At 51.3% G+C, this 57,369-nt stretch carries 61 protein-coding genes and 1 pseudogene (1 of these 62 running past the window's edge); 20 read left to right on the top strand and 42 right to left on the bottom strand.

What is annotated here, in order from left to right:
• The 22 genes from AACU94_RS10730 to yceD form a co-directional block, all read right to left on the bottom strand.
• On the bottom strand, positions 1-38 hold the start of the coding sequence (locus AACU94_RS10730; protein WP_064528599.1) for a glycine zipper 2TM domain-containing protein. The gene continues 502 nt to the left of window position 1, outside the view; 38 of the gene's 540 nt are visible here — the first part of the coding sequence; it begins with the start codon at positions 36-38; its stop codon lies off the left edge, out of view.
• A gap of 226 nt (positions 39-264) precedes the next feature.
• Positions 265-1,569 carry an NADH-quinone dehydrogenase gene (gene ndh / locus AACU94_RS10735; RefSeq protein WP_064528597.1) on the bottom strand — a complete coding sequence of 435 codons (1,305 nt, stop codon included), beginning with the start codon at positions 1,567-1,569 and terminating at the stop codon, positions 265-267.
• Positions 1,570-1,963: 394 nt separating this feature from the next.
• Positions 1,964-2,506, bottom strand: a complete 543-nt coding sequence (gene ycfP, locus AACU94_RS10740; RefSeq protein ID WP_000587933.1) for an alpha/beta hydrolase YcfP — start codon at positions 2,504-2,506, stop codon at positions 1,964-1,966.
• Between the two features lie 22 nt (positions 2,507-2,528).
• Positions 2,529-3,554, bottom strand: coding sequence for a beta-N-acetylhexosaminidase (nagZ, locus tag AACU94_RS10745; RefSeq protein WP_135489416.1), 1,026 nt, complete (start codon positions 3,552-3,554; stop codon positions 2,529-2,531).
• A gap of 10 nt (positions 3,555-3,564) precedes the next feature.
• A complete protein-coding gene (thiK, locus tag AACU94_RS10750) occupies positions 3,565-4,389 on the bottom strand; it encodes a thiamine kinase (protein ID WP_135489417.1) in 825 nt (274 codons plus the stop codon).
• Complete coding sequence (lpoB, locus tag AACU94_RS10755) at positions 4,370-5,011, bottom strand: penicillin-binding protein activator LpoB (protein ID WP_130205559.1); 642 nt, start codon at positions 5,009-5,011, stop codon at positions 4,370-4,372. Before lpoB ends, thiK begins: the two co-directional genes overlap by 20 nt.
• 13 nt (positions 5,012-5,024) lie before the next feature.
• Positions 5,025-5,402 carry a YcfL family protein gene (locus AACU94_RS10760; protein WP_130205557.1) on the bottom strand — a complete coding sequence of 126 codons (378 nt, stop codon included), beginning with the start codon at positions 5,400-5,402 and terminating at the stop codon, positions 5,025-5,027.
• A 2-nt stretch (positions 5,403-5,404) separates the two neighbouring features.
• The gene (gene hinT, locus AACU94_RS10765; protein WP_054445830.1) at positions 5,405-5,764 is read right to left on the bottom strand and encodes a purine nucleoside phosphoramidase; all 360 of its coding nucleotides are present in this window, start codon (positions 5,762-5,764) and stop codon (positions 5,405-5,407) included.
• A gap of 499 nt (positions 5,765-6,263) precedes the next feature.
• Positions 6,264-7,697 carry a PTS glucose transporter subunit IIBC gene (gene ptsG, locus AACU94_RS10770; protein WP_000475698.1) on the bottom strand — a complete coding sequence of 478 codons (1,434 nt, stop codon included), beginning with the start codon at positions 7,695-7,697 and terminating at the stop codon, positions 6,264-6,266.
• A gap of 294 nt (positions 7,698-7,991) precedes the next feature.
• The gene (locus tag AACU94_RS10775) at positions 7,992-8,789 is read right to left on the bottom strand and encodes a metal-dependent hydrolase (RefSeq protein WP_130205555.1); all 798 of its coding nucleotides are present in this window, start codon (positions 8,787-8,789) and stop codon (positions 7,992-7,994) included.
• A gap of 10 nt (positions 8,790-8,799) precedes the next feature.
• Positions 8,800-9,804 (bottom strand): DNA polymerase III subunit delta', encoded by a 1,005-nt coding sequence (holB, locus tag AACU94_RS10780; protein WP_130215906.1) that lies wholly within the window; start codon positions 9,802-9,804, stop codon positions 8,800-8,802.
• Positions 9,801-10,442, bottom strand: a complete 642-nt coding sequence (tmk, locus tag AACU94_RS10785; protein ID WP_130205551.1) for a dTMP kinase — start codon at positions 10,440-10,442, stop codon at positions 9,801-9,803. The genes holB and tmk overlap by 4 nt, the downstream gene beginning before the upstream one ends.
• Complete coding sequence (gene yceG, locus AACU94_RS10790; RefSeq protein WP_064528577.1) at positions 10,432-11,454, bottom strand: cell division protein YceG; 1,023 nt, start codon at positions 11,452-11,454, stop codon at positions 10,432-10,434. Before yceG ends, tmk begins: the two co-directional genes overlap by 11 nt.
• Positions 11,455-11,456: 2 nt before the next feature.
• On the bottom strand, positions 11,457-12,266 hold the full coding sequence (gene pabC, locus AACU94_RS10795) for an aminodeoxychorismate lyase (protein ID WP_130215902.1): 810 nt from the start codon (positions 12,264-12,266) through the stop codon (positions 11,457-11,459).
• A gap of 119 nt (positions 12,267-12,385) precedes the next feature.
• Complete coding sequence (gene fabF / locus AACU94_RS10800) at positions 12,386-13,627, bottom strand: beta-ketoacyl-ACP synthase II (RefSeq protein WP_130205545.1); 1,242 nt, start codon at positions 13,625-13,627, stop codon at positions 12,386-12,388.
• 89 nt (positions 13,628-13,716) lie between these two features.
• The gene (acpP, locus tag AACU94_RS10805; protein WP_000103754.1) at positions 13,717-13,953 is read right to left on the bottom strand and encodes an acyl carrier protein; all 237 of its coding nucleotides are present in this window, start codon (positions 13,951-13,953) and stop codon (positions 13,717-13,719) included.
• A 210-nt stretch (positions 13,954-14,163) separates the two neighbouring features.
• Positions 14,164-14,898, bottom strand: a complete 735-nt coding sequence (gene fabG / locus AACU94_RS10810) for a 3-oxoacyl-ACP reductase FabG (protein ID WP_001008542.1) — start codon at positions 14,896-14,898, stop codon at positions 14,164-14,166.
• Positions 14,899-14,910: 12 nt separating this feature from the next.
• Positions 14,911-15,840, bottom strand: coding sequence for an ACP S-malonyltransferase (fabD, locus tag AACU94_RS10815; RefSeq protein ID WP_130215900.1), 930 nt, complete (start codon positions 15,838-15,840; stop codon positions 14,911-14,913).
• A 15-nt stretch (positions 15,841-15,855) separates the two neighbouring features.
• Complete coding sequence (gene fabH / locus AACU94_RS10820; protein ID WP_130205541.1) at positions 15,856-16,809, bottom strand: beta-ketoacyl-ACP synthase III; 954 nt, start codon at positions 16,807-16,809, stop codon at positions 15,856-15,858.
• A 67-nt stretch (positions 16,810-16,876) separates the two neighbouring features.
• Positions 16,877-17,947, bottom strand: a complete 1,071-nt coding sequence (gene plsX / locus AACU94_RS10825) for a phosphate acyltransferase PlsX (protein WP_074399521.1) — start codon at positions 17,945-17,947, stop codon at positions 16,877-16,879.
• Between the two features lie 80 nt (positions 17,948-18,027).
• Positions 18,028-18,201: a 50S ribosomal protein L32 gene (rpmF, locus tag AACU94_RS10830; RefSeq protein ID WP_000290727.1), complete on the bottom strand. Its 174-nt coding sequence runs from the start codon at positions 18,199-18,201 to the stop codon at positions 18,028-18,030.
• Positions 18,202-18,252: 51 nt separating this feature from the next.
• Complete coding sequence (yceD, locus tag AACU94_RS10835; RefSeq protein WP_001174481.1) at positions 18,253-18,774, bottom strand: 23S rRNA accumulation protein YceD; 522 nt, start codon at positions 18,772-18,774, stop codon at positions 18,253-18,255.
• A 198-nt stretch (positions 18,775-18,972) separates the two neighbouring features.
• On the opposite strand from yceD, the gene yceF reads away from it, so the two are divergent.
• Entirely contained in the window at positions 18,973-19,557 is a 585-nt protein-coding gene (gene yceF, locus AACU94_RS10840; protein ID WP_135404191.1) for a 7-methyl-GTP pyrophosphatase, read from the top strand.
• 111 nt (positions 19,558-19,668) lie between these two features.
• Here yceF and rluC read toward each other — a convergent pair whose 3' ends face one another.
• Positions 19,669-20,628: a 23S rRNA pseudouridine(955/2504/2580) synthase RluC gene (rluC, locus tag AACU94_RS10845; RefSeq protein WP_135489418.1), complete on the bottom strand. Its 960-nt coding sequence runs from the start codon at positions 20,626-20,628 to the stop codon at positions 19,669-19,671.
• A 572-nt stretch (positions 20,629-21,200) separates the two neighbouring features.
• On the opposite strand from rluC, the pseudogene rne reads away from it, so the two are divergent.
• The 3 genes and pseudogenes from rne (at position 21,201) to AACU94_RS10860 (ending at position 25,301) form a co-directional block, all read left to right on the top strand.
• Positions 21,201-24,385: pseudogene (gene rne / locus AACU94_RS10850) on the top strand (ribonuclease E).
• A gap of 134 nt (positions 24,386-24,519) precedes the next feature.
• Complete coding sequence (locus tag AACU94_RS10855; RefSeq protein ID WP_130258296.1) at positions 24,520-24,813, top strand: type II toxin-antitoxin system TacA family antitoxin; 294 nt, start codon at positions 24,520-24,522, stop codon at positions 24,811-24,813.
• Positions 24,810-25,301 carry a GNAT family N-acetyltransferase gene (locus AACU94_RS10860; RefSeq protein ID WP_135489419.1) on the top strand — a complete coding sequence of 164 codons (492 nt, stop codon included), beginning with the start codon at positions 24,810-24,812 and terminating at the stop codon, positions 25,299-25,301. Before AACU94_RS10855 ends, AACU94_RS10860 begins: the two co-directional genes overlap by 4 nt.
• Positions 25,302-25,399: 98 nt before the next feature.
• Here the strand turns inward: AACU94_RS10860 and flgL are convergent, their stop codons facing one another.
• The 11 genes from flgL to flgB all read right to left on the bottom strand — a co-directional run bounded on the left by flgL (position 25,400) and on the right by flgB (position 35,340).
• Complete coding sequence (gene flgL / locus AACU94_RS10865) at positions 25,400-26,353, bottom strand: flagellar hook-associated protein FlgL (RefSeq protein ID WP_130215892.1); 954 nt, start codon at positions 26,351-26,353, stop codon at positions 25,400-25,402.
• An 11-nt stretch (positions 26,354-26,364) separates the two neighbouring features.
• Positions 26,365-28,008, bottom strand: a complete 1,644-nt coding sequence (gene flgK, locus AACU94_RS10870) for a flagellar hook-associated protein FlgK (RefSeq protein WP_135489420.1) — start codon at positions 28,006-28,008, stop codon at positions 26,365-26,367.
• Between the two features lie 65 nt (positions 28,009-28,073).
• A complete protein-coding gene (gene flgJ, locus AACU94_RS10875) occupies positions 28,074-29,015 on the bottom strand; it encodes a flagellar assembly peptidoglycan hydrolase FlgJ (RefSeq protein ID WP_135489421.1) in 942 nt (313 codons plus the stop codon).
• On the bottom strand, positions 29,015-30,112 hold the full coding sequence (gene flgI / locus AACU94_RS10880) for a flagellar basal body P-ring protein FlgI (RefSeq protein WP_135489422.1): 1,098 nt from the start codon (positions 30,110-30,112) through the stop codon (positions 29,015-29,017). The genes flgJ and flgI overlap by 1 nt, the downstream gene beginning before the upstream one ends.
• 11 nt (positions 30,113-30,123) lie before the next feature.
• Positions 30,124-30,819 (bottom strand): flagellar basal body L-ring protein FlgH, encoded by a 696-nt coding sequence (gene flgH / locus AACU94_RS10885; protein WP_130222889.1) that lies wholly within the window; start codon positions 30,817-30,819, stop codon positions 30,124-30,126.
• 43 nt (positions 30,820-30,862) lie between these two features.
• Complete coding sequence (gene flgG / locus AACU94_RS10890) at positions 30,863-31,645, bottom strand: flagellar basal-body rod protein FlgG (protein ID WP_000625837.1); 783 nt, start codon at positions 31,643-31,645, stop codon at positions 30,863-30,865.
• 158 nt (positions 31,646-31,803) lie between these two features.
• A complete protein-coding gene (flgF, locus tag AACU94_RS10895; protein ID WP_135489423.1) occupies positions 31,804-32,559 on the bottom strand; it encodes a flagellar basal-body rod protein FlgF in 756 nt (251 codons plus the stop codon).
• Between the two features lie 19 nt (positions 32,560-32,578).
• Positions 32,579-33,784, bottom strand: coding sequence for a flagellar hook protein FlgE (flgE, locus tag AACU94_RS10900; RefSeq protein ID WP_130215880.1), 1,206 nt, complete (start codon positions 33,782-33,784; stop codon positions 32,579-32,581).
• Positions 33,785-33,808: 24 nt separating this feature from the next.
• Complete coding sequence (gene flgD, locus AACU94_RS10905) at positions 33,809-34,504, bottom strand: flagellar hook assembly protein FlgD (protein WP_064528545.1); 696 nt, start codon at positions 34,502-34,504, stop codon at positions 33,809-33,811.
• Positions 34,505-34,515: 11 nt separating this feature from the next.
• On the bottom strand, positions 34,516-34,920 hold the full coding sequence (gene flgC / locus AACU94_RS10910; protein ID WP_001196460.1) for a flagellar basal body rod protein FlgC: 405 nt from the start codon (positions 34,918-34,920) through the stop codon (positions 34,516-34,518).
• A gap of 3 nt (positions 34,921-34,923) precedes the next feature.
• A complete protein-coding gene (gene flgB / locus AACU94_RS10915; RefSeq protein WP_130216143.1) occupies positions 34,924-35,340 on the bottom strand; it encodes a flagellar basal body rod protein FlgB in 417 nt (138 codons plus the stop codon).
• A 153-nt stretch (positions 35,341-35,493) separates the two neighbouring features.
• On the opposite strand from flgB, the gene flgA reads away from it, so the two are divergent.
• The 3 genes from flgA to flgN all read left to right on the top strand — a co-directional run bounded on the left by flgA (position 35,494) and on the right by flgN (position 36,942).
• The gene (gene flgA, locus AACU94_RS10920) at positions 35,494-36,153 is read left to right on the top strand and encodes a flagellar basal body P-ring formation chaperone FlgA (protein ID WP_135489424.1); all 660 of its coding nucleotides are present in this window, start codon (positions 35,494-35,496) and stop codon (positions 36,151-36,153) included.
• A gap of 74 nt (positions 36,154-36,227) precedes the next feature.
• Entirely contained in the window at positions 36,228-36,521 is a 294-nt protein-coding gene (gene flgM / locus AACU94_RS10925; protein WP_130205511.1) for a flagellar biosynthesis anti-sigma factor FlgM, read from the top strand.
• A 4-nt stretch (positions 36,522-36,525) separates the two neighbouring features.
• The gene (gene flgN / locus AACU94_RS10930) at positions 36,526-36,942 is read left to right on the top strand and encodes a flagella biosynthesis chaperone FlgN (RefSeq protein WP_130205509.1); all 417 of its coding nucleotides are present in this window, start codon (positions 36,526-36,528) and stop codon (positions 36,940-36,942) included.
• A 39-nt stretch (positions 36,943-36,981) separates the two neighbouring features.
• Here flgN and murJ read toward each other — a convergent pair whose 3' ends face one another.
• From murJ to rimJ, 4 genes are all read right to left on the bottom strand, one after another.
• A complete protein-coding gene (gene murJ / locus AACU94_RS10935; RefSeq protein WP_130205507.1) occupies positions 36,982-38,517 on the bottom strand; it encodes a murein biosynthesis integral membrane protein MurJ in 1,536 nt (511 codons plus the stop codon).
• Between the two features lie 109 nt (positions 38,518-38,626).
• Positions 38,627-39,550 carry a Gfo/Idh/MocA family protein gene (locus tag AACU94_RS10940; RefSeq protein WP_135489425.1) on the bottom strand — a complete coding sequence of 308 codons (924 nt, stop codon included), beginning with the start codon at positions 39,548-39,550 and terminating at the stop codon, positions 38,627-38,629.
• A gap of 1 nt (position 39,551) precedes the next feature.
• Complete coding sequence (locus tag AACU94_RS10945) at positions 39,552-40,199, bottom strand: YceH family protein (protein WP_064528533.1); 648 nt, start codon at positions 40,197-40,199, stop codon at positions 39,552-39,554.
• A 10-nt stretch (positions 40,200-40,209) separates the two neighbouring features.
• Positions 40,210-40,794 (bottom strand): ribosomal protein S5-alanine N-acetyltransferase, encoded by a 585-nt coding sequence (rimJ, locus tag AACU94_RS10950; protein ID WP_135384679.1) that lies wholly within the window; start codon positions 40,792-40,794, stop codon positions 40,210-40,212.
• Between the two features lie 235 nt (positions 40,795-41,029).
• On the opposite strand from rimJ, the gene mdtH reads away from it, so the two are divergent.
• From mdtH to AACU94_RS11000, 10 genes are all read left to right on the top strand, one after another.
• Positions 41,030-42,238 (top strand): multidrug efflux MFS transporter MdtH, encoded by a 1,209-nt coding sequence (mdtH, locus tag AACU94_RS10955; protein WP_130215870.1) that lies wholly within the window; start codon positions 41,030-41,032, stop codon positions 42,236-42,238.
• A gap of 63 nt (positions 42,239-42,301) precedes the next feature.
• Positions 42,302-42,949, top strand: coding sequence for a glutaredoxin 2 (gene grxB, locus AACU94_RS10960; RefSeq protein WP_064670262.1), 648 nt, complete (start codon positions 42,302-42,304; stop codon positions 42,947-42,949).
• Positions 42,950-43,082: 133 nt separating this feature from the next.
• Complete coding sequence (locus AACU94_RS10965; RefSeq protein WP_064528527.1) at positions 43,083-43,643, top strand: lipoprotein; 561 nt, start codon at positions 43,083-43,085, stop codon at positions 43,641-43,643.
• 105 nt (positions 43,644-43,748) lie between these two features.
• Complete coding sequence (gene pyrC, locus AACU94_RS10970) at positions 43,749-44,795, top strand: dihydroorotase (RefSeq protein WP_135489426.1); 1,047 nt, start codon at positions 43,749-43,751, stop codon at positions 44,793-44,795.
• Between the two features lie 73 nt (positions 44,796-44,868).
• Positions 44,869-45,114, top strand: coding sequence for a DNA damage-inducible protein I (dinI, locus tag AACU94_RS10975; RefSeq protein ID WP_001217771.1), 246 nt, complete (start codon positions 44,869-44,871; stop codon positions 45,112-45,114).
• Between the two features lie 284 nt (positions 45,115-45,398).
• Positions 45,399-45,653 carry a biofilm formation regulator BssS gene (gene bssS, locus AACU94_RS10980; protein ID WP_000414435.1) on the top strand — a complete coding sequence of 85 codons (255 nt, stop codon included), beginning with the start codon at positions 45,399-45,401 and terminating at the stop codon, positions 45,651-45,653.
• 114 nt (positions 45,654-45,767) lie between these two features.
• Positions 45,768-46,886, top strand: a complete 1,119-nt coding sequence (gene solA, locus AACU94_RS10985; RefSeq protein ID WP_130222907.1) for an N-methyl-L-tryptophan oxidase — start codon at positions 45,768-45,770, stop codon at positions 46,884-46,886.
• A gap of 47 nt (positions 46,887-46,933) precedes the next feature.
• On the top strand, positions 46,934-47,047 hold the full coding sequence (locus AACU94_RS10990; RefSeq protein WP_001253741.1) for a YceO family protein: 114 nt from the start codon (positions 46,934-46,936) through the stop codon (positions 47,045-47,047).
• A 261-nt stretch (positions 47,048-47,308) separates the two neighbouring features.
• Positions 47,309-47,875, top strand: coding sequence for a cytochrome b (locus AACU94_RS10995; protein WP_130215864.1), 567 nt, complete (start codon positions 47,309-47,311; stop codon positions 47,873-47,875).
• Positions 47,876-47,878: 3 nt separating this feature from the next.
• Positions 47,879-48,454 (top strand): YceI family protein, encoded by a 576-nt coding sequence (locus AACU94_RS11000; RefSeq protein WP_064528519.1) that lies wholly within the window; start codon positions 47,879-47,881, stop codon positions 48,452-48,454.
• 41 nt (positions 48,455-48,495) lie between these two features.
• Here AACU94_RS11000 and trhO read toward each other — a convergent pair whose 3' ends face one another.
• On the bottom strand, positions 48,496-49,548 hold the full coding sequence (gene trhO, locus AACU94_RS11005; RefSeq protein WP_135489427.1) for an oxygen-dependent tRNA uridine(34) hydroxylase TrhO: 1,053 nt from the start codon (positions 49,546-49,548) through the stop codon (positions 48,496-48,498).
• A gap of 223 nt (positions 49,549-49,771) precedes the next feature.
• Here trhO and lpxL point away from each other — a divergent pair, with 223 nt between their 5' ends.
• The 3 genes from lpxL (at position 49,772) to AACU94_RS11020 (ending at position 52,546) form a co-directional block, all read left to right on the top strand.
• Positions 49,772-50,692, top strand: a complete 921-nt coding sequence (gene lpxL / locus AACU94_RS11010; RefSeq protein WP_130205487.1) for a kdo(2)-lipid IV(A) lauroyltransferase — start codon at positions 49,772-49,774, stop codon at positions 50,690-50,692.
• Between the two features lie 170 nt (positions 50,693-50,862).
• Positions 50,863-52,089 carry a multidrug efflux MFS transporter MdtG gene (gene mdtG, locus AACU94_RS11015; RefSeq protein WP_130215860.1) on the top strand — a complete coding sequence of 409 codons (1,227 nt, stop codon included), beginning with the start codon at positions 50,863-50,865 and terminating at the stop codon, positions 52,087-52,089.
• Between the two features lie 82 nt (positions 52,090-52,171).
• A complete protein-coding gene (locus tag AACU94_RS11020; protein ID WP_135489428.1) occupies positions 52,172-52,546 on the top strand; it encodes a MysB family protein in 375 nt (124 codons plus the stop codon).
• Here the strand turns inward: AACU94_RS11020 and AACU94_RS11025 are convergent, their stop codons facing one another.
• From AACU94_RS11025 to mdoG, 3 genes are all read right to left on the bottom strand, one after another.
• The gene (locus AACU94_RS11025; RefSeq protein WP_130205481.1) at positions 52,547-52,774 is read right to left on the bottom strand and encodes a YceK/YidQ family lipoprotein; all 228 of its coding nucleotides are present in this window, start codon (positions 52,772-52,774) and stop codon (positions 52,547-52,549) included.
• A gap of 172 nt (positions 52,775-52,946) precedes the next feature.
• Positions 52,947-55,490, bottom strand: coding sequence for a glucans biosynthesis glucosyltransferase MdoH (gene mdoH, locus AACU94_RS11030; RefSeq protein WP_135489429.1), 2,544 nt, complete (start codon positions 55,488-55,490; stop codon positions 52,947-52,949).
• A complete protein-coding gene (gene mdoG, locus AACU94_RS11035) occupies positions 55,483-57,018 on the bottom strand; it encodes a glucans biosynthesis protein MdoG (RefSeq protein ID WP_130222255.1) in 1,536 nt (511 codons plus the stop codon). The genes mdoH and mdoG overlap by 8 nt, the downstream gene beginning before the upstream one ends.
• Positions 57,019-57,369 lie beyond the last annotated feature (351 nt).

Genomic DNA, 57,369 nt, shown 5'->3' on the forward strand with positions numbered 1-57,369 from the left:
ACACCAATCCCGATACCCGCCAACATTGATTTATTCACGGGAACACCTCCTTCTTTGCAGTTATGACAATCATGCAAGCGAAGGGGAAAAGCAGCTATCAGACAGAAGATGAAAAGCGTGGGAATAGCAGGAAAAGCTGAAGGATTCAGAGGAGTCTGAAGGAATGCCTGATGCGACGCTTAACGCGTCTTATCAGGCCTACCGCTCGTACCATTTGTCCAGGGCGGATAAGGCGTTTACGCCACATCCGCCAGTGTACGCCGATTAATGCAACTTCAAACGCGGACGGATAACGCGGTTGATACTGCCCACCAGCATCATTAATCCGGTTTTAAAGTAGCCATGCAGCGCAATCTGATGCATTCGGTATAGCGAGATGTACACAAAGCGCGCAATTCGTCCTTCAATCATCATTGAACCGCGCGTCAGGTTACCCATCAGGCTACCGACGGTGGAGAAGTTGGACAGCGATACCAGCGAACCGTGATCCTTATACTGATAATTTTTCAACGGTTTACCGTTCATCTGCGCCAGAATGTTGTTCATTGCGCAGGTCGCCATCTGATGTGCGGCCTGAGCGCGCGGCGGTACAAAGCCCCCTTCCGGACGCGGGCATGACGCACAGTCGCCAATAGCGTAAATGTCTGGATCGCGCGTGGTTTGCAGCGTCGGTTCCACCACCAGTTGGTTGATACGGTTGGTTTCAAGACCACCAATATCTTTCAAGAAATCTGGTGCTTTTATCCCGGCAGCCCACACCATCAGATCGGCCTGAATATATTCACCATCTTTAGTGTGCAAACCGCCTTCATCGGCACTGGTAACCATAGTTTGCGTCAGCACGCGAACGCCCAGTTTCGTTAACTCATTGTGAGCCGCAGCAGAGATACGCGGCGGTAACGCTGGCAAAATTCGCTCTCCCGCTTCCACCAGAGTAACGTTCAGGGCTTCGTTGGTCAGCCCTTTGTAACCGTAACTGTGCAGTTGTTTCACGGCATTGTGCAATTCGGCAGAGAGCTCTACGCCGGTCGCGCCGCCGCCAACAATCGCAATATTCACTTTGCCATTGGCACCCAGGTTAGCAGAAAACTTCAGGAACAGATTCAGCATCTCCTGATGGAAACGACGTGCCTGATGCGGGTTATCAAGGAAAATGCAGTTCTCTTTTACGCCCGGCGTGTTGAAATCGTTAGAGGTGCTACCCAGCGCCATCACCAGCGTGTCGTAAGCAATTTTCCGCTCTGGAACTAACAATTCACCTTTTTCGTCGCGCAGTTCAGCAATGGTGATTGTTTTCGCTTCACGATCGATATCAACCACAGAACCCAGCTGAAACTGGAAACCATGATTACGCGCATGGGCCAGATAGCTCAGCGCATCAACGCCTTCATCGAGCGATCCGGTCGCCACTTCGTGCAGCAACGGTTTCCACAGGTGACTGTGGTTACGATCGACCAACGTAATTTTGGCTTTTTTCTTGCGCCCCAGCTTATCTCCAAGCTGTGTTGCCATTTCCAGCCCACCAGCACCGCCGCCGACAATCACAATTTTTTTCAATGGCGTAGTCAACGTGACCCCCTTAAATTTATTAACCAATTGTTAATTAATGGTTATTAACATAGCTCTTAATTAACAACAGGTTACAGCAATGAAAATGTTCTTCGCTATTGAGAATAACATGAATGGTGCATTGGTCATACCAAAATTGATATTAATCAAGTTTTGTTGCTGAAAAGATAGGCGACTTTACCTGTTGAGATCAAAAAACAGAGTTTATTGTTTATTATTCGAGCTAATTCGGAAGGGTTATATAGCGTGAGGCGTGTATGGAGGGCGTTTGCCAGGCCTGATAAGATGCGCAGCATCGCATCAGGCATTGGTGCTCGGCTGTCGGATGCGGCGTGAACGCCTTAATCCGGGTCGCATCAGGTACCGACAAGGTTACCTGATGCGACGATGCCAATTAACCGAGGGTTTTGAATGCCTTAATGCGCTGCAAATGCGGAGAGATATTTTTGAATTTGTGCGTCTGCTCTTCGTCCCAGACAATCTCGTAATAATGATGCAGCTCTTCAGATGTCCGCTGACTGTTAAGCGCTTCATCATTACGCGACAAAATCACCAGGCAACGATCGCGATTCTTCTCACGGAAGTTGGTCACACACTTGGTGGCAATATCGGCATACTCTTCCGGGCGATCAATCTTCCCTTCCATGTTCTCATAAGGGAACAAATTGGGGTTGAAGATCACCTGGCGAATATCACAGAGAAAACCAATCCGCTCTGCCCAATAACCGCCCAGACCAACACCACAAATGAGCGGGCGCTCGTCGACGTTCAGTTGCAGCATTTTGTCCACTTCTTTGAGCAAATGCTGCATATCATGTTTCGGATGCCGCGTACTGTAGCTTATTAGCCGTACATCCGGGTCAATAAACTGCAATTGTAAGACTTTCTCGTGGTTACCCGGACTGTTAGAGTCAAAACCGTGCAAATAGATAATCATCGCTTCCTCACATAAGCCAGGGTTAGTGACCTGCCTTCTCTTCCTGCCAGCGTTCATGTAACTGATTCAGACGGGCGCTGATCTCTTTCCAGCGAGCCGAGTCCATCAGTTCCTGTCGCGAAAATGAACCTTTATGATACAAACGTGTAACACGTTCTGCCTTGATCGGTGACAGATTATCTAACACGCTGACGGCTCCTTTACGATTATTGCAGACCAGGATCATATCGCAACCTGCATCGAGTGATGCCTGTCCACGCTCGGCATAACTGCCCATAATCGCGGCACCTTCCATCGATAAATCGTCAGAGAAAATCACGCCGTCAAACCCCAGCTCCTGACGTAAAACAGTTTTCAGCCAGTGGGGAGAACCGCTCGCCGGACGCGGATCAACATCGCTGTAGATCACATGCGCGGGCATAATGGCATCGAGTTTATTTTCGCGAATTAACGTACTGAAAACCGACATATCTTTGGCACGAATTTCCGCTTGCGAGCGTGGGTCGCACGGCGTCTCTTTGTGTGAATCTGCAGTTACGGCACCGTGACCAGGAAAATGTTTACCGGTGGTTTTCATTCCAGCTTCATGCATCCCATCAATAAACCGACTGGCGATTGCGAGGGCTTTTTCTGGGTCGGCATGATAAGAACGTTCACCAATCGCCGCGCTGATATGTCCTACGTCCAGCACTGGTGCAAAGCTGATATCAATATCCATAGCGATCATTTCGCTGGCCATCAGCCAACCTGCCTCTTGCGCCAGTTTGCCCCCCTCTTCCATACCTAACAGCTCAGCGAATGATTGTGCTGCCGGTAAGCGGGTAAAACCGTCACGAAAACGCTGCACACGTCCACCTTCCTGATCCACCGCCACCACCAGGTGATTGCGTGAAGCTGCGCGGATCTGGCGTACCAGTTCGCGCAACTGTGCTGGATCATGATAGTTACGTGTAAAGAGAATCAGCCCTCCCACCAGCGGATGCGCAAGTATTTCGCGCTCTTCCGCGTCCAGTTCATAACCTTCAACATCCAACATTACTGGACCCACACTGCTCTCCTTATTGTTTTATTGATAGCTGCCGCCAGGTGTCATTGGCCAGCCTGATAAATTGTTGATCGCTGGTTTGTTGCCAGCGGTACTCAAACCACCCTGCTTTCAGCATCAGTAACCAGGGAAACCAGCGCCTGACCTGATGCCACAAATGCGCCGGATTAATATTCGCCCGCGCGGCATAGTCATTAACTAATTGCCGGTGCTGCTCACTATTTTCCACCCACACCGCCGCCAGTTCCAGAGCGATATCGCCATCACCGGCATACTCCCAGTCGATGAGCTTTAGCCCTGACGAGGTATAGACTAAGTTCCCTGCATGAACATCCATATGCAACGGGCTTAAACGTAATGGCTGTGGTTCCCGTATTTTGCGCAGACGTTTTAATAGTTGCAGCCAACCCACTGTCCGCCGCGCCGGATCGCTTCGCTGCCAGTACCGTTCCAGTAACGGCAGCAAGGTTATTCGCCAGCCAAAACGCGGTTGTTGATGCAGATAATACAGCAAGCCTGCCAGTTCGTCGGTATCCGGCAATTGCGTTTTTACCTCGCCGGGCAAATAGTCGACCACCATCCAGCCACGGAGATAGAGATGTGGCTTTGGTGCAAGGTATGCCGGTAATCGTGATAACGCCCGGTACTGGCGCAGAAACACGGACTGCGGCGCATCAGGATCGTGAGTCTGACGCACAACAAAACGCTGATCCTGATGTTCAATGAGAAAACTCCCGCCGCTAAGTCCACTGTTAAACGTCGCGACGGGGTGATACTGCGGGAAATAGCGCGACAATAACTCGTCGCGCGTGATGGGATTATTGTTGCTGAACGGCACCTTTACCTGACCAGATAATTTCGCCCGTCTGCACCAGCATCAACTGCATTTGCAGGGTCGGAGCGTTAACGTTGCCAGAGGCGCTGGAGTACAGCACGTAATGAGCCCCCACGTTGCGAGCAATACCAATGGCTTTACTACGGGTGCCTAAGCTATCCTGCGGCGACAAACCTAACTGCTGCTTGGCCATCGAAAGCTGCTGGGCGGAAACGAGGGTAAATTTACCGTTATTAGCCAGTGCATTGCGCAGCGTTTCTGTCGCTTCCCCGGTATTCAAAGAACCATTGGTGCGGTTATTGACGCTATCAACCAGCAAGACGCTACCTGCGGTCACGCCATCGGCCCCAAGCATCTTACCGACCATCGGCTGCATTGCGCCATTCCAGTCATAATGACGAATATGCGGCGCAGGCGGTGCGGTTTGGTCTTCGTGCTCAATTGGCCCTGGCTGCTCCGGGATCGTCGGCACTGATGGCACTGTGGGTACTGGCTGTTGCGGCTCAGCCGGTTGCTCCGGCGCAGGTTTTACTTCTTCTACCGGTGCGGGTTCACGTGGCCCCACACACCCGGCAAGAAACATCGCCAGCGCGGTGATTAAAGCGTAGCGACTCATTTTTGTCATCAAGATTCACCCCTTACAAATAAAGATAAAGTCTGACTTTGTGCGCTCCAAGAAAATTGGCGCTGCCGTACAGAGTCACCGCTGAACGAGCGGGAATGGTGACGCTGCGCGGCGTTTCCAGAGGGTGCATCTCAAGCCCCCTGGCGTCATACCAGTAAAAACGATAATGAACGGTAACGGGTTCTTGCCTTTCGTTATAAAGCGTCGAGGATGCTGAAGGCTGAATATCAGACGTTGAAAGAACGGGCTTTTCTGCGCTAATGCCCGCTGCCAGCAAAGATGACTCCATCACCAGTGACTGTTCATCATTCACCGGAATTTCCGGATGCGAACGACAACCGACCAGCAATAGCAACGCCAAAGACGCCAGTCCAAAGCATCCTTTTCTCATCGTTACAGGCCTTTATGCGCCAGCATTGGTCCCAACGGACGGCCACCCAGCAGGTGCATATGAATGTGATAGACCTCTTGTCCGCCATGACGGTTGGTATTCATGATCAAACGATAGCCATCTTCGGCAATACCTTCTTGCTCAGCAATTTTTGCCGCTACGGTTATCATGCGTCCCAGCGCCTGCTCATGCTCAGCTGACACGTCGTTCACGGTAGGGATAAGGATATTTGGAATGATCAGAATATGCGTTGGCGCTTGCGGCGAAATATCGCGAAACGCCGTTACCAGCTCATCCTGGTAGACGATATCGGAGGGGATCTCACGACGAATAATTTTGCTGAAAATAGTTTCTTCTGCCACGACATTTTCCTTTTTCAAATTGCCATGCGTTGCGCCATGCTACGCCGCGCTACACTGCGAGTATAGAGTATGGTCGAGTTAAACCTGCTCTTTCAACCTTAAGCCACGATTTATTAAGCAAAAAATCGTTTTACTGCCGTATACATCGCCATTATTCCCATTTTTGCCTATGAATGGGCCGAAAACACCTTTTCTCTTTGGTTTAGATAATAACAGGGATATCGGCGACAAGGCCCCTCCTGCTACCACCAGCATTGCTTTGACAGTTTCCTTCCACTGCCGGGCAAAATTGCTATGCGCAGGTGGAACTGTTCGCCTGTTATCAGGCAACCCCAAACGTCTCATTGCTGGAAATAATCTGCTCGACAAAACCTACGATATCAACGTGAAAGGAACTATCGTCCCGGGCGCAACACGCAATTTAATGATGACCGGTCTGATTAGCGGCTGTAAAAAAGGCAGCCATTCGGCTGCCTCAGTCTCCCCAACGTCTTACGGATTAGTTGTTGCGGATGTACTCATCCATTTCGGTTTTCAGGTTATCGGATTTCGTACCGAAAATCGCCTGAACACCGGAACCAGCAACCACTACGCCCGCTGCGCCCAGTTTCTTCAGGCCAGCCTGATCCACTTTGGACACATCAGCGACGCTAACACGCAGACGGGTAATACATGCGTCAAGGTTAGTGATGTTTTCTTTACCACCAAATGCAGCAACCAGAGCCGGTGCCATTTCGCTGGTGCCGGTAGCTTTCGCATCTTCAGTTGCGTCTTCACGGCCCGGGGTTTTCAGATCCAGAGCTTTAATCAGCACGCGGAAGATGGTGTAGTAAACAATCGCATAACCGATACCGACAATCGGGAACAGCCACAGCTTGCTGCTGTTACCAGACAGGACGATGAAGTCGATCAGACCGTGCGAGAACGATGTACCATCGCGCATACCCAGCAGGATACAGATCGGGAATGCCAGACCTGCCAGAATCGCGTGGATGATGTACAGGATCGGCGCAACGAACATGAAGGAGAACTCGATTGGCTCGGTAATACCGGTCAGGAACGAGGTCAACGCCGCGGAGATCATGATACCGCCCACTTTAGCGCGGTTTTCTGGTTTAGCAGAGTGCCAGATAGCAATCGCGGCAGCCGGCAGACCGTACATTTTGAACAGGAAGCCGCCAGACAGTTTACCCGCGGTCGGGTCACCCGCCATATAACGCGGAATGTCACCGTGGAATACCTGACCTGCGGCGTTGGTGTATTCACCGATCTGCATCTGGAAAGGTACGTTCCAGATGTGGTGCAGACCAAACGGTACCAGGCAGCGTTCGATGAAGCCGTAAATGCCAAACGCAACTACCGGGTTCTGGTAAGCAGCCCACTGGGAGAAGGTCTGAATGGCGGAACCAATTGGCGGCCAAATAAAGGACAGCACAACGCCAGTAAAGATGGCAGCCAGGCCAGAAATGATCGGCACAAAGCGTTTACCGGCAAAGAAGCCAAGATACTCAGGCAGCTTAATACGGTAGAAACGGTTAAACATGTACGCTGCGATCGCACCGGAGATGATCCCCCCGAGTACGCCCGTATCCGCCAGGTGTTTAGCGGCGATTTCTTCAGCAGGTAAATGCAGTACCAGCGGCGCAACCACGGCCATGGTTTTTACCATGATGCCATAGGCAACAACTGCGGCCAGCGCGGATACGCCATCGTTATTGGTAAAGCCGAGGGCGACACCAATTGCAAAAATCAGTGGCATGTTTGCAAAAACGGAACCGCCCGCTTCTGCCATAACATGCGATACAACGGCGGGCAGCCAGCTGAAATTCGCGGAACCGACGCCAAGCAGAATACCTGCGATAGGCAGTACGGATACCGGCAGCATCAGCGATTTACCGACCTTTTGCAGGTTAGCAAATGCATTCTTAAACATAATTGAGAGTGCTCCTGAGTATGGGTGCTTTTAACGTTCTCACGCGTGGCAAGGGGGGGAGAACCTTGCCGTGTACAGGGCGTCTAAGCGCCCTTTATTTATTACACAGAGTAAAATAATTCATGGCCGATTTGTTTGACGGCTATCACGTTTCAACTTCGGACCTTTAGCGAAGTTGCACGTATTGACAAAATAAATGCCATAATGCGTCAAACATGGTTATTCACCGCCCAATTTGCGGCGGTGAACTTTACTCGTTTTAGTAATTAATTACGAGCCTTAAAATAAATTCATTTAACGGATGGATTGAAGGCGGGAAGCGTCGATGTGAAACAGGCGGGCGAAGTTATCGGTGGTTACCTGCGCCAGCTCTTCAACGGCAACACCTTTCAACACAGCCATGTATTCAGCAACATCACGAACCATTGCAGGTTGATTCTCTTTTCCTCGATGCGGCACAGGTGCCAGATAAGGCGCGTCAGTTTCGACCAGTAACCGGTCGAGCGGCACATAACGCGCGGCATCACGTAGTTGTTCTGCATTACGGAAGGTCACAATGCCGGAGAAGGAGATGTAAAATCCAAGATCCAGTAATTTGCCTGCCGTTTCTCTGTCCTCTGTAAAACAGTGTAGTACGCCACCGCAATCCGTCACCTTTTCTTCGCGCAGAATTGCCAGCGTATCGGCGCGGGCGTCACGCGTATGGACAATAACCGGCTTGTTCAGTTCACGACCAATCTGGATATGGTGGATGAAAGACTCTTGCTGACGCACTTTAGTTTCCGGCGTGTAATAATAATCCAGCCCGGTTTCCCCAAGGGCAACAACGCCCTCTTCCGCCGCAAGGCGGCGTAAATCTTCCACATCATAGGGATCGTTCTGGTTGAGCGGATGCACGCCGCAAGAAAATACGACATTGTCACGTTCGCCTACCAGATCCCGCATATGCAGATAACCCGGTAATGTCGTGGCGACCGCCAGACAAAATTTCACATCGCGCGCAGCGGCTTTTGCCAGAACGTCATCCACGTCCTTATGCAAAGATTCATAATCCAGACCATCGAGATGGCAGTGTGAGTCGACTAAAAACATGATGTCTCTCTTAAAGATGAGGAACCGGTAGCACAACGCCCGGTTGCAGGTAATGCTCAATACGCAGTAAAAGATCGGTGATGAGAAGCTCGCGGTTTACGCCAGTGACAGAAATTAACTGCTCACGGGTGTGACAAACATCCCCCAGTATAGCCTGCAGGCGCGCGGGAGAAAGCTGGTTTGCCAGCGCAGCAACAACGCCCGGCACATCAACATTGGTAACCTGCGAAGCGCCATACTTGCGCTTGAGCGCGTCCATCATCAGGGTTGCCAGCCAGTGCAGACGCGCCGGAGCTTGTTCATGATTAAGTGTCGGCAACAGGGAATACCAGTCGCCAGATTGCACACTATGAGCCAACGCCTGGCAAAGTGTTTCGCGGGCCTGCCAGGTATCTCCCTGAAACAACGCCAACGCCGCGCCAGGCGAACCGGCGCTTAAGCGCAGCGCGGCTAGCAACGCGTCCTGTGACATTGTCACTTCACGTGAAAGCCAGGTCACGGCGTACTGTTCTGGCGGTGGTGCGAGGTAATGTAGCCGACAACGACTACGTAATGTCGCCAGTAAACGTTCAGGCTCCCGGGTAGCAAGGAAAAACCAGGTTTCTGCCGGCGGCTCTTCCAGTGTTTTTAGCAAAGCGTTCGCCGCAGCGTCGGTCAGCAAGGCGGCATCGGTTATCCAGACAACTTTAGCACCGCCTAAACGCGCGTGTTCATTCAGTTTTTCAGTGACTTCACGCACCGCATCAATGCCCAGCGCGTTCTTCCCTTTTTCGGGAGCAAGGGTGTAATAGTCGGGATGCGTTCCCGCCTGCATCAACTGACATCCACGACAGTGGCCGCAGCTTTTATGCCCCTCTGGTTGTTGGCACAGGAGGTAACGGCTTAAAGCGTAGATTAAGGCGTCATCGCCCATGCCAGGTAACGCCTGAATGAGTAGCGCATGGTGACCCCTTCCGGCCTGATAGCTGGCTACCAGTTTCTCGAAATCGGGTCTTAACCACGGATACCATCTCATGCGTTATGTTCCTTAACCCAGTGAGTCACGGTGGTGCGAATCGCCTCCATCACTGATTCCAGTGGCTGAGTGGCATCAATGGTGTAAATGCTTTTATCCTGTGCCGCCAGTTCAAGATAGCGGGCGCGAGTACGATTAAAGAAATCGAATGACTCTTGTTCAATGCGATCCAGTTCGCCACGCGCACGGGCACGTTTTAGCCCCACTTCTGGGGTCACATCAAGATAAAGCGTCAAGTCAGGACGAAAATCCCCCAGAACAGCATCACGCAGCGTTGCCAGCATATGCTGGTCAATGCCACGACCGCCGCCCTGATACGCCTGAGTGGAGAGATCGTGCCGATCGCCAATCACCCAGGTGCCTTTCGCCAGCGCCGGTTTGATGACAGTTTCCACCAGCTGAACGCGCGCGGCATAAAACATCAGTACTTCGGCTTTATCGGTAATGACTTCATCGCCTACCGATTTGATATCCAGCACCAGGCTTCTTAATTTTTCCGCCAGCTGCGTACCGCCGGGTTCTCGAGTGAAAACCATGTCGCGGATCCCCAGTTGCTCAAGCGTCTCAACCACCACGTTTCGCGCGGTGGTTTTGCCTGCGCCTTCCAGCCCTTCAATGACGATATACTTACTGCGCATTTTTTTCCTTAAGCACTTTCAGGTAATCCTGCACAGACTTGTTATGACTGGCAAGATTGGTATTAAACGTGTGACCGCCTTTACCATCGGCCACAAAATAGAGATACGGCGTTTTCGCCGGATGCGCAGCAGCCTTCAGCGAATCCGCCCCCGGCGTAGCAATCGCGCCTGGCGGCAGACCAGTAATGGTGTAGGTGTTATACGCTGTCGGCGTTTCCAGATCTGCACGAGAAAGTTTGCCATTATAACGCTCTCCCATCCCGTAAATCACCGTCGGGTCGGTTTGCAGGCGCATGCCGATACGTAAACGGTTGATAAATACTGAGGCAACCTGATCGCGCTCGCTGGCAACGGCGGTTTCTTTTTCGATTATCGACGCCATCGTTACCAACTGGTTTTTATCTTTATACGGCAGACCATCCGCTCGCCCATCCCAGGCGCTATCGACCGCTTTCACCATTTTCTTGTGCGCTCGTTTGAGTAACGCGACATCAGTGGTATTAGCGGTATACATCCAGGTGTCTGGCCAAAACCAGCCTTCAATCCACTCTGGATTTTCAAGTTCCAGGGCCTGCGCCACGGTAGCGTATTTATCGTCGCTTAACGTGTGCGTGATATAGGGTGCCTCACGCAATTGTTTGAGGTAGTCGCTCAGACGCATCCCTTCTACCAGGCGTAGCGGAAACTGCGCTTCTTTGCCGCTTTTCAGCAGCTGTAACATTTCGCGCACGGTCATCTGCGGCGTAAAGCGATAAGTCCCGGCTTTGAAATGGGAAAGGTCCGGCTCAATACGCAGCAACCACTGAAAGACGCGGGGGCGATTGATGATTTTATCGGCATACAATTGTTCACCGAGAGCCATTCTTCCGGTTCCAGGTTTCAGGGTGAATATCGTCTCTTCTTTAATAAGTAATTTGCTGTCGGCAAGATGGCGAACCTTCCAGACGCCCACACCAGCGGCGATACCCAGTACCATCAGCAATAACAGGATAATCAATAACACTTTTTTCATGACTAATTCGGGTGCTCACAAAGTGGGGCTAAATATTCATATAGCGTTGTTGACGAAAAGAAGACATCATCACAGGCACGCACAGGCATAACTGGCATCAGCGCATTACAAACCATCACTTCATCTGCCTGCATCACATCTTCCAACGAGGCTTGCACTTCGGCAATCTGATAGGAGGATTGTGCCAGTAAACGGATACAGAATTGTCGCATAATACCGTTAACTCCAGCCTGATCCAGACGCGGCGTGTAGACCACGTTGCCTTTACGCCAGAACAAATTAGCTGCACAGCATTCCGTAACCCACCCTTCACTGTCAAGAACCAGCGCCTCGTCGGCGTTTGTCTGCTCAAGATGAGAGCGAATCAACACTTGCTCAAGACGATTAAGATGTTTAATTCCCGCAAGATGAGGATTGCGTCCCAGGCGTACCGGGCTTAGTGCCAGCAGCATTCCCTCTTTGCGTAAGCGGTCGTAATGCGTTGGGTAAGCCGTAACTGAGAGCATGCGCGTTGCCGGTCCGCTGTTTAACGTACTGTAACCTCGCCCACCACTGCCACGACTGATCACCACTTTCAGCACTCCATTCTGCTGCTCTGCCGCCAGAGTTGCCATCTCGTGCTCAAGCTGCACCCAGAAGTCACAAACGATCATTAACCGCTGACAGGCTTCCTGTAGTCGCGTAATGTGCGCGGATAATAAGCTGACTTTACCGTCGATAATTCTGGCTGTCGTGAAACAGCCATCGCCAAATTGTATGGCCCGATCGCTTGCTGCCAGCGAATCCTGTTTATGACCGTTAATTAAGAACATACCGGCTCCTTATAATAGGATTGTAAGTGTGGCAGCATGTTCACTGCGGAACAAGTCTGAATAAAATCTAAGAAAAAAGGCCCGCAAGCGGACCTTTTATATAGGTGGGAAATGGCGACTTAGATCTTTTTGAAGATCAAAGAACCATTGGTGCCACCGAAGCCGAAGGAGTTACACAGGGTGTATTCCATTCCGCTGACCTGACGCGCTTCATGCGGCACAAAATCCAGATCGCAACCTTCATCCGGGTTATCCAGGTTGATGGTCGGCGGAACAGCCTGATCGCGCAGCGCCAGGATGGAGTAGATAGACTCTACTGCACCTGCTGCACCTAACAGGTGACCGGTCATGGATTTCGTGGAGCTTACCAGCACACGGCTTGCAGCTTCACCGAAGATAGTTTTCACGGCCTGCGCTTCAGCTTTATCGCCAGCTGGCGTAGAAGTACCGTGCGCGTTCACGTAGCCAATCTGGCCAGGCTCAATTCCTGCGTCACGCAGAGCATTTGCCATCGCCAGAGCTGCGCCTGCGCCGTTTTCCGGCGGCGACGTCATATGGTAAGCATCGCTGCTCATACCAAAGCCGACGAGTTCAGCGTAAATTTTCGCACCGCGTTTTTTCGCGTGTTCGTACTCTTCAAGTACCAGCATACCGGCGCCATCGCCCAGTACGAAACCATCACGCTCTTTATCCCACGGACGGCTAGCCGCTTGCGGGTTATCATTGCGGGTAGATAATGCACGTGCCGCGCCAAAACCACCAACGCCCAGCGGCGTACTGGCTTTCTCTGCGCCACCTGCAACCATCACGTCAGCATCGCCATACGCGATAATACGCGCAGCTTGACCGATGTTGTGCACGCCAGAAGTACAGGCGGTCGCGATAGAGATGCTTGGGCCACGCAGGCCATACATGATAGTCAGGTGACCTGCCACCATGTTCACAATCGTTGACGGAACGAAGAATGGGCTGATCTTACGCGGACCACCGTTCATCAGAGATGTGTGGTTTTCTTCGATCAGTCCAAGGCCGCCAATCCCGGAGCCAATTGCGGCACCAATGCGGGTTGCGTTCTCTTCCGTTATTTCAAGGCCAGAATCCTGCATGGCCTGAACGCCAGCGACAATTCCATATTGAATGAAGGCATCCATCTTGCGCTGTTCTTTGCGCGAGATAATGTCCTCACAGTTAAAATCCTTTACTAAGCCAGCAAATTTCGTTGCATAGGCGCTAGTATCGAAATGGTCGATTAGGCTGATGCCACTCTGACCGGCAAGCAGAGCTTTCCAGGTAGACTCTACGGTATTGCCGACAGGAGACAACATGCCCAGTCCGGTCACAACTACACGACGCTTAGACACGTTTGTCCTCCAGGGAGGGAAAAAAATGATTCTAGTGGGACAAAAAAGAAAAAACTCAGGCGGTCGAACGACCGCCTGGAGATGTTCACTTACGCCTGGTGGCCGTTGATGTAATCAATGGCAGCCTGAACGGTGGTGATTTTCTCAGCTTCTTCGTCCGGAATCTCAGTATCAAACTCTTCTTCCAGAGCCATTACCAGCTCAACGGTGTCAAGAGAATCCGCGCCCAGGTCTTCAACGAAAGAAGCATTGTTGGTAACTTCTTCCTGCTTAACGCCCAGCTGTTCGCCGATAATTTTCTTAACGCGTTCTTCGATAGTGCTCATACTCTTAAATTTCCTATCAAAACTCGCTTTCGCGATGGTTTTCGTAGTGTATAAAATGTTGAAAAATTTGCAACTAAATCCCGGCAGGTCTTACCACGATTTTGCGTTATTTTGAGGCCATACCCCCCAACAACGCAAATCATTTTGCACTTATTATTACTCATAACCACGCAGACTGCGCGCAACATGAGCATTTTGTGCAAATCGCGGTCAGACCATGTACATCCCGCCGTTCACATGCAAAGTTTCACCCGTGATGTAAGCTGCTTCGTCGGATGCCAGGAATGCAACCGCGTTGGCGATTTCCTGTGCGCCGCCGAGGCGACCCGCAGGAACCTGCGCCAGGATACCCGCACGCTGGTCATCGCTCAGCGCACGTGTCATGTCCGTTTCAATAAAGCCCGGAGCAACAACGTTTACAGTAATACCTCGTGACGCAACTTCGCGCGCCAGTGATTTACTGAAGCCGATCAAGCCCGCTTTCGCCGCAGCGTAGTTGGCCTGACCGCCATTTCCCATGGTACCAACCACAGAACCGATAGTGATAATACGACCATGACGCTTTTTCATCATAGCGCGCATTACCGCTTTTGACAGACGGAAAACAGATGAAAGGTTGGTTTCGATAATATCGTTCCACTCATCATCTTTCATTCGCATTAACAGGTTATCACGAGTGATACCGGCATTATTGACCAGGATATCGACTTCACCAAATTCTGCGCGAATTTTTTCCAGAACAGATTCGATAGATGCCGGGTCGGTCACATTCAACATCAGACCTTTACCGTTGGCGCCTAAATAATCACTGATCGCCTGAGCGCCGCTTTCACTGGTCGCAGTACCGATAACTTTCGCGCCACGAGCCGCGAGCGTTTCAGCGATTGCACGGCCAATCCCGCGGCTAGCACCGGTTACCAGTGCGATTTTTCCTTCAAAATTCATGTTGTTCCTCTTTTAAAGCTCGAGCGCCGCTGCCATCGCTGAAGGTTCGTTCAGCGCCGAGGCGGTCAGGGTGTCGACAATACGTTTCGTCAGGCCAGTAAGCACTTTGCCCGGTCCCACTTCATAAAGATGCTCAACGCCTTGCGCTGCCATGTATTCAACGGATTTCGTCCATTGAACCGGGTTATACAACTGACGTACCAGTGCATCACGAATGGCATCGCCATTGGTTTCGCATTTGACATCAACGTTATTCACAACCGGAACGGTCGGCGCGTTAAAGGTGATTTTCGCTAATTCAACCGCCAGTTTGTCGGCAGCGGGTTTCATCAGCGCACAGTGAGAAGGTACGCTCACCGGCAACGGCAGCGCACGTTTCGCGCCCGCAGCTTTACAGGCAGCGCCAGCACGTTCAACCGCTTCTTTGTGACCAGCAATAACCACCTGGCCCGGAGAGTTGAAGTTTACCGGAGAAACGACCTGACCTTCTGCTGCATCTTCACAAGCTTTCGCAATAGACGCATCATCCAGACCGATGATTGCCGCCATTGCGCCAGTTCCTTCCGGTACGGCTTCTTGCATGAACTTGCCGCGCATCTCAACCAGACGTACCGCATCAGCAAAATCAATCACACCAGCGCAAACCAGCGCGGAGTATTCACCCAGGCTGTGACCGGCCATCATCGCCGGTGCTTTACCGCCCTGCTGCTGCCATACACGGTACAGTGCAACAGAGGCAGTTAACAGTGCTGGCTGAGTTTGCCAGGTTTTATTCAGTTCTTCGGCTGGCCCCTGCTGGGTCAGCGCCCACAGGTCATAGCCCAGCGCCGCAGAAGCTTCAGCAAAGGTTTCTTCGACAATTGGATAGCTCGCCGCCATATCAGCCAGCATGCCAACGGTTTGAGAACCCTGACCAGGGAACACAAATGCAAATTGCGTCATGTTTAAATCCTTATCCTAGAAACGAACCAGCGCGGAGCCCCAGGTGAATCCACCGCCAAAGGCTTCAAGCAGAACCAACTGCCCCGGCTTAATACGCCCGTCGCGTACGGCTTCATCCAGCGCGCACGGTACAGAAGCGGCAGAGGTATTACCATGACGGTCCAGCGTCACGACGACATTGTCCATTGACATGCCGAGTTTTTTCGCCGTTGCGCTGATAATACGCAGGTTCGCCTGATGTGGAACCAGCCAGTCCAGTTGGGAACGGTCAAGATTATTTGCTTCCAGCGTCTCATCAACGATGTGCGCCAGCTCCGTTACCGCAACTTTGAAGACTTCGTTGCCCGCCATGGTCAGATGAATTGAATTCTCTGGATTCACGCGGTCGGCGTTTGGCAGCGTCAGCAATTCACCATAACTACCGTCGGCATGCAGATGGGTAGAGATGATTCCCGGCTCTTCAGAGGCAGCCAACACCGCAGCGCCCGCGCCATCGCCAAAAATGATAATGGTCCCACGATCTGTGGGATCGCAGGTGCGCGCCAGTACATCGGAACCGACGACCAGAGCATACTTCACCGCGCCAGATTTCACGTATTGATCGGCCACGCTCAATGCATAGGTGAAACCTGCGCAGGCTGCGGCAACGTCAAACGCCGGGCAGCCTTTGATGCCCAGCATGCTTTGGATCTGACATGCTGCGCTCGGGAAGGCGTGGGTGGCAGAAGTCGTTGCCACAACAATCAGGCCAATCTGGTCTTTATCGATGCCTGCCATTTCAATTGCACGCGTTGCCGCTTCAAAACCCATGGTTGAAACGGTTTCGTTTGGCGCAGCAATATGGCGTTCGCGAATACCGGTACGAGTAACAATCCACTCGTCAGAAGTATCCACCATTTTTTCCAGATCGGCGTTTGTCCGCACTTGTTCGGGCAGATAGCTGCCAGTACCAATAATCTTCGTATACATGTACGCTCAGTCACTTTTCGGTTATATACCGTCACTTGCAAACTGCGAGTTCGCTGGCAGCGTCCTGCTACCGCAGAGTTCCGCTTTTGCCATCGTCCAGCAGCTCAAAACCAGCTGGGTATACAGATTTCAGGCGAGCGGCAATTCGCTGAGGAACTTGTCGCTGCACCGCCTGCACTGCCTGTTCAATCGCGACCGCAAAAGCTCGCTGATTGGCCGCACCATGACTTTTTATCACCGTGCCGCGCAATCCTAACAGACAGGCGCCGTTATACTGGTCGGGGTTGAGGTGACTGAATCGCCTCGTCAGGCTCTTTTGTAGCCAACGCTTTAATAACAGTAGCCACCACGACCGTTTTTTTCCCTCACCCTGAGATTTCAGCAGAGAAAGGAACATCCTGACAACACCTTCCATCGTCTTTAATGTGACATTTCCTGTAAAGCCGTCACAGACCAGCACATCTGTCTTGCCAGTTAATAACTCATTGGCTTCAAGATAGCCGATGTAATTAATAGAAGGGATTGTTTTCAGCACAGCTGAGGCATCCTGAATGCTGTCAAGACCCTTCACTTCTTCTTCACCAATATTGAGCAACGCCACGCGAGGGTTGGGAATTTCCACCACCTCTTCAGCCAAAACAGAGCCCATAATGGCGAATTGCACCAACATTGTGCTATCACAATCGACGTTGGCCCCTAAATCAAGGACCACCGTTTTGCCCTTTTGCTGATGCGGCAGCACCGTCACCAACGCAGGACGCTCAATCCCCTCAAGGGGCTTGAGTAATAATTTTGCCAGTCCCATCAACGCTCCGGTATTACCGGCGCTGACGCAGGCTTGTGCTCTACCTTCTTTAACCAACTCCAGCGCCACGCGCATTGAGCTACCGCGACTGGCGCGAATAGCTTGCGAAGGCCGGGCATCACTGGCGATAACTGACTGCGCAGGGATAATCTGCAGACGCGAACGTTGTTCAAAGTCAGCTTTAGCAAGTAATGGCGTGATGGCGTCGGGATTACCGACTAAAAGAAGAGTGAGTTGCGAATTAGAATTCAGTGCCTGCAAAGCTGCAGGCACTGTCACGGAAGGACCGAAATCCCCTCCCATGACATCTAACGCCAGGGTTAGACGTGTCAAGGTATCGTCGCCGCCCGGTTTGGTCTTTCCCCAGTTGCCTGGGGAAAATCCTCACTAAGCTTCATCACGCAGACGCGTGATTACTTAGCGATGACCTTGCGGCCGCGGTAGTAACCGTCGGCAGTGATGTGGTGACGCAGGTGTTTTTCACCAGAAGTTTTGTCTACAGACAGGCTGGTGACTGCGGTCAGCGCGTCATGGGAACGACGCATGCCACGTTTGGAACGGGTTGGTTTATTCTGTTGTACGGCCATGGACCTTACTCCTCAATTACGGTTTATCCCCGATCCAACGGGGAGCACCAATTACTTACGCTTTAAGCTGGCTAATACGGCAAATGGGTTTGGCTTTTGCGCTTCTTCAGGCAGTTCACCAAAGACCATGTCCGCTTCGGACACTTCACAGTGTTCAGAATCATGCACCGGAACTACCGGCAAGGCGAGGATGATTTCATCTTCAACCATTGCAAGCAGATCGATTTCACCGAATTCGTTAACCTCAATCGGTTCATACGCTTCCGGCAGTGCTTCAGCCTGTTCGTCTGAACGCACAGGACTAAAACAATACGTTGTGTAGACCTGATGAGTAAACGGCTTCCCGCAACGCTGACACTCGAGCGTTACCGTCACCTTCGCATCGCCGTTTAACACCGCGAGACGTTGGTTATCGATAGCGAACGACATGGAGCATTCCACATCACTGTCCACACTGACCACAGATTCGGCGACGCGCTCAACCTGATCAGGAGTATAAATACCCTGGTAATCAAGGCGTTTTTGAGCCGTACGAACCGGATCGAGAGTCAGGGGTAATTTTACCTTTTGCATAGGGCGCGCATATTAACTTTGTAACGTCATAGAGTCAAAGAAAAAGGCAGCCTGTGGTTGCCTTTTGCCAATAATTCGCACACATTGCGGGTTACTGCTTTATTTTCGTTCAGTGCTGACAACGAACATCAACCTGCAAAACGAAGCGCATAGTTTAAAATGGCTATCATCAATACGCTATATCTGATGGAAAAAAATATGCCTAAACTTATTTTAGCCTCCACATCGCCCTGGCGCCGCGTCCTACTGGAAAAACTGCAAATCTCTTTCGAATGTGCCGCGCCGGAGGTCGACGAAACCCCGCACAGCGATGAATCACCGCGCCAGTTGGTGCTTCGACTGGCGCAGGAAAAAGCGCAATCCCTGGCGTCACGTTATCCGGATCATTTAATTATTGGCTCTGATCAGGTGTGTGTACTGGACGGTGAAATCACTGGCAAACCGTTAACGGAAGAAAATGCCCGTCTGCAATTACGTAAAGCCAGTGGCAATATTGTCACCTTCTATACCGGGCTGGCGCTGTTTAATTCGGCGAATGGGCATCTGCAAACAGAAGTTGAACCTTTTGACGTCCATTTCCGTCACCTGAGCGAGGCGGAGATTGATAATTACGTGCGTAAAGAACATCCCCTGCACTGCGCAGGCAGCTTTAAGAGTGAAGGGTTTGGTATTACGCTGTTTGAGCGCTTAGAGGGGCGTGACCCTAACACGCTGGTTGGTTTGCCGCTTATCGCGCTCTGTCAGATGTTGCGCCGGGAAGGGCAAAACCCGCTGATGGGATAATTTTATGGGCCGGACGCGTTTACGCCGCATCCGGCAATTGGTGCTGACTGCCTGATGCGGCGTAAACGCCTTATCAGGCCAACCGCCTACTAGCAGGTTTATATGCTCGCATTAACGCGTGTTACGCAGTTTCTGCAAACAACGCTTCAAACCATCATCCATTGGCGCTTCGATACGCATCAACTCACCGGTCCCCGGATGGGTAAACTTCAGCGCCGCCGCATGCAGGAACAAGCGATTTAACCCCGTTCCCGCTTCAGTCAGTTGTTTATCGAATTCACGGTCGCCGTAACGATCGTCAAACGCTATAGGATGACCGGCATACTGAGTATGCACACGGATCTGATGAGTACGTCCGGTAACCGGGCTACAACGCACCAGAGTGGCAAACGCATAGCGTTCCTCCACTTTAAAACGCGTTTCGGATGGTTTACCTTCCTGGCTCACACGCACAATACGCTCACCGCTTTGCAAAATATTCTTCAGCAACGGCGCTTGTACACTCTTCACGTGTGACTGCCACTGACCACGCACCAGCGCCAGGTAATCTTTCTGCATGCCTTTTTCACGTAACTGCTCATGCAGCGAACGTAACGCCGAGCGTTTTTTCGCCACCAGCAGCACGCCTGAAGTGTCCCTGTCGAGTCGATGCACCAGTTCGAGGAACCGCGCTTCAGGGCGCAACGCCCGCAAACCTTCAATAACGCCGAAACTTAAACCACTGCCGCCATGTACCGCCGTGCCGGACGGTTTATTCAGCACCAGAATATGATCATCTTCATATAAGATGACATCCGCCAGCGCCGCCACTTTTTGCAGATGTGGCGACACCGCATCTTCTTCCCGTTCGGCAACGCGAACTGGCGGAATACGCACTTCGTCGCCAGCTTCGAGTTTATATTCAGGTTTAATACGTTTTTTGTTCACCCGTACTTCACCTTTACGCAAAATACGGTAGATCATACTTTTTGGTACGCCTTTCAGTTGGGTACGCAAAAAATTATCGATACGTTGCCCTGCTTCGTCAGCAGTGATAGCAACGATTTTTACGGATGGAGTCTCTGTTTTCATGGTGGGCGATTCTAAATAGCCAGCAGGATTCGCGCCACTCATTTTTCTATGCTTATATTTAGTTTTGCACCTTATTACTTCGCAGGGTGATCACCTAATTGGTGGTTATTAAACCAATCGCCAGCAAGAAGTGAAAAAACTGTGAGTAAGTGGGTGATAAATGGTAAAAGTCATCTTGCTATAACAAGGCTTGCAATGGAATAATGAGAACGTTTCCGTGTCCAACCTTGTTAAAACAAGAAATTTTACGGAATAACCCATTTTGCCCGACCGATCATCAACGCAGCAATGGCGTAAGACGTATTGATCTTTCAGGCAGTTAGCGGGCTGCGGGTTGCAGTCCTTACCGGTAGATGGAAATATTTCTGGAGAGTAATACCCAGTCTGTTTCTCTGATAATTGCGCTGTTTTTCCGCATGAAAAACGGGCAACCGACACTCTGCGCCTCTTTGAGCTGACGATAACCGTGAGGTTGGCGACGCGACTAGACACGAGGCCATCGGTTCACACCCGGCAAGGCGTTACTTTGCCCGCAGCTTAGTCGTCAATGTAAGAATAATGAGTAAGTTACGATGAAAAGAATGTTAATTAACGCAACTCAGCAGGAAGAGTTGCGCGTTGCCCTTGTAGATGGGCAGCGTCTGTATGACCTGGATATCGAAAGCCCGGGGCATGAGCAGAAAAAGGCTAACATCTACAAAGGTAAAATCACCCGCATTGAACCGAGTCTGGAAGCTGCTTTTGTTGATTACGGCGCTGAACGTCACGGTTTCCTCCCTCTAAAAGAAATTGCCCGCGAATATTTCCCAGCTAACTACAGTGCTCATGGTCGCCCCAACATTAAAGATGTGTTGCGTGAAGGCCAGGAAGTTATTGTTCAGATTGATAAAGAAGAGCGCGGCAACAAAGGGGCTGCGCTGACCACCTTTATCAGCCTGGCGGGTAGCTATCTGGTTCTGATGCCGAACAACCCGCGCGCGGGTGGCATTTCTCGCCGTATTGAAGGCGACGACCGTACCGAATTAAAAGAAGCACTGGCAAGCCTGGAACTGCCGGAAGGCATGGGGCTTATCGTGCGCACCGCTGGCGTCGGCAAATCTGCCGAGGCGCTGCAATGGGATTTAAGCTTCCGTCTGAAACACTGGGAAGCGATCAAAAAGCCGCTGAAAGTCGCCCTGCTCCGTTCCTGATTCACCAGGAGAGCAACGTAATCGTTCGCGCATTCCGCGATTACTTACGCCAGGACATCGGCGAAATTCTTATCGATAATCCGAAAGTGCTCGAACTGGCGCGTCAGCATATCGCTGCATTAGGTCGCCCGGATTTCAGTAGCAAAATCAAACTGTACACCGGTGAAATTCCGCTGTTCAGCCACTACCAGATTGAATCCCAGATTGAGTCCGCCTTCCAGCGTGAAGTCCGTCTGCCGTCTGGTGGCTCCATTGTTATCGACAGCACCGAAGCGTTAACCGCCATCGACATCAACTCCGCACGTGCAACTCGCGGCGGCGATATTGAAGAAACTGCGTTTAACACCAACCTCGAAGCTGCCGATGAAATTGCTCGTCAGCTGCGTTTACGTGACCTCGGTGGTCTGATTGTTATCGACTTCATCGACATGACGCCAGTACGCCACCAGCGTGCGGTAGAAAACCGTCTGCGCGAAGCGGTGCGTCAGGACCGTGCTCGTATTCAAATCAGCCATATTTCTCGCTTCGGCCTTCTGGAGATGTCCCGTCAGCGCCTGAGCCCGTCGCTGGGTGAATCCAGTCATCACGTTTGTCCGCGTTGTTCCGGTACTGGCACCGTGCGTGACAATGAATCCCTGTCGCTCTCTATTCTGCGTCTGATTGAAGAAGAAGCGCTGAAAGAGAACACCCAGGAAGTCCACGCCATTGTTCCTGTGCCAATCGCTTCTTACCTGCTGAACGAAAAACGTTCTGCGGTAAATGCCATTGAAACTCGTCAGGACGGCGTGCGCTGTGTGATTGTACCAAACGATCAGATGGAAACACCGCACTACCACGTGCTGCGCGTGCGTAAAGGGGAAGAAACGCCGACCTTAAGCTACATGCTGCCGAAACTGCATGAAGAAGCGATGGCGTTGCCGTCTGAAGAAGAGTTCGCTGAACGTAAGCGTCCTGAACAACCTGCACTGGCAACCTTTGCTATGCCGGATGTGCCACCAGCGCCAGCTCCGGCTGAACCTGTAGCGCCTGCAGCAGCCCCGGCACCTAAAGCGGCACCAGCAACGCCAGCAGCTCCGGCACAACCGGGTCTGTTGAGCCGCCTTTTCAGTGTACTGAAATCGCTGTTCAGTGGCGGTGAAGAAACCAAATCGGTCGAGCAACCTGCACCAAAAGAGGAAGCGAAACCGGAACGCCAACAGGATCGCCGTAAGCCTCGTCAGAACAACCGCCGTGACCGTAATGAACGCCGCGACACGCGTAGCGAACGTACAGAGGGTAGCGATAATCGCGAAGAAAACCGTCGTAATCGTCGCCAGGCGCAGCAGCAAACGGCTGAGACTCGTGAGAGCCGTCAGCAGGCTGATGTAACGGAAAAAGCGCGTACCACAGACGAACAGCAAGCGCCGCGTCGTGAACGTAGCCGCCGCCGTAACGATGATAAACGTCAGGCGCAACAAGAAGTGAAGGCGCTGAATGTTGAAGAGCAATCTGTTCAGGAAACCGAACAGGAAGAACGTGTACGTCCGGTTCAGCCGCGTCGTAAACAACGTCAGCTGAATCAGAAAGTGCGCTATGAACAAAGCGTTGCGGAAGAAGTGGTCACCGCACCGGTGGTTGAAGAAACTGTCGCTGCCGAGCCTGTTACTCAGGAAGCGCAAGCCCCGAGCACTGAACTGGTGAAAGTACCGCTGCCAGTCGTAGCGCAAACTGCGCCGGAACAGCAAGAAGAGAACAATGCCGACAACCGTGACAACGGTGGCATGCCGCGTCGTTCTCGCCGTTCGCCTCGTCACCTGCGCGTGAGTGGTCAGCGTCGTCGTCGCTATCGTGATGAGCGTTATCCAACCCAGTCGCCAATGCCGTTGACCGTAGCGTGCGCGTCTCCGGAACTGGCCTCTGGCAAAGTCTGGATCCGCTATCCAATTGTACGTCCGCAAGATGTACAGGTTGAGGAGCAACGCGAACAGGAAGAAGTGCAGGTGCAGCCGATGGTGACAGAAGTCCCTGTTGCTGCCGCTGTCGAGCCTGTTGTTGCCGCGCCGATTGTTGAAGAGGTGGCTGAAGTTGTAGAAACACCTGTTCAGGTTGCAGAACCGCAACCTGAAGTTGTTGAAACAACGCATCCCGAAGTGATTGCCGCAGCGGTAACTGAACAGCCTCAGGTGATAGCCGAGGCCGATGTTGCCGTAGCGCAGGACGTTGCAGAGCACGCAGAACCGGTAATTGAACCGCAGGAAGAGACGGCAGACATTGAAGAAGTTGCCGAAACTGCCGAGGTTGTAGTTGCCGAACCTGAAGTTGTCGCTCAACCTGCCGCCCCGGTCGTCGCTGAAGTCGCAGCTGAAGTTGAAACGGTAGCTCCTGTTGTATCCGAGGTAATCGTTGAACATAACCACGCTACCGCGCCGATGACACGCGCTCCGGCACCGGAATATGTTCCGGAAGCACCGCGTCACAGTGACTGGCAGCGCCCAAGCTTTGCCTTTGAAGGTAAAGGTGCCGCAGGTGGTCATGCAGCAACACATCATGCATCTGCTGGCCCTGCGCGTCCGCAACCTGTTGAGTAAAACTTAACTCAAAGTGATCAAGCCCTGGCAACCGCCAGGGCTTTTTTATTTCAGGGGCAGTGCCTTTGCTATAATGACATTAGCGTTACATATATTGTATGATTATTATCCATATAAAGCTGAAGGATTTTTTTATGCCAGCCGCCAACAACATTCCAGCCAGGCGCGAATCTTTAAATCTGCGCATAAAACCCGCAGATCGCGATCTTATCGACCGGGCCGCTAAAGCCCGAGGAAAAAATCGCACCGAATTTGTCCTTGAGGCCGCCAGAGCCGCAGCTGAAGAGGCGCTCATTGAGCAGCGAATTTTCAGGATGGATTCTGATGATTATCAGCTATTTTTGAATCGGCTGGATCAGCCACCCGCGCCCAATTCTGCATTACGCAAAACCATGCAAACACCCGCGCCGTGGGAACAGAAAAAATGATTCAGGCCCCCGAACCACTCCAGGCAAAGCATCAATTCACCTCTTTTTGCTCGGGGGTAGAAACGATGGATAACTGGCTAAAGCAGAGGGCCCTAAAAAATCAGCTTGCAGGTGCATCACGTACATTTGTTGGCTGTGATACTCATAGCAACGTTTTGGCTTATTATTCGCTTGCCTCAAGCGCCGTCGAAATGCATGTCGCAACAGGACGATTTCGCCGTAATATGCCAGAACCGATCCCTGTTGTAGTACTTGGTCGTTTGGCAATAGATAAATCATTACAGGGTCAGGGTATCGGTCGCGCGATGGTCAGAGATGCCGGTCTACGAGTACTACAGGCAGCTGAAGTCATTGGTATTCGCGGAATGTTGGTCCATGCGTTATCAGACCAGGCCCGCGAGTTTTATCTGCGAATGGGTTTTGAGCCGTCACCCGTCGATTCTATGATACTGATGGCAACATTGGCTGATTTGCAGGCATGTCTGTAATCGTTCTTTATGCCTCATAGCAAAAAAATGCCCGCCCCGGCGATCCCAGAGCAGGCATACAAAACATACCCAGTTTCATGATATGTTTTAAAGCGAGCTTATTTGTTGAGTTGGAAGAGCGACAATCCCTGCATATCGGTAAATGCTTTATACGATGCCTGCAATGCCGTTTGCTGCATGATGTAAGAGGAAATAGTTGCATTCCAGTCCACATCAACCAGATCACTCATCTGCTGCGTTTGCCCTAAAGCGCGATCGCTACCTAATGAATCCAGAGACTCAAGTTCATTCAGTTGCGTGCCGAGTTCCGCGCGTACGGTCAGGACATTATTCAGTGAGTTTTTCAGGCCACGGTTGGTTTTATCCAATGCCGCAGCGGCGGTTTCTTTATCGGCTTCGCTATCCGCGACTGGCGTTTTTAGCGCCGCGATGGCGCTATCCAGCATAGCAAACAGGTTAGTTTCAGAATCGCTACCGTCAGGTTCCGCTACCGCGTTGCTGGTGATACTGTTGAAAATTTTGTCACCGGTATGCCCTATCACCATTGAGCGAGAGGCATCTACCTGCTGCTTAATACTTTCTGTTCCGCCGACATAATCACCGTCAGCCTCACTAAACGGCGCGGATTCTGTTTTATAACCGGCAAAAATGTAGCGCCCGTTCCCATCCGTGGTATTCGCCAGGTTTAACAACTGGTCGCGGATCCCCTGAATATCCGTTGCCAACGATGCCCGGTCATCATCACTTAACGTGCCGTTGCTGGCATAAACAATTTTTTCCTGGGCATTCTGGATTGCCGTCGTCACCTGGCCAAGCACGCTTTCTTCCAGCGACACCTTTTGGGTTGCAAAAGTCCGCGCCAGTGTGTACTGGCTGTTTTGCGCCTGCGCCTGGGAGAGAACTACGGCTTGTGATGCTGCAATGGGATCGTCAGAAGGGTTAACGACTCGCTTACCCGTCGACATCTGTTCGCCGTACTTCATCCATTCCGCCTGAGAATTGGTGATACCACGCATATTTTGCTGGTACATCATCTGGGTACTGAAACGCATCTTATCTCCCCTTAGCGAATGTTAATCAGCGCATCAAAAATGGCATTCGCCGTCTGCAGAACCTGTGCATTGGCCAGGTAATACTGCTGAAAACGTTGCAGATTGCCGTACTCTTCGTCGAGATTGACGCCAGAGATAGACTGCTGCTGATTAGAAAGTTGCGTCACCACATTACTTTGAGTAGTGCTGCTGGTTTTCAACGTGGCGGTTTTATTCCCGATATCGCTAACCAACGAGGCATAGGCATCGTTAAAGGATTTCCCCCCGCCGACCGTTTTGCCATTAGTTTGCAAATCCAGCAGCGCCTGACCATTGCGGTTGTCGCTTTCACCGGCAGTTTCGTCGCTGGCCATGGCGATTTTCGCTTCGTCAGTGATTAGTACATCCATATTGACGATGGCATCGCTTACCGGTTTCAACGTGAAGCTGTCGTTTGGTTTTGGCGTTCCGGTGAAGGTCAGTTCCAGACCATCAAATGAGACTTTACCGTCGGCATCCGGCACCACCGTAAAAGTGGTATTGCTGGCCAGACGGGTGACCTGCCACTGATTATCTTTGAACGAGATTTTGTAATCTGTCGCCAGCACAGCGGAACTATCGGTTACCGTAGCACCGATCGCGGAGCTTCCTTTGTTTTTGCTATTTTCCAGAACAGCGGGCTTACCAATAGCAAAGAAATCCTTCCCTTCTTTACCATTGGCATCATACCCCTTGTTATGTTGGGCATTGAAAGCCTCAGCAAATGCCAGCGCCAGTTGCCCGAGCGTATTACGCGTCTGGTCCAGGTCCTGAGAACGAAATGTCAGAATACCGCCCAGTGACCCCGTATTCAGCAATTTCTCTGGGATCTCAATATATTCCGCCGTCCCATCAACATAAGCGACTGTCGTACGAGAAGGATCGGCACTGGATGGGACTGCTGCAAGCTGACGTGCCGAACTGCCCTGAACCAGCGAGTAACCATTGGCCATGGTGATATTGTAAGTACCGCCATCCTGAACGCTGACCTCAACACCAACGATCTGGTTTAATTCACTCACCAGTTGATCGCGTTGATCAAGGAGATCGTTGGGTGAAGCCCCTGCTCCCACGCCTGTTAAACGGGAGATCTGATCGTTCAGGCTGGCGATTTGTTTGGCATAATTATTGATCTGGTCGACGCTGGCACCTATCGCGATATTGACCTGTTTGTCCTGGTCGCGCAGATACTGGTCGGTGGTTTTAAACTGATTTACCAGACCTTCAGCCTTGCCAATCAGCGCCTGCCGCGCAGCCGGATCTTCTGCGTTACTGACCAGCGTTTGCAAACTGGTAAAGAAGTCCTGCATTTGCGTTGCCAGCGACGTGGTGCTGCCAGAGAGCATATTGTCGATTTTCGACATCTGCTCATAACGGGAAGTCAGGCCGCTACTCTGGGTCTGGGCCGCACGTAACTGATTGGTAATAAACGCATCGTATTCACGTTGGACGCCAGAAACATAGACGCCATTGCCTCCCCAACCGCCCGCACCTAACGTACTGTTAGCCTGCGCCATAATGGTGGTTTGTCGGGTATATCCGGCAACGTTATAGCTGGAAATATTATTACTCGCCGTATTTAACGCCGCCTGGGCAGCGTTAAGTCCGCTCATGGCGTTATTAATCAAGCTGGACATGGAGGTTCCTTGTAAGCCTTCAATTACAGAGCATTATCGGCAGACACCCGCCGGACTTGAATTATTCAGAACAGATTATCGATACTCATACTGTAGGTTTTGCTCACCTTGTCGCTTACCGATTTCAATTGCTGAATCATATTGGTGAGTTTGCGGGCATACTCAGGATCGGTGGCATAACCTGCATCCTGTAATGCCTGCGCCCCCAACTCGGCGCTGGCAGCGCGAGTCACGGCGGCATAGCGTGGATTACGGGTTAACAGCCCAACGTAATCTGACAATGCTTCGAAATAAGAACTGTAAACACGAAACTTCGCCTTTACTTTCTTCGCTTCGCCGTTTTCATATTCGGTAGTAGTGATTTCAGTAACTGGCCCTTTCCAGTTACCTGACGCTTTTACGCCAAACACGTTGTAGCTCGGCTCGCCATTTTCGCGACGAATTTGTCGTTGTCCCCAGCCTGATTCCAGTGCAGCCTGGGCGAGGATCAGGTGATGTGGCACACCGCTTTGCTGACTTGCCAATTGAGCTGGCTGCGAGAGCTGTGCAAGGAACGCTTTGCTGTCACCAGGCAACAAAACATCGAAATTGTGCGGTAAAGCTTTTTGCACCATCTGCTTGAGTGCTTTATTTTGAAAACTCATCACTGTTTCAAGTGGGAATTTCATTGGTCCGGCAGGCATTTCTTCTGCTGGCAATGGCTGCTCTGGCGTCATCTGTTCTACCATCATCTCCGCAAGTCCCAGACCTTTGCCTGCTGTCATCTGTTGGGCTATCTGCTGGTCATACATGCTGGTGTAGAGCCGGGTATTCTCGCTGCTGAACAGGCCACCTTTCGGTAAGGCTTCACGCATACTTTTTAGCATCATCTGCACAAACATCCCTTCCACCTGGCGAGCTACCGGGCGAATATTTGCTGCTGGATCTTCGCCCGCTTTCGCTTTCAGATCGTTAAGTGATTGTGCATCCCAGGCGGCGCTCGCCAGCAGTTTGCTGTCGCTAATCATCAGATGATTTCCAGTTTTGCCCGCAGACATCCCGCGCTTTGCATAGATTGCAGTATGGACATTAAATCCATCGGGGTGGCTCCCAAGGCGTTGAGCGCGCGCACCACGTTATTGAGGCTGGCGCTGGAACGCACGCTTTGCAGCGAACCGCCGCTCTGGCGTAAGTCGATCTGTGTTTGTGGCGTTACCACGGTCTGCCCGCCACCAAACGGCGTATCTGGTTGGCTGACATTGGCCTGACGATTTACCGTAACCGAGAGATTGCCCTGCGCCACCGCGCAGCTGTCGAGGGTCACTTCACGATTCATCACCACCGAACCGGTGCGCGAGTTAATCACTACTTTGGCGTCCTGCGGGGTGACATTGACCTGCATATTCTGGATATCGGCAAGGAAACGCACCTGGGAACTATTACCGTTCGGCACGCGAACCTGAATAGTTCGGGCATCTAACGCCGTGGCACTGCCGAATCCTCGGGTGCGGTTGATGGTATCGGCGATCTGCTGCGCCATCGCGAAGTCTTCGTCATTTAGCTGCAAATTGAGGGTATTGCCAGCGCCGAATTGGCTGGGCAATTCGCGCTCAATAATCGCACCGTTGGTGATCCGCCCGCCATTCAGTTGGTTAACCTGAACACTGCTGCCTCCCGCTGATGCCCCCGTGCCTCCGACCAGAATATTGCCCTGCGCCAGCGCATAAACCTGGCTGTCGACGCCCTTAAGCGGTGTCATCAACAACGTACCGCCACGCAAGCTTTTGGCATTACCCATGGAAGAAACCACCACATCGATGGTTTGCCCCTGGCGTCCAAACGGCGGAAGTGACGCCGTCACCATTACCGCAGCGACGTTTTTTAGCTGCATATTGGTGCCAGTCGGAACGGTAATTCCCAACTGTGAGAGCATGTTATTAAGTGTTTGAGTGGTAAACGGCGTCTGGGTCGTCTGATCGCCCGTACCGTCAAGGCCAACAACAAGACCATAACCAATCAGCGAGTTTTGCCGTACGCCCTGTACGCTGGTGAGATCGCGGATGCGGTCAGCCTGTGCAACGGTCGCTACCAGCAGAAGAATGAATACAGAGAGAAATTTAATCACCACAGCCTCACTTACATTGGAGACAGGTTAAGGAAGAAACGCTGTAACCAGCCCATGTTTTGTGCTTCGTTAATGTAGCCATTGCCAACGTACTCAATGCGCGCGTCTGCCACCTGGGTTGACGGTACAGTGTTGCTGCCACTGATAGTGCGTGGATTGACCACGCCGGAGAAACGAATAAATTCCGTACCCTGATTAATGGCTATCTGTTTTTCGCCCACCACATGCAGGTTGCCGTTGACCAGCACCTGATCAACCGTCACGGTCAAGGTACCGCTAAAGGTATTGCTGGCATTTGCCCCGCCTTTACCATTGAAGCTATTACCGCCAGAGGCATCGACGTCGGCACGGGCATTACCAAACAGCCCCTGCAAATAGCGCGGCACAGTATCAAACCCGAAGTTGGTTTTTCCGTCGCGGCTGGCATTAGCAGACGAACTCTTGCTGGCGCTGACGTTTTCCTGCAACACAATAGTCAGCGTATCGCCGATATTGCGTGGTCGGCGATCTTCAAATAACGGCTGATAGCCATAATTAATCGGCTGGGCAGACTGAAAAATGGAACCATTGGCGACGGGCGTCGGGCCGGGTACAGGTTGTGCCGTGGTCACCCCCTGCACCAGCGGGGTAGACGGGATCCAGGCGCAGCCGGTCAGTGAAAGCACCAACAAGGTGGAAATGCCGTATTTTTTTCGCATGGCTATCATCTTCAAAAATCAATAAACCGGTAAGTTGCCCTACCGGTATGCTTTAGAGTTGCGTCAGTTTTTGCAGCATCTGGTCGGTGGTGGATACCGCTTTACTGTTGATTTCGTAGGCGCGCTGTACCTGAATCATGTTGACCAGTTCCTCCGCCACGTTGACGTTAGACGTTTCAACATATCCTTGATACAACAGCCCCGCGCCGTTCAGACCTGGCGTGCTTTCGTTCGGTGCGCCGGAGGATTGTGTTTCGGTGTAGAGGTTTTCGCCAATGCTCTCCAGGCCAGTGTCGTTCATAAACGTGGTGAGATTGAGTTGTCCAACCTGAACCGGAGCAGCCTGGCCTTGCTGGGTAACGCTGACCACGCCATCACGACCAATGGTAATACTTAACGCATTCGCCGGAATGGTGATTGCTGGCTGCACCTGAAAACCGCCCGCCGTCACCAGTTGTCCGTTCTGATCCACCTGAAAAGAGCCGTCGCGAGTATAGGCTGATGAGCCATCCGGCAGCATGACCTGGAAAAAGCCCTGCCCTTTAATCGCCACATCTTTGCTGTTATTGGTTTGCGACAGGTTGCCCTGGCTGTGTAAGCGTTCAGTGGCGACCGGACGCACCCCCGTACCGATTTGTAACCCGGATGGCAAGGTAGTTTGTTCGGAAGACTGTGCGCCAGGCTGGCGAATAGTTTGATAAAGTAAATCTTCAAACACCGCCCGCTGGCGCTTGAAACCATTGGTACTGACGTTTGCCAGGTTGTTGGCAATGACGTCCATATTGGTTTGCTGGGCGTCGAGGCCCGTTTTGGCGATCCATAATGAACTGATCATAAAATGTCCTGTAGTGGATTGCTGACAAATCGCATATGTCTTCTTGCCGGATGCGGCGTTAACGCCTTATCCGGTCTACAAGAGCTCGCAAAATCAATAAATTGCGAATCATCCCGCAGGCCCGTCGGGCAACTTATGTTTGTCATGTATCCTTTCAATTAACTCATCGACAGCAGTTGGTTGGCGCGACCAGCGTTATCATCGACGCTGCTTATTACTTTCATCTGCATTTCAAAACGCCGCGCACTGGCAATCATGTCGCTCATTGCCGAAACGGCATTGACGTTGCTACCTTCCAGCACGCCCGACATCACCCGTAACGTCGGGTCAGCCTGTAACACCGGACCACGCGTGGCCTGACTTTCCGCACTCAAACGAAAGATCCCATCATCACCACGCTGCACTTCACTGCCCGTGGCTTTCACCAGTTTCAACCGTCCTACTGGCGCAACGGTATTTGCCGGATCGCCCGGATTGAGCGCCGAAATGGTGCCATCGGCGGCGATAGTAATTTCCGCCCCTTCCGGCACGGCAATCGGCCCCGCCTCGCCAATCACCGGATACCCCTGAATCGTCAGTTGTCCACCGGGATCAACCTGAATGCTGCCATTACGCGTATACCCCTCGCTGCCGTCAGCGGTCTGCACGGCCAGCCAGCCATCCTGCTGCAACGCAACATCCAGGGGGCGCGAGGTGTAATCCATCTTGCCGGACGTCATATCTGCACCTGGCGTAGATGCCGTCACCAGAGTGCGTGTGGGCAGAGAAAGCCCTTCCACCGACACTGCACGCAAGGCGTTTAACTGCGCGCGAAAACCGGGCGTGGAGGCATTCGCCAGATTGCTGGCGGTCACCGCCTGTTGATTCAGCGTCTGGCTGGCGGCGCCCATCGCGGTATAGATTGCGTGATCCATCGAGCTATCCCGTCAGCAATTAGCGTAAGTTAACCAGCGTGTTGAGGATCTGGTCCTGAGTTTTGATGGTCTGAGCGTTAGACTGATAGTTACGCTGGGCGACAATCATATTGACCAGTTCTTTGCTGAGATCGACGTTGGACGCTTCCAGGGCGCCGTTGGTCAGTGCGCCAAAATTGCCGGTCCCGGCGGTTCCCAGCAGCGCGACACCAGAAGATTGCGTTGCAGACCAGACGTTGTCCCCCTCTGATGCCAGCCCTTCGTTGTTGGCAAAGTTGGCCAGCACAATCTGCCCCAGCAATTGGGTTTGTTCGTTCGAATAGTTCCCGACTACCGTGCCGTCATCGTTGATTTGATAACTCACCAGATCGCCCGGTTTGTAACCGTTCTGGGTGGTTGCCACAATATTGTTAGCGCCGGTGTTTTGCTGCATAGAGTTGAGGAAGCTGAGGGAGAATGTCGCAGGATCTGCGCCGTTAATCGCGCCAGTGGTAATATCCTTTGTTGGATCCGACGTCAGAACACCATTGGCATCAAATTCCAGTGTTGTCGCTATCGTTGCAATGCTGTTTGGAGCACTACTATCCTGGGTGTAAACATCCCAGGTATTATCTTGCGTCTTCACAAAGTAGACGCTCATGTCATGGGCATTACCCTGACTGTCATACACCGTTACCGAACCTTTTTTGTTATAGCTATCGGCATCACTGGCGCTGAATGGCGTAACGGTAGGAAGCGTATCACTGGAGTTAAGGTTAATCTGCATGGACGCCGTGGTCGTGGTCTTCGCCGCCATCAAGGTATTTGGAATCGAAATATTGCCCGGATTCGCCCCTTGCTGGATGGTCGGAGGCGTACCGGTTGCCGGATACCCGGTCAACTGTAAACCTTGCATATTCACAAGGTTACGGTTTTCATCCAGTTTGAATTGTCCGTTACGGCTGTAAAACACCGAACCGTTACTGTCTACCAGACGGAAAAAACCGTTCTGGCTGATAGCAACGTCCAGCCCACGACCAGTATTTGTGGTCGTGCCATCGGTAAAATCCTGAGTGATGCCTGCAACTTTTACCCCCAGTCCCACTTTCGAACCAGCAAACATATCAGCAAAAGAGGCCGTGCCGGATTTAAAGCCATAGGTGGCGGAGTTGGCGATATTGTTGCCAATAACATCGAGATTGGTGGCGGCAGCGTTTAATCCGCTAACCGCTTGAGAAAAGGCCATGACTGACTCCTGAAATGTGAAGGCTTAAATTATCTGCCGTACTTCGTCGAGGGTGGTGGTGCCGTAAGTGCCGAGATCCAGCGTGTTACCGTTATTGCCGCGAATCACGCCCTGTACCAGCGCAAACTGCAATGGCTGGGCAACCAACTGCGTACCGCCGTTGCTGGCACTAATTGCCACGTTATAAGAACCGTTCGGCGCGGTCGTACCATCAGTCAACGTGCCGTCCCAGGTGAAACTGTGGACTCCGGCGCTGAGCTCACCAATATCAATGGTGCGCACAACTGCGCCATTTTTATCGGTTATGGTTGCGGTTACTTTATCTGCAGCCTGTTGCAGCTCAACACCAAACGGCGTGGTGGTGGTCACCGCCCCTTCTTCACTGCCAGTACCGGCAAGAATGGTGGTGCCGGGGATCATCACGCCGTGACCAATCAGGTTGCTGGCCTGTAGTGACTGGCTGTTATCAATCTGCCCGGAAATCGAACCGAGTGTGGTGTTGAGCTTTTCTATCCCGCTGACCGTGCTGATTTGCGCCAGTTGTGACGTCAGCTCGTTGTTTTCCATTGGATTGGTCGGATCCTGGTTTTTCAGTTGCGCCACCAGCAAAGTCAGAAAGCTGCTCTGTAAATCGGCGGCGTTACTGCCCGTAATCGAACTACTGCTGGTAGTGCTGACGCCGGTATTTGTCGGATCGGTGGTGGTTACCGCAATGGACATGACTTTCTCCTTTATTGACCGAGCGTGAGGGTTTTCAGCATCATGCTTTTCACCGTATTGAGTACTTCAACGTTGGCCTGATAGCTGCGCGACGCCGACATGGTGTTAACCATCTCGCCGACCACATCGACATTTGGCATTTTCACGTAGCCCTTCGCGTCCGCCAGCGGATTACCCGGTTCATAGACCAGTTTGTCCGGGGCCTGGCTTTCAATCACGTCAGCCACTTTGACTCCGCCCGTCGCAGCCCCTGGCGCGGCGTTCACCTGGAACACCACCTGTTTTGCCCGATACGGCTGACCATCTGGCCCCGTCACGCTGTCGGCGTTGGCCAGGTTGCTGGCAGCCACGTTCAGACGCTGAGACTGAGCGGTTAACGCCGATCCGGCGATATCAAAAATATTCAGCAGTGCCATCCGTTAATTTCCGCTTTGTAATACGTTCATCATGCCTTTGATTTGCCCGCTCAACGCGCTAAGGCTCATCTGGTATTGCAGGCTGTTATCGGCAAACTGGGTGCGTTCGCGATCCATATCCACGGTATTGCCGTCCAGTGAAGGCTGGTCCGGAATACGGTATTGCAATTCTGTGGCAGGAGGTGACAACGCCTGTGCTGGAATATGCTGCGACGAGGTCAACGTCAGCGCGACCACGCTGGTTTCATCTCTCCCGCGCTGCATCACTTTTTTAAGTTCACTGGCAAAATCCATATCGCGCGCCTGATAACCAGGGGTATCGGCATTGGCGATATTTGCCGCCAGCACTTCCTGACGCTGGGCGCGCAGATTGAGTGCCTCTTGTTGAAAACGTAAGGCGGCGTCGAGCTTATCGAGCATATCTCCTCCGCAGATATCAAAATTCTGCCGTCAGCTTAAAGGCTTTACGCGCGCGTTATCGGCGGAATAAAAGCAAAATGGGTTGCTATTTATGCCGTTGATGGTCATTGCGTACGGGTACAATTCAGGCTGTGAAAATGGCCGGGGGCAAAAATGCTGACAATAATGCGCTGTGTGGCGATCATCATGATGTTGTTCAGTCCACTTAGTGCGGCTGGCGATTTTCCCTCACAATTGCAAACCTTTTTCGTTGCACAACTGGCAGGGCTAAGTGATGAGGTCCACGTCTCTATTCGTACTGCTCCCAATTTATTGCCGCCATGCGAACAGCCGCTGCTTTCCATGACTAATAACGCCCGCCTGTGGGGCAATGTGAATGTGCTGGCACGTTGTGGCAACGATAAGCATTACGTGCAAGTGAATGTACAGGCGACAGGGAATTATGTTGTTGCAGCAATGCCTGTTGTGCGTGGGGGAAAGCTTGACGCTGGCAGTGTAAAACTTAAACGTGGCAGACTGGATACACTACCGCCGCGTACCGTTCTGGATGTTAATCAACTGGTTGATGCGGTTAGCCTGCGCGATTTGGTCCCCGAACAACCTATACAGCTGACTATGCTGCGTCAGGCCTGGCGGGTAAAAGCAGGACAACGCGTTAACGTGATTGCCAGTGGCGATGGGTTCAGTGCAAATGCTGAAGGTCTGGCGCTGAATAACGCTTCTGTCGCGCAAAAAGCCCGCGTGAGAATGATATCGGGTCAGGTAGTCAGTGGCGTAGTGGATGCCGATGGGAATATTCTTATAAACCTGTAAGCTATTAAAGATTGCCCGTCCATTGCCGATAAATAAGCAACAAATGATAAAGCGCCCTCAATGAGGAATAAACCATGAGTATTGACCGCACTTCCCCCCTGAAGCCTGTAAGCACCGTTCAGCCACGTGAAACCAGTGACGCTCCGGTAGCCAATACCCGCGCAGCAAAAACGACGGCTACCGCCAGTACTAACGTCAAGTTAAGCGATGCGCAGGCCACACTGATGCAACCGGGCAGCAGTGATATCAATCTTGAACGCGTTGAAGCATTAAAATTGGCGATTCGTAATGGTGAACTAAAAATGGATGTCGGCAAAATTGCCGATGCGCTGATCAACGAAGTGCAACAAGATTTAATGAGTAAATAATCAGATGCCGCGTCTTGCTGAGATTCTCAACCAGATGTCTGTGGTGCTTAACGAGCTTAATATAGTGATGGTCCAGGAGCAGCAACATCTCTCTATGGGGCAGTTCACCGGTAGCCAGTTGCAACATATTACAGAACAAAAAAGCTCAATGCTGGCGACTCTGGATTACCTGGAACAGCTGCGTCGACAGGCACCGGATACAGAAATAAGTGAAGATATTGCGCAATGCTGGCAGGAAATCACCGAGAAAACGCAGCAATTGCGCCAGTTAAATCAGCATAACGGCTGGCTACTGGAAGGGCAGATTGAGCGCAATCAACAGGCACTGGAAATGCTGAAACCGCATCAGGAGCCGACACTGTACGGGGCGAACGGTCAGACCTCAACACCCTGGCGCGGTGGTAAAAAGATTTCTATTTGAAGATTTTCTCCGGCCTGCGATGCAGGCCGGAATTCTACGTTAAGCAGTGCGACGAGCAAATTCTTTTACTTTGAAGCCCAACACGGCCAGTGCGGCAAAGTACGCTGCAATTCCCGCAACAACGACCGCCATCAAACGCAGTAAACGCCAGGGCATAGTGCCTAACGACCAGTCCGGCATAATATGCAACATGCCTAAAAGCACACCAGACATCACCAGAACCGCCACGAGTAAACGCAGCAGAAACGCAGTCCAGCCGGGTTGTGGAGTAAAGATTTTCTGCTTACGCAACTGCCAGTAAAGCAGCGAAGCATTCAGACACGCCGCCAGACCAATGGAAAGCGACAGTCCGGCATGTTTCAACGGGCCGATAAATGCAAGGTTCATCAATTGCGTCAAAATCAGCGTGACGATGGCAATTTTCACCGGCGTTTTAATATCCTGCCGTGAATAAAAGCCCGGAGCCAGCACTTTCACCACAATCAGGCCAATCAAACCTACCGAGTAGGCAATTAACGCCCGCTGGGTCATCAACGCATCAAAGGCGGTAAATTTACCGTACTGGAACAGCGAAACAGTTAACGGACCGGAGAGGATGCCCAGCGCCACCGCACTTGGCAGCGCCAGCAGGAAACAAAGACGCAGCCCCCAGTCCATCAGACGGTTGTATTCATCGTGATTACCGCTGGCAAAACTTTTCGACAGCGACGGCAGCAAAATGGTCCCCAGCGCCACGCCCAGTACACCAGACGGAAACTCCATCAAACGGTCGGCGTAATACATCCATGACACCGAGCCGGAGGCAAGAAATGAGGCAAAAATAGTGTTGATGATTAAGGAAATCTGGCTAACAGAGACGCCAAGAATCGCCGGCCCCATCTGTTTCACTACGCGCATCGCCCCGGCATCGTGGAAGTTAATGCGCGGCAATACCAACATACCAATCTTCTTCAGATGCGGTAGCTGATAAACCAGTTGCAGGATGCCGCCCACCGTAACTGCCCACGCCAGCGCCAGCACGGGTGGATTAAAGTACGGCGCAGCAAACAGCGCAAAGCCAATCATGCTGATGTTGAGTAACGTTGGGGCAAATGCCGGAATCGAGAAACGGTTCCAGGTATTCAGAATTGCCCCCACCAGCGATGCCAGTGAAATCAATAAGATATAAGGAAAGGTAATCTGTAATAACTGGCTGGTAAGTGCGAATTTGTCGGCAGTATCCGCAAAGCCCGGCGCGGTAACCATGATCACCCACGGCGCGGCGAGCATACCGGCGACCGTCACAACTGCCAGCGCCAGTGTCAGCAGGCCAGAGACATAGGAGACAAAGACCCGCGTAGCATCTTCACCCTGCTTGCTTTTATATTCCGCCAGAATCGGCACGAAAGCCTGGGAGAATGCCCCTTCAGCAAAGATACGGCGTAACAAGTTAGGAAGTTTGAACGCGACAAAAAAGGCGTCGGTTGCCATCCCTGCGCCAAATATTCTGGCGACAATAGCGTCGCGTGCGAAGCCAAGCACACGCGAAAACATGGTCATCGAGCTGACGGCGGCCAGCGATTTTAATAAATTCATCGGTGTTCTAATCCAGACCCACGGGCAAAACGCCTGCAAGGCAGGCGCTGAAAGAGGCGAATAGTCTACCTGGATTATGGTGAATTGCTACCGCCAGATGTTACAGGGTTTATTCACTCATCGCATCGCGCCAGATCTTATCAACGATGCGCTGCGCCAGCACCGCCTGTTCACCCGCGGTTTGCGGAACTGTCTGATTTTGCACGCATTCAATGAAATGGCGCGCGCAACCGACAAATCCACGCTGCTCGAGGGTACTTTGCCAGCCAGGAATCGGTTTATGCAGCACGCCCTGCCCACGCTCCTCACGCCATTCACGCATATCGGTGATGTCGATTAATGCCCCTTCAGTCACTGCCAGCACCGCTTCACGCTGACTTCCGGCACGACGATGCATACAGGTGGTGATTTGTAACTGACCTGCCGAAAAATGGTGCTCGGCAAACAGCATTTCGCCGGACTCATTGGTCAGCAACGTACCGCTTTCGAAAGTTGCATTGCCGCCAGACAACCACAGTGCGGTATCAACCACATGCAGATAATCATCCAGCAAGGTGAAATAAAGATCGTGTGGCCCGACGCTATTGGTACGATGTTTATCCATTCTTAACGAGGCTGCGGTGGCAAGCTGCGTTTTTAACTCACAGTACAGCGGCGCGAAACGGCGGTTAAAGCCGACCATCAGTGTCAGTTTTTTGCGCGCTGCGAGTTCAACCAGCCGTTCAGCATCGCGCAGATTTTCCGCCAGCGGTTTATCGACACAGACATGTACACCTGCATTTAATAACGCACTGACCACCTCAAAATGACTGGCGGTGCTGGAGTGGACAAATACCGCATCGCAACTGGCGGCAAGGTTAGATAACGAATCGGCGTAAGGAATGCGCCAGCTTTCACAAATTGAGATAGCTTTCTCACGCGTTGGCGACCACGCCCCCTGTAGCGTCCAGTCAGACGCTGCTGCCAGCACTGGCAGCCACGCTTTTTGCGCGATGCCGCCTAAACCCACTACGCCGATACGTAATTTTTTCACGTTAATCTCCCAGATGGGCCAGCAACGAATCAAGACGCTGTTTCAGTTCTGCCACCTCGATTTCCAGGGCTTCGACGCGGGATTGTAAATCACCACCAACCGCGTCCGACGTTTCTGTAAGCACAGGCTGATCATCCACCTCGCCACTGAAAAGATGCATATAGCGGCTTTCGCGTTTACCCGGTTCGCGAGCCAGACGAACGACAAAAGGCCCATCTTCGCGATTAGCCAGTTGTTCCAGCGTCGTTTCTACTTCCGTCATATCGCTGAATTCATACATCCGCGCCGCGCGACTGCGCAGTTCACCTGGCGTCTGAGCACCGCGCAACAACAAGGTGGTAATTAATGCGACTTCTGCGGCGCTAAGTTTCAGGTCACCAAACTCAGAGTTGCAGAAACGCTGTTCATATTTGGTGACTCGATTACCAAAGCCACTCACCGTGCGCAGATAATGGCGTTTTACCAGATTATCCAGTTGCTCCTGTACCTCGGATTCGCTCAGATTCATTACCGGTTCACGGTTTGTTTTCTGGTTACAGGCCGTTACCACGCCATTCACGGAAAGCGGGTATTGCTCCGGCGTCGTCACCTGTTTTTCCAGCAAACAGCCAATCACACGGGCTTCCAGTGCGGTAAGTTGATACTTCATAAAATTCTCCTTAGCGGCCGGGCGTCCAGTCCAGGGTGGTTAATGCCGTCAGTACGTGATCGCGCCATTTTCCATCAATCAACAAATAATCTTTCGCATAGCCTTCTTTTTCAAACCCCAACCGCGCCAGCAAATCACCGCTGCGTTTATTGTGCGGCATATAGTTGGCCATAATGCGATGAATATGTTGGGTGCGTTGCATATAGCGAATGGCGGCGGTCAGAGCTTCAAACATCAGTCCTTTACCCTGCCATTTTTGTCCGATCGAATAACCGAGATAACAGGCGTGAAAAGAGCCGCGTACCACATTGGAAAAATTGGCTACGCCGATAATCTCTTTCTCATCTGGATCAAATAATCCAAAGTAAAAGGCTGAGCCCTGTTTATGAAATTCGTTAATCATGCTTAACCTGGCCTGCCAGCCTGAAGGATAGCAGTGGCTTTCATCGCGCACCGGCTCCCAGGGCTTCAGGAAATGGCGATTCTCTGCGTAATAATCCGCCAGTCGCCAGGCATCACGTTCATGCACCAGACGCACGACCAGTCGGTCGGTGGTTAAGCGCACTTTTGGCACGTTACTGCGATAGCCAAACATTCTATACCTACTCCTTCCCGTAACGTCTTTAATACGCTGTAAGTATTACTATACCTGCGCAACCAGAGCCTGTGAAAAGTCCAAAATGCCATTTTCTGCATTATTCACATATTGGATAAAAATTCTCTATCAAAGCGACGTTTTGATAAAAAAATATTGTCCCCGATATGATGGGAAAAATCTTAGCAGCAATGCAGAATAGAAAGTGCTCATCTTTTATTTCCCGGGAGGGGAAATGTCGCGCGTGTCGCAGGCGAGGAACCTGGGTAAATATTTCCTTCTCGTCGATAATATGCTGGTCGTGCTGGGGTTCTTTGTTGTCTTCCCGCTGATCTCTATCCGCTTCGTTGATCAAATGGGCTGGGCCGCCGTAATGGTCGGTATTGCCCTCGGTCTGCGTCAGTTCATTCAGCAAGGATTAGGCATTTTCGGTGGTGCTATTGCCGACCGTTTTGGCGCTAAACCGATGATCGTTACCGGTATGCTGATGCGCGCCGCCGGATTCGCCACCATGGGCATCGCCCATGAGCCCTGGATGCTGTGGTTTTCTTGTTTGCTCTCGGGCCTCGGCGGTACGTTATTTGATCCGCCGCGTTCGGCGCTGGTGGTGAAATTAATTCGTCCGGAACAACGGGGCCGTTTTTTCTCCCTGTTGATGATGCAGGACAGTGCCGGTGCGGTCATTGGCGCGCTGTTGGGGAGTTGGTTATTGCAATACGATTTTCGCCTGGTCTGCGCCACGGGGGCAATTCTGTTTGTATTGTGTGCAGCGTTTAACGCCTGGCTGTTGCCCGCATGGAAACTCTCTACCGTGCGTACGCCAGTCCGCGAAGGCATGACCCGCGTGATGCGCGATAAACGTTTTGTCACCTATGTCCTGACACTCGCGGGCTACTACATGCTGGCTGTGCAGGTGATGTTGATGCTGCCAATTATGGTCAACGACGTTGCCGGAGCGCCCTCTGCCGTTAAATGGATGTATGCCATCGAAGCGTGTCTGTCGTTAACGTTGCTCTACCCTATCGCCCGCTGGAGCGAAAAGCGTTTTCGTCTGGAACACCGGTTGATGGCGGGGCTACTGGTGATGTCATTAAGCATGATACCCGTGGGCATGGTCAGCGGCCTGCAACAACTTTTCACCCTGATTTGTCTGTTTTATATTGGCTCGATCATTGCCGAACCTGCGCGTGAAACTCTTAGCGCCTCGTTAGCAGATGCACGAGCGCGCGGCAGTTATATGGGATTTAGTCGGCTGGGCCTGGCGATAGGCGGCGCTATTGGCTATATCGGCGGCGGCTGGCTGTTTGACCTGGGTAAATCCACGCAACAACCGGAGTTGCCGTGGATGATGTTGGGCGTTATTGGCATCATCACCTTCCTTGCGTTGGGCTGGCAATTTAGCCATAAACGTGCCGCGCGTCGGTTGCTGGAACACGACGCCTGATTTGATACTCCCCCCTGACTCCTCCATACTGAAAGTGAACTGACAGCCAAATGGAGGAGTCACGTGAAGCTATATATTTACGATCACTGCCCTTACTGCCTCAAAGCCCGCATGATTTTCGGCCTGAAAAATATCCCCGTCGAATTACACGTTCTGCTCAACGACGATGCAGAAACACCCACCCGGATGGTCGGTCAAAAACAGGTTCCCATTCTGCAAAAAGATGACAGCCGCTATATGCCAGAAAGCATGGACATTGTTCACTATGTTGATAAGCTCGACGGCAAACCGTTACTGACGGGTAAACGCTCCCCTGCCATTGAAGAGTGGCTGCGCAAGGTCAACGGCTATGCCAATAAACTGCTGTTGCCGCGTTTTGCCAAATCGGCTTTTGATGAGTTTTCTACTCCCGCCGCACGCAAATACTTCATCGACAAGAAAGAGGCCAGCGCGGGTAATTTTGCCGAGCTACTCTCTCATTCTGATGGGTTAATTAAAAATATCAGCGATGATTTACGTGCACTGGATAAACTCATCGTCAAGCCAAACGCCGTAAATGGCGAGCTTTCGGAAGATGACATTCAACTTTTTCCGCTGCTGCGTAATCTGACGCTGGTTGCGGGAATAAACTGGCCAAGCCGCGTCGCTGATTACCGCGATAACATGGCTAAACAGACGCAAATCAATTTACTATCATCAATGGCGATTTAATCCCGACCTGCCGCGGCAGCCTGTATTCGCGGGTTGCCGCTGTTTTCAGTTTTTTCTGCTGGCGAGTTTATCGCTGGTGACACATGCTGCGTTGTGTCAGGATATTGACGCAGATTTCATGTCGAGGACTACCATGAACAAGTTTTTATTTGCCGCTGCATTAATCGTCAGTGGCCTGCTCGTTGGCTGTAATCAACTCACCCAATACACCATCACCGAACAAGAGATTAACCAGTCGCTTGCGAAACATAATAATTTCTCAAAAGATATCGGTTTGCCCGGCGTGGCTGACGCCCATATAGTGCTGACAAACCTGACCAGCCAAATTGGTCGTGAAGAACCTAATAAGGTTACCCTAACCGGGGACGCCAATCTGGATATGAACTCTCTGTTCGGTAGCCAAAAAGCAACCATGAAACTGAAGCTGAAAGCGCTGCCTGTGTTTGATAAAGAGAAAGGCGCCATCTTCCTGAAAGAGATGGAAGTGGTCGACGCGACCGTGCAGCCGGAAAAAATGCAAACCGTGATGCAAACGTTACTTCCCTATTTGAATCAGGCATTACGCAATTACTTTAACCAGCAGCCGGCTTACATCCTGCGCGAAGATGGCAGCAAAGGCGAAGCAATGGCTAAAAAACTGGCAAAAGGTATTGAAGTGAAACCAGGTGAAATAGTCATTCCGTTCACTGATTAATTACGAGGGCGTATTTGCGCCCTTTATTTTTCGTGCAAAGGAAAACGTTTCCGCTTATCCTTTGTGTCCGGCAAAAACATCCCTTCAGCCGGAGCATAGAAATTAATGACTGCACCATCCCAGGTATTAAAGATCCGCCGCCCAGACGACTGGCACCTTCACCTCCGCGATGGCGACATGTTAAAAACTGTCGTGCCGTATACCAGCGAAACCTATGGTCGGGCCATCGTTATGCCCAATCTGGCACCGCCTGTAACAACCGTTGAGGCTGCTGTGGCTTATCGCCAACGTATTCTTGACGCCGTACCGGACGGACACGATTTCACCCCGCTGATGACCTGTTATTTAACAGACTCGCTGGACCCCAATGAGCTGGAGCGTGGATTTAACGAAGGCGTGTTCACCGCCGCAAAACTTTACCCTGCGAACGCCACCACCAACTCCAGCCACGGCGTGACGTCGGTTGACGCAATCATGCTAGTACTTGAGCGCATGGAAAAAATCGGTATGCCGCTGCTGGTGCATGGTGAAGTGACCCATGCTGACATCGACATTTTTGACCGTGAAGCGCGTTTTATTGAGACGGTCATGGAGCCACTACGCCAGCGCCTGACCGCGCTGAAAGTTGTTTTTGAGCACATCACCACCAAAGATGCTGCTGACTATGTTCGTGACGGAAATGAACTATTGGCCGCCACCATTACTCCCCAGCATCTGATGTTTAACCGTAACCATATGCTGGTTGGCGGTGTGCGTCCGCATCTCTACTGTCTGCCGATCCTCAAACGCAATATTCACCAACAGGCGCTGCGTGAGCTGGTCGCCAGTGGTTTTGATCGCGTTTTTCTGGGTACCGATTCCGCGCCTCATGCTCGTCATCGTAAAGAGAGTAGCTGCGGCTGTGCTGGTTGCTTTAACGCGCCATCGGCGCTGGGTAGCTATGCAACCGTATTTGAAGAGATGAATGCACTACAGCATTTTGAAGCATTCTGTTCTTTAAACGGGCCGAAATTCTATGGATTACCGGTCAACGACACATTCATCGAACTGGTACGTGAAGAGCAACAGGTTGCTGAAAGCATCGCACTGACTGATGACACACTGGTGCCATTCCTCGCCGGGGAAACGGTACGCTGGTCCGTTAAACAATAAAAATCGTAGCTTCCTGTTGTCATTAGGTTATTTTACCTGTATAAATAACCAGTATATTCAACAGGGGGCTATTATGCGAATTGAAGTCACCATAGCGAAAACTTCTCCACTACCCACTGGGGCCATTGACGCTCTGGCGGGTGAACTTTCTCGTCGCATTCAGTATGCGTTTCCGGACAATGAAGGTCACGTATCGGTACGATATGCTGCGGCAAATAATTTATCGGTTATTGGCGCAACAAAAGAAGATAAACAGCGCATTAGCGAAATTCTACAAGAAACGTGGGAAAGCGCCGATGACTGGTTTGTTAGCGAATAATATGCAGTGATGTTTGTTTTTGCCGGGTCGCCCCGGCTTTTTTATATTTTAAGATTGTTCGTACAAATTTTACACTCCCTCAAAATAATTGCACAATATGCTAAAAAAATATGAACGACATGCTGTTTTATTGTTCATATAAATCTTAAAAGCAAAAAAATATCTCACTACCCCTTTAAAATTTCGGTGAATAGCCATATTTATTGATATACTGAAGTTGCTTCAGATAAAAACGCATTGAACCTCGAATAACGTTGTCTAGTAACACGAATTAGGGGGCCATGATGGAAAAAAACAATGAAGTCATTCAGACTCATCCGCTCGTAGGGTGGGACATCAGCACCGTTGATAGCTATGATGCGCTGATGTTGCGTTTGCACTACCAGACCCCAAATAAGTCCGAGCAGGAAGGGACTGAAGTTGGTCAGACACTCTGGTTAACTACTGATGTTGCCAGACAATTTATTTCGATATTAGAAGCAGGAATCGCCAAAATTGAATCTGGTGATTTCCATGTCAATGAGTATCGTCGTCATTAACATGACATGACCATCCACCCAAAAGGCACCTTAACGGTGCCTTTACCATTTCTGGGTTGTATATCGTTTGTTACTTATTTACTCTGCTTAAACCATGAGAGCAGAGAGAAAAAAATGAAATACGATCTCATCATTATTGGCAGCGGTTCCGTAGGCGCTGCAGCCGGGTATTATGCCACCCAGGCCGGTTTGAAAGTGCTGATGACCGACAGCCATATGCCGCCACATCAACACGGCAGCCACCACGGAGATACCCGATTAATTCGCCATGCTTATGGCGAAGGCGAAAAGTATGTCCCGCTAGTACTCCGTGCGCAAACCCTGTGGGATGAACTCTCCCGTCACAACGAAGAAGACCCCGTTTTTGTGCGCTCCGGCGTCATCAACCTCGGCCCTGCCGACTCCGAGTTTCTCGCCAATGTCGCCCACAGCGCGGAACAATGGCAACTCAACGTCGAAAAACTGGATGCACAGACCATTATGGCCCGCTGGCCGGAAATACGCGTCCCTGACAATTACATCGGCTTGTTTGAGGCCGATTCCGGTTTTTTACGCAGCGAACTGGCAATTAAAACCTGGATCAAACTGGCGAATGAAGCTGGCTGCGCGCAACTGTTTAACTGTCCGGTCACCGCAATTCGTCATGACGATAACGGCGTAACTATTGAAACGGCGGACGGCGAGTACCAGGCGAAGAAAGCGATCGTCTGTGCGGGTACCTGGGTAAAAGAGCTGCTACCAGAACTGCCCATCCAGCCCGTACGTAAAGTATTCGCCTGGTATCAGGCCGATGGCCGCTATAGCGTGAAGAATAAATTCCCGGCCTTTACCGGTGAATTGCCCAATGGCGATCAATACTACGGTTTTCCGGCGGAAAACGATGCTCTGAAGATTGGGAAACATAACGGTGGTCAGGTCATTCATTCAGCGGATGAACGTGTTCCGTTTGCGGAAATCGACAGTGACGGTTCCGAAGCTTTCCCATTCTTACGTAGTGTGTTGCCTGGTATCGGCTGCTGCCTGTATGGCGCTGCTTGCACCTATGATAATTCGCCTGACGAAGATTTTATTATCGATACCCTACCCGGACACGCTAATACGCTACTGATTACCGGCCTGAGTGGGCATGGCTTTAAATTTGCTTCGATATTAGGGGAAATAGCCGCTGACTTTGCGCAAGACAAAAAAATCGATTTTGATTTAACGCCATTCCGGCTTTCCCGCTTCCAATAATCATCATCACGGCCTCCAAGTTGAGGCCGTTTTTACAGGAGCTTTTAATGCGTCGCCTGGTGAACTATCTCATCAATAATATTCGCGAACATCTCATGCTTTATCTTTTTCTCTGGGGGGTATTGGCGATTATGGATCTGATCTATGTGTTTTATTTTTAATCACCAGGCGCTGACACAAACTGACAAAAATTTAATTTCCCTTTCATTTGGCGTGAAAATTTGAATAAGCTTATTCCAGTCGCAGCAGCATTCACCAGACATCCCTCAGCCTGGAACCACTAAACTTATGAAGGTTCTTTCATTATTAAATCAAAATTATTGAAATAAAAATAAATATCATTCGGATTGTTGTTTTTAAGTTGCAATTCATCTCATGACAGGCCATTTTCATTACCTCGTGAATATGTTCTGGATGCAGTTATGCAATTCATAAATTCCCCTCAACGCTATGGTGTTATTTCTGCCGCTTTACATTGGCTGACGGCAATTATTGTCTATGGCATGTTTGCTTTAGGTTTGTGGATGGTAACGTTAAGTTATTACGACGGTTGGTATCACAAGGCGCCAGAGTTGCATAAAAGTATCGGTATTCTGTTAATGATGGGGCTGGTTATTCGCGTTCTCTGGCGTTTGATTTCTCCTCCGCCTGGCCCATTGAAAAGCTATTCCCCCGGTATACGTTACGGAGCGAAAGCAGGCCATCTGACACTTTATCTTTTGCTCTTTGCTATTGGCTTGAGCGGCTACCTTATTTCGACCGCCGATGGCAAACCCATCAGCATCTTTGGTTGGTTTGAAATACCCGCAACGCTTGCCGACGCAGGCACGCAAGCTGACTTAGCAGGAGCTCTACATTTCTGGTTTGCCTGGAGTGTCGTCGTCCTGTCAGTTATGCACGGATTTATGGCGCTGAAACATCATTTCATCGATAAAGACGACACCCTGAAGCGCATGCTGGGAAAGTCGTCATCTGACTATGGAGTATAAAAAATGAAAAAAAGCCTGCTTGGTTTAACCTTCGCTTCCCTGTTGTTCTCTGCCGGTTCAGCTATCGCTGCCGATTACAAAATTGACAAAGAAGGCCAGCACGCCTTTGTCAATTTCCGCATTCAACATTTGGGCTACAGCTGGGTTTACGGCACTTTTAAAGATTTCGACGGTACTTTTACGTTTGATGAAAAGAATCCGGCTGCCGATAAAGTCAATGTCACCATTAACACCACCAGCGTAGATACCAACCATGCCGAGCGCGATAAACATCTGCGCAGCGCGGATTTCCTCAACACAGCAAAATATCCGCAGGCAACCTTTACGTCCACTAGCGTAAAGAAAGACGGTGACGAGCTGGATATCACAGGTGATCTGACACTGAATGGCGTAACTAAACCAGTAACGCTGGAAGCGAAGTTGATTGGTCAGGGCGACGACCCATGGGGCGGTAAACGTGCAGGCTTCGAAGCTGAAGGTAAAATTAAGCTGAAAGACTTCAATATCAAGTCAGATTTAGGTCCGGCCTCTCAGGAAGTTGATCTGATTATTTCGGTGGAAGGTGTACAGCAGAAATAATGCTGAAATGTTGCCGGATGACGCGCATCCGGCAATGATGTTTATTCCGCAGGATCAGGTATGCCCAGTGTCGTATTCAGGCGTCCCCGCGATTTATTGAAGATTTTATTGCCATTTTCTCGCCCGGCTCGACGGCGTCGTTGTTCTTCTGGCGGTAATGCGCTCTCTTCGCAGCAAATCTCACTACAACACCCCTTGAATTTCTCATCACACGTCGGACACTGGATAAACAGCAAGTGACAGCCATCATTTTTACAGTTGGTATGGCTGTCGCATGGCGTGCCGCACTGATGGCAATGTGCAATAATTTCATCAGAGATGCGCTCGCCCATCCGTTCGTCAAAAACGAAATTTTTGCCAACAAAACGCACTGGTAAGCCTTGTTCACGCGCCTTACGGGCGTATTCAATAATGCCGCCTTCAATATGCCAGACTTTATTAAAGCCGTTATGCTTCATCCAGGCACTGGCCTTTTCGCAACGAATGCCACCAGTGCAGTACATGACGATTTTTTTATCTTTATGCGTCTGCATCATCTCAACCGCTTTCGGCAGTTGTTCACGAAAGGTATCAGCCGGAATTTCCAACGCATTTTCGAAATGACCGACTTCATATTCATAGTGGTTGCGCATGTCGATAAACAGCGTATCGGGATCATCAAGCATGGCATTCACTTCCGCCGCTTGCAGATATTCCCCGACATTGGTGGCATCAAATTGAGGATCGTCAATCCCGTCGGCGACAATCCGCTCGCGGACCTTCATGCGCAGCACCCAGAAGGATTTCCCATCATCATCCAACGCGATATTCAGGCGTAAACCCTCTAACGCAGGATCAAAAGCATAAAGCTGTGCGCGAAATGTCTCGACGTTGCTCGCTGGTACACTAATTTGCGCGTTGATCCCCTCATGTGCCAGATAGACCCGGCCAAAAACATTCAACGAAGCAAATAGCTGATATAAAGCATCGCGGGTCACTTTAGGATCGGCAATATGGAAATATTTATAAAACGAAATGGTGGTGCGCGGTTCACTCTCGGCCAGCATTTTGGCTTTCAGTGCGTCGTTGGAAATTCGGTTGTGTAACACTGGCATGGTGTACGGTTCCTGCGAGGTGGGAAAGTAAAATCCGGCGCATGATATAGCAATAATCGCAAATTAACATCCACACATTTTACGCTACATTTGCGCATTAAAAATTATTAATAGTTTACATGCGCGGCATTTTCGCCCAGTCTTCAGCCTCAAATTTTGGTTGAGGGCGAAAAAATGCGACAATACATACAATTGCCCGTATAGGTTGAAAGACAGGATTGATATGACGAATCTACCCAAGTTCTCCACCGCACTGCTTCATCCGCGTTATTGGTTAACCTGGTTGGGTATTGGCGTACTTTGGTTAGTCGTTCAGTTACCCTACCCAATCATCTACCGCCTTGGCATTGCGACGGGGCGACTGGCGTTACGTTTAATGAAACGACGCGCCAAAATTGTGCATCGCAACCTGGAACTGTGCTTCCCGGAAATGAGCGAACAAGAGCGCCAGCAGATGGTGATTAAGAATTTTGAATCCGTTGGCATGGGACTGATGGAAACCGGCATGGCATGGTTCTGGCCAGAAAGTCGGGTTGCCCGCTGGACGGAAGTTATCGGCATGGAGCATGTCCGTGACGTGCAGGCGCAAAAGCGTGGCATCCTGTTAGTTGGCATCCATTTTCTGACGCTGGAACTCGGTGCACGACAATTTGGAATGCAGGAGCCGGGGATCGGGGTTTATCGCCCGAATGACAATCCATTGATCGACTGGCTGCAAACCTGGGGCCGCCTGCGTTCGAATAAATCGATGCTCGATCGCAAAGATTTAAAAGGGATGATTAAAGCACTTAAAAAAGGTGAAGTCGTCTGGTATGCGCCGGATCACGATTACGGTCCGCGCTCGAGCGTTTTTGTGCCATTGTTCGCCGTTGAGCAGGCGGCAACCACTAGCGGCACCTGGATGTTGGCACGAATGTCCGGCGCATGTCTGGTGCCATTTGTCCCTCGTCGTAAGCCGGACGGCAAAGGTTATCAATTGATCATGCTGCCGCCAGAGTGTTCACCGCCTCTGGATAACGCTGAAACCACCGCCGCGTGGATGAACAAAGTGGTCGAAAAATGCATCATGATGGCGCCAGAACAATACATGTGGTTGCATCGCCGCTTCAAAACGCGCCCGGAAGGCGTTCCTTCACGTTACTAACCTTCTTTATGCCGGATGCGCAGCATCGCATCCGGCACATCAACATCCCCCCCCTGATTTAGCGATAAAAGCTCTCTGCATTGCGTCACTTATAAGTCAGGCGCATAATTAGTGTGCTTATCTTTTATTCTTTTGTTCACCGCGCCCTGGCGCACCAACAGCGGATTGCTATGTCACCCTGTGAAAATGACACTCCCATAAACTGGAAACGAAACCTGCTCGTTGCCTGGCTTGGCTGTTTTCTTACCGGCGCCGCCTTCAGTCTGGTAATGCCGTTCTTACCCCTCTACGTTGAGCAACTTGGCGTTACGGGCCACTCGGCACTAAATATGTGGTCAGGGATTGTCTTCAGTATTACCTTTCTATTTTCCGCCATTGCATCTCCGTTCTGGGGAGGATTAGCTGACCGCAAAGGTCGAAAAATTATGCTCCTGCGCTCTGCCCTCGGGATGGGTATCGTGATGGTGCTGATGGGGGTAGTGCAAAATATCTGGCAATTTCTGATCCTGCGAGCATTGCTGGGTCTGCTCGGTGGATTTGTCCCTAATGCCAACGCACTAATCGCCACTCAGGTCCCACGCAATAAAAGCGGCTGGGCGCTGGGTACACTCTCTACCGGTGGGGTTAGCGGCGCGCTGCTAGGCCCCATGGCTGGCGGCCTGCTCGCCGATAACTACGGCTTACGTCCGGTATTTTTTATTACCGCCAGTGTGCTAATACTCTGCTTTTTCGTCACCCTATTTTGTATCAAAGAGAAATTCCAGCCAGTCAGCAAAAAAGAGATGCTGCACATGCGGGATGTCGTGACATCGCTTAAAAACCCGAAGCTGGTACTTAGCCTGTTTGTCACAACATTAATCATCCAGGTCGCCACCGGTTCAATCGCGCCAATCCTGACACTCTATGTCCGCGAACTGGCGGGGAATGTCAGTAATGTTGCTTTTATCAGCGGCATGATTGCCTCGGTCCCCGGCGTGGCTGCGCTACTTAGCGCGCCACGACTTGGCAAACTGGGGGATCGTATCGGGCCAGAGAAGATCCTGATAACGGCGCTGCTCTTTTCTGTGCTGCTGTTAATCCCTATGTCTTACGTCCAGACACCATTCCAACTGGGGGTTTTACGCTTTTTACTTGGAGCCGCTGATGGCGCGTTACTCCCCGCGGTACAAACGCTACTGGTCTATAACTCAACAAACCAAATCGCCGGACGAATTTTCAGCTACAACCAGTCATTTCGTGATATTGGCAACGTTACGGGACCATTGATGGGCGCGGCTATCTCGGCAAACTATGGTTTCCGCGCAGTGTTTCTGGTCACCGCAGGAGTTGTGTTGTTTAACGCGGTTTATTCCTGGAACAGTTTGCGTCGCCGCCGATTGCCCCAAGTGACAGGCTGATTTTTCGCCTTTCATACTTGCAAAAGCGCATAATCAGCTATTCTTTCCCTGAATACATCATCAAATCAAAGGGAGAATCGTGATGACTATGTACGCAACGCTTGAAGAAGCCATTGATGCCGCACGGGAAGAATTTCTTGCTGACAACCCCGGAATCGATGCAGATGAAGCAAATGTGCAACAGTTCAATGTCCAGAAATACATTCTGCAAGATGGCGACATTATGTGGCAGGTTGAGTTTTTTGCTGATGAAGGCGAAGAAGGTGAATGTCTGCCAATGTTCAGCGGTGAAGCTGCACAAAGCGTCTTTGACGGCAATTATGATGAAATTGAAATCCGCCAGGAATGGCAGGATGAAAATACGCTGCATGAATGGGACGAAGGCGAATTTCAGCTTGAGCCGCCTCTGGATACTGAAGAAGGACGCGCTGCCGCCGATGAATGGGATGAGCGTTAATTACTCATATGGCCCATGTTGAATATCAATGGGCAGGAGTAAGGTATCAAAGACGAGGGAGAACGGCAGATCGAGGATCGTAACATAGCGCCATGCGGAGTCACGAACATCCCATTGCACTCCGGGATAATATTGGTTGCCATGCCCCTGCCCCGGTAAAGTGCGGCTAATGATGCTGCCACAGCCACTCAGTAAGGTAACCATGATGCCTACCACAATGAAACGCATTTGATACCTCTTTCCTAAAAAAATACCGGCATTACGCCGGTATTTTTATTGGCTCGTTGTTTTTGCCGGATGCAGCGTGAACGCCTTATCCGACCTACAAAATCTTGCAAACTCAATATATTGCAGGAACGATGTAGGCCTGATAAGCGTAGCGCATCAGGCAACTACGTTTTTATTGCGAAGCCGCATCCGGGTTACGCAATGCCTGTGGATTCAGCTTTATCCCTTCATAGTAACTCACCCATGAAGAATATTTCTCCGGAGAGTTCCATACGCGGAAATGCAAACGTGCCATCGTTACCGGGTCGCTCAAAAGCACCAGACGACGATCGCGGTTCAGCTTCTCTGGCGTCTCGTTCAGCGCCTGTTCAACGTGGCGGTCACGGGCGATTTCCAGCACCTTACTGGCGCGGTGACGCGCGGTCGCCATTGCCGTTGCCAGGGCGTTAAACGACGGGTTAAATACCGCGTGCATAAAGCCATCGTCGAGAGAACGTTGACGGTTCATCTCAAGGAAACGATCGGTATCTACCAGCACCTGCGGCGGTGAATACTCTTCCGGGATCAGGAACAGTTTCCAGCGTTTAGCACGCAGCCCTACGGTCGCACGGCTGGAGATCACCGAAACAAACGGTGACAGGATCAGCGAGAAGACAATCGGCGCCAGCCAGAACAGGAATCTCAGATCCAGCCATGCCATACCAACCGCCCACACCATGCCCAGTAACAGTTGCGAACCGTGACGTTTAAACGCTTCTCCCCAGGAAGTGGAGTCATCATCACGTTGCGGTGAATTCCACACCACCTCCCAGCCGAGGAAGGCACTGACCACGAATACCGTATGAAACAGCATGCGCACCGGCGCCAGCAGTACGGAGAACAGCACTTCCAGCAGCAGCGACAAAGTGACGCGCCAGAAGCCACCATACTCTTTAGTCCCTTTGCACCAGATGAGCAAAATACTCAACAATTTTGGCAGGAACAGCAGCACCATTGTTGAGGCAAACAGTGCAATCGCCAGTTCAGGACGCCATTGCGGCCACACAGGGAACAACTGCCGTGGTTGCAGGAAGTATTGCGGTTCGGTCAACGCATGCACTACCTGTAATGCGGTCGAGAGCGCGAGGAACATAAACCACAGCGGCGCAGAGAGATAAGACATTACCCCCGTCAGGAACACCGCACGGTGTACCGGGTGCATCCCTTTGACCAGGAACAGGCGGAAGTTCATCAGGTTGCCGTGACACCAGCGACGGTCACGCTTTAGCTCGTCCAGCAAGTTTGGTGGCAACTCTTCATAAGAGCCTGGGAGATCGTACGCAATCCATACTCCCCAGCCTGCACGGCGCATCAGTGCCGCTTCTACAAAGTCGTGCGACAGGATTGAACCAGCAAAAGAGCCTTCACCCGGCAACGGCGCCAGCGCGCAGTGCTCGATAAAGGGTTTCACGCGGATAATCGCGTTATGCCCCCAATAGTGCGACTCGCCAAGTTGCCAGAAGTGCAGACCGGCAGTGAACAATGGCCCATAAACACGGGTCGCAAACTGCTGGCAGCGCGCGTACAGCGTATCCATACCAGATGCTTTCGGCGAAGACTGGATAATCCCGGCGTTCGGGTTGGCTTCCATCAGGCGCACCAGTCCGCACAAGCAATCACCGGTCATCACTGAATCGGCATCCAGCACGACCATGTAGCTGTACTGACTGCCCCAGCGACGGCAGAAGTCATCGATATTACCGCTTTTACGCTTTACACGGCGGCGGCGGCGGCGATAGAAAATCTGCCCTTCGCCGCCGACTTCAGCGATAAGCTCCATCCAGGCTTTTTGCTCTGCGACGCAGATATCCGGGTTGTAACTATCACTCAGAATGTAGACATCAAAGTGTTTAGCATTGCCGGTGGCTTTTACCGATTCCCACGTTGCGCGCAAGCCTGCAAAGACGCGATTCACGTCTTCATTACAGATGGGCATGATCAATGCCGTGCGATGCTCCGGGTTTAGCGGTTCATCGCCAACGGTCGACGCAGAAATACTGTATTTATCGCGACCAATGAGCAGTTGCAGGAACCCCATCAACGCGGTCCAGAAACCGGCAGACACCCAGCAGAAAAGAACAGCAAAGAGGATCAGAATGCCGGTTTGCAGCATATAAGGCAGGAGCTGCATAAAGGAAACCCACAGATCCTGATCGACCATATCAACCGGATTAATAAACGCCCACCCCTGGTACGGCAGAATAGTCTTCATGTACCAGGTGGCGACAACGGTTTGCGCCAGTGTCAGGATAAGCAGGATATAACGACGGATTGTCCCGACGGTACGCCATTTTTGCTCGCTTTCCTGTTCTTCTTTGGTCAACCGAGCCAGATAGCGCGGTGTCACATCGCGCCCGCGCAGACGATCCCAGAATCGCCCTACCGGGTTAGTTCGCCACGGGTCGGGAAACATAGAGGAACGTTTTGCTTTCGGCATGGCCTGCAGCTGATCGCGTCCTTCGTCGTCTTTAATTAACTGCCCATCAGCCAGTGAATCCGGCCAGGCTTGTTCAAGACGCGCTTTCACCGACCCTTGCGGGGAGTCATCCTCCCGCGCCCAGGTGCGGTGTTCGGCATCCAGCGCCTGATGAACGGCGCGGATATCGGTCTTCGGCAATGCCGCTTTCTCACTGGCGGAGATGGGCATTGCGTCAATGTACTCAGTTGTTTTATTCATTGGCAGGTAACTGGTAGCTCCAGGTTTCACTCAACGTCTGATCGGCATTCACCAGCGCAGCACGCATTTCAGTGGTTTTCTTGGCATCTTTCACTTTCACGCGCATTACCAGACGCCAGCCTTTGGTGACCGGGTTATAACGCACTGTACTCTCTACAATCTCACCATTATCGCCAATACTGGTTTGTGCGGTGACTGGCGTATCCGCTGGCAGTTTTTTCATTTCTGCACCAGTAAAATCGACCACAAAGGCGATAGTACCGTCAGGTTGACGAATCAGGTTTGATTGTTTCACATCCCCCGTTGAACGACGCGTCTGCTGTACCCAGGCGTTATCTGGCGCATGCAATTTGTCTTCGTCCCGGCTGAAGGTGATGGTGTATTTAAAGTTCATCTCTTTACCCGGTTCCGGCAGCTGGTCCGGCGTCCAGTAAGCGACGATGTTATCGTTAGTTTCATCGTTGGTCGGGATTTCTACCAACTCAACGCTACCTTTACCCCACTCCCCTTTCGGTGTTACCCAGGCGCTTGGACGCAGATCGTAACGGTCGTCGAGATCTTCAAAACGAGAGAAGTTGCGGCCACGCTGTAACAGACCAAACCCTTGCGGATTCTCCATAGAGAAGCTGCTAACTGCCAGATGTTTCGGGTTATTCAGCGGACGCCAGATCCACTCGCCGTTACCGGCATGGATAGACAAGCCGTTTGAGTCGTGCAATTCCGGACGATAGTTATTCGCCGGAGACGGCTGGTTCGGTCCGAACAGGAACATACTGGTTAGCGGTGCAACACCCAATTTGCCGACTTTGTCGCGCAGATAAATTTTAGACTGCACATCAACAACCGTGTCACGTCCTGGCATAACCACAAACTTGTAAGCGCCTGTCGCTCGCGGTGAGTCAAGCAATGCATAAATGGTTAAACGTTTATCAGTCGGTTTTGGACGCTCGATCCAAAACTCTTTAAAGCGCGGAAATTCTTCACCAGATGGCAACGCGGTATCAATTGCCAGGCCGCGGGCAGAAAGGCCATAAACCTGACCTGCACCAATCACGCGGAAATAGCTGGCCCCGAGCATGCTGACGATTTCATCGTTTTTATCTTTGCTGTTGATCGGGTAAAGCACTTTAAAACCGGCAAAACCAAGGTCTTTTACCGTGTCTTTGTCATGCTGAACATCGCCAAATGTAAAATAATCCGGACTGTATTTGATTCTTTTTACTGCCGTTGCCGTAACTTCATTGATTTTGACCGGCGTGTCGAAGTACATACCCTGATGGTAGAACTCGAGCTTGAATGGGGTCTTCAGATTGTTCCAGTAGGCTTTGTCATGATTAAACTGGATCTGCTGATAATCCGCGTATTTCATGTCGCGGAAAACGGAGGGCAAGTTGCTTTTAGGCGTCTCATAGCCTTTTCCGGCTAAGGATTGAGCTTGCTTTGCAACATCGTCAATGCTGAACGCCCAGCTTGAAGAGGTATACAGGGTTAACATTACTGCAGCACTCAACCAACGCATTTTCATCATTTGTAGTTTATGTTTCATAATAAGTAAGCACTTCCCCCTTTGTGTGCTTATATCGATCCGATCTATTTTAATGGATAACCAGCCATTACGACAACAGAATCCCGGTGTTATTCAGCATGCTGGCTCATGGATTAAGCACTTGATTGCGGCCGTTTTCACTTTCCGTGCTTCTCCTAAAGACAGAAGCAGCGAGTTCGTGTAGGGTTTGCCAGCAAATTTATTTATCAACAGTCTTACAGACGCTTCCATTTTGGTTAGTGGTAGTGACTATGCCGCGCAAAAACACCCGTGAAGCCTGTGCCAGATGCGGTCAGGTCGATGTTGTTATGGCAAAAGCCTAAAGGCATTACC

Source organism: Escherichia sp. E4702 (assembly GCF_963883545.1).
GTDB lineage: Bacteria > Pseudomonadota > Gammaproteobacteria > Enterobacterales > Enterobacteriaceae > Escherichia.

Coding starts and splice junctions, on each gene's coding strand:
- ycfP (WP_000587933.1), bottom strand. CDS start 2,506: ATGATTATCTATTTGCACGGTTTTGACTCTAACAGTCCGGGTAACCAC.
- lpoB (WP_130205559.1), bottom strand. CDS start 5,011: ATGACAAAAATGAGTCGCTACGCTTTAATCACCGCGCTGGCGATGTTT.
- AACU94_RS10760 (WP_130205557.1), bottom strand. CDS start 5,402: ATGAGAAAAGGATGCTTTGGACTGGCGTCTTTGGCGTTGCTATTGCTG.
- ptsG (WP_000475698.1), bottom strand. CDS start 7,697: ATGTTTAAGAATGCATTTGCTAACCTGCAAAAGGTCGGTAAATCGCTG.
- AACU94_RS10775 (WP_130205555.1), bottom strand. CDS start 8,789: ATGTTTTTAGTCGACTCACACTGCCATCTCGATGGTCTGGATTATGAA.
- holB (WP_130215906.1), bottom strand. CDS start 9,804: ATGAGATGGTATCCGTGGTTAAGACCCGATTTCGAGAAACTGGTAGCC.
- tmk (WP_130205551.1), bottom strand. CDS start 10,442: ATGCGCAGTAAGTATATCGTCATTGAAGGGCTGGAAGGCGCAGGCAAA.
- yceG (WP_064528577.1), bottom strand. CDS start 11,454: ATGAAAAAAGTGTTATTGATTATCCTGTTATTGCTGATGGTACTGGGT.
- pabC (WP_130215902.1), bottom strand. CDS start 12,266: ATGTTCTTAATTAACGGTCATAAACAGGATTCGCTGGCAGCAAGCGAT.
- acpP (WP_000103754.1), bottom strand. CDS start 13,953: ATGAGCACTATCGAAGAACGCGTTAAGAAAATTATCGGCGAACAGCTG.
- fabG (WP_001008542.1), bottom strand. CDS start 14,898: ATGAATTTTGAAGGAAAAATCGCACTGGTAACCGGTGCTAGCCGCGGG.
- fabD (WP_130215900.1), bottom strand. CDS start 15,840: ATGACGCAATTTGCATTTGTGTTCCCTGGTCAGGGTTCTCAAACCGTT.
- fabH (WP_130205541.1), bottom strand. CDS start 16,809: ATGTATACGAAGATTATTGGTACTGGCAGCTATCTGCCCGAACAAGTG.
- rpmF (WP_000290727.1), bottom strand. CDS start 18,201: ATGGCCGTACAACAGAATAAACCAACCCGTTCCAAACGTGGCATGCGT.
- yceD (WP_001174481.1), bottom strand. CDS start 18,774: ATGCAAAAGGTAAAATTACCCCTGACTCTCGATCCGGTTCGTACGGCT.
- yceF (WP_135404191.1), top strand. CDS start 18,973: ATGCCTAAACTTATTTTAGCCTCCACATCGCCCTGGCGCCGCGTCCTA.
- rluC (WP_135489418.1), bottom strand. CDS start 20,628: ATGAAAACAGAGACTCCATCCGTAAAAATCGTTGCTATCACTGCTGAC.
- AACU94_RS10855 (WP_130258296.1), top strand. CDS start 24,520: ATGCCAGCCGCCAACAACATTCCAGCCAGGCGCGAATCTTTAAATCTG.
- AACU94_RS10860 (WP_135489419.1), top strand. CDS start 24,810: ATGATTCAGGCCCCCGAACCACTCCAGGCAAAGCATCAATTCACCTCT.
- flgL (WP_130215892.1), bottom strand. CDS start 26,353: ATGCGTTTCAGTACCCAGATGATGTACCAGCAAAATATGCGTGGTATC.
- flgK (WP_135489420.1), bottom strand. CDS start 28,008: ATGTCCAGCTTGATTAATAACGCCATGAGCGGACTTAACGCTGCCCAG.
- flgJ (WP_135489421.1), bottom strand. CDS start 29,015: ATGATTAGCGACAGCAAACTGCTGGCGAGCGCCGCCTGGGATGCACAA.
- flgH (WP_130222889.1), bottom strand. CDS start 30,819: ATGATAGCCATGCGAAAAAAATACGGCATTTCCACCTTGTTGGTGCTT.
- flgG (WP_000625837.1), bottom strand. CDS start 31,645: ATGATCAGTTCATTATGGATCGCCAAAACGGGCCTCGACGCCCAGCAA.
- flgF (WP_135489423.1), bottom strand. CDS start 32,559: ATGGATCACGCAATCTATACCGCGATGGGCGCCGCCAGCCAGACGCTG.
- flgE (WP_130215880.1), bottom strand. CDS start 33,784: ATGGCCTTTTCTCAAGCGGTTAGCGGATTAAACGCTGCCGCCACCAAT.
- flgD (WP_064528545.1), bottom strand. CDS start 34,504: ATGTCCATTGCGGTAACCACCACCGATCCGACAAATACCGGCGTCAGC.
- flgC (WP_001196460.1), bottom strand. CDS start 34,920: ATGGCACTGCTGAATATTTTTGATATCGCCGGATCGGCGTTAACCGCT.
- flgB (WP_130216143.1), bottom strand. CDS start 35,340: ATGCTCGATAAGCTCGACGCCGCCTTACGTTTTCAACAAGAGGCACTC.
- flgA (WP_135489424.1), top strand. CDS start 35,494: ATGCTGACAATAATGCGCTGTGTGGCGATCATCATGATGTTGTTCAGT.
- flgM (WP_130205511.1), top strand. CDS start 36,228: ATGAGTATTGACCGCACTTCCCCCCTGAAGCCTGTAAGCACCGTTCAG.
- flgN (WP_130205509.1), top strand. CDS start 36,526: ATGCCGCGTCTTGCTGAGATTCTCAACCAGATGTCTGTGGTGCTTAAC.
- murJ (WP_130205507.1), bottom strand. CDS start 38,517: ATGAATTTATTAAAATCGCTGGCCGCCGTCAGCTCGATGACCATGTTT.
- AACU94_RS10945 (WP_064528533.1), bottom strand. CDS start 40,199: ATGAAGTATCAACTTACCGCACTGGAAGCCCGTGTGATTGGCTGTTTG.
- rimJ (WP_135384679.1), bottom strand. CDS start 40,794: ATGTTTGGCTATCGCAGTAACGTGCCAAAAGTGCGCTTAACCACCGAC.
- mdtH (WP_130215870.1), top strand. CDS start 41,030: ATGTCGCGCGTGTCGCAGGCGAGGAACCTGGGTAAATATTTCCTTCTC.
- AACU94_RS10965 (WP_064528527.1), top strand. CDS start 43,083: ATGAACAAGTTTTTATTTGCCGCTGCATTAATCGTCAGTGGCCTGCTC.
- pyrC (WP_135489426.1), top strand. CDS start 43,749: ATGACTGCACCATCCCAGGTATTAAAGATCCGCCGCCCAGACGACTGG.
- dinI (WP_001217771.1), top strand. CDS start 44,869: ATGCGAATTGAAGTCACCATAGCGAAAACTTCTCCACTACCCACTGGG.
- bssS (WP_000414435.1), top strand. CDS start 45,399: ATGGAAAAAAACAATGAAGTCATTCAGACTCATCCGCTCGTAGGGTGG.
- solA (WP_130222907.1), top strand. CDS start 45,768: ATGAAATACGATCTCATCATTATTGGCAGCGGTTCCGTAGGCGCTGCA.
- AACU94_RS10990 (WP_001253741.1), top strand. CDS start 46,934: ATGCGTCGCCTGGTGAACTATCTCATCAATAATATTCGCGAACATCTC.
- AACU94_RS10995 (WP_130215864.1), top strand. CDS start 47,309: ATGCAATTCATAAATTCCCCTCAACGCTATGGTGTTATTTCTGCCGCT.
- AACU94_RS11000 (WP_064528519.1), top strand. CDS start 47,879: ATGAAAAAAAGCCTGCTTGGTTTAACCTTCGCTTCCCTGTTGTTCTCT.
- trhO (WP_135489427.1), bottom strand. CDS start 49,548: ATGCCAGTGTTACACAACCGAATTTCCAACGACGCACTGAAAGCCAAA.
- lpxL (WP_130205487.1), top strand. CDS start 49,772: ATGACGAATCTACCCAAGTTCTCCACCGCACTGCTTCATCCGCGTTAT.
- mdtG (WP_130215860.1), top strand. CDS start 50,863: ATGTCACCCTGTGAAAATGACACTCCCATAAACTGGAAACGAAACCTG.
- AACU94_RS11020 (WP_135489428.1), top strand. CDS start 52,172: ATGACTATGTACGCAACGCTTGAAGAAGCCATTGATGCCGCACGGGAA.
- AACU94_RS11025 (WP_130205481.1), bottom strand. CDS start 52,774: ATGCGTTTCATTGTGGTAGGCATCATGGTTACCTTACTGAGTGGCTGT.
- mdoH (WP_135489429.1), bottom strand. CDS start 55,490: ATGAATAAAACAACTGAGTACATTGACGCAATGCCCATCTCCGCCAGT.
- mdoG (WP_130222255.1), bottom strand. CDS start 57,018: ATGATGAAAATGCGTTGGTTGAGTGCTGCAGTAATGTTAACCCTGTAT.